We start from the raw sequence: 57,671 nt of genomic DNA, 5'->3' as shown, positions 1-57,671 counted from the left end.
GATGAGGTTTGATACGCTCTTGTCCTTTCGAGAGCGCCTTGAGATGGGCGATGGCGACGTCATCGGGTTCGACGGCTGTTACCCTTAGTCTTGGCAGTAGCTCGGTCAGCATCAGCAGGGCGGTGCCCGGGCCCGTGCCGATGTCAATGGCGTTGCCGGTTGCCAAGTCGCCGCCGAAGGCCAGGATGTCCTCTGCCATAGCGACCATCTGGCGAGCGTAAGCTGGGTGCACTAACTCATAGGCGGCGTAGTGGTCGAAATCGATCCTGCTCGAAAAGGCTTCTGCTTCCTGAGAGGTTGCGTGTCGATTGAAGGGGGCTTCGAGCGTGACCGTGCCGGGCAAGGCTATGTCGCCACGCTGTAACGCGACTTCACTCGTCAGGCAGTCAAGGACAATGTATGGAGAGTGACGGTGTTTCTCCGACCGGACCGAGGTGTCAGGCAGGAAAGGAGATTCGGCCAGGCGCGCGAGCCGTCTGGCCTCGTCCAGAATATCGTCAACTCCCTCGAGAGGACTGGCCACAAAGGCCGAGGTGGTTGTCAGTGGTACGACTGCCCAGAAGGCGTCGTGAGAGTCGTGGCCAGCCACGCAGTAGATTGGCCAGGCATCACTTGCTCGCAAGCCGACATGCTCGATGACCTGCTCACCTATATCGTTGCTATCTTTTGGGGCATGGCGCAAACGTAGCAGGCTGCCCGTGAGCCCGGTGGAGGTCTCGATCGCCAACCGGTGAAACAGGCTGCGGGCGCCTTCCCATTCCTGCGGCGTGTCGGGCCAGTCGATGGCTTGGTCCACGAGATGGAGGTGGCTGGCATCAGTGGGGTACTCGATGAACACGATTCCCACGGCTGGTTCGTCCGATGCGCCGTAGAGGTGTTCCACGTCTGCAGCATACTCACAGGATTCTCCAGGATTGAGTCGCTGGGGGCGCAGGGCATCACCCACCAGCATGCTTCCCTGTTGCACCACCACCCGCTCGCGAACGCCTGGTGCATGCGGTGCAGAGCGCCTGATGTGTCCGGCCGGCAGTGCCAGACGGTAAGTCTCGACGACCGGGTTGCTATCATGTCGTTCGATTAAGCGAACAGACGCACCCTGCCCGCTGAACTCGCCAGGCTCGGTTGGGCCGCTTCCATCATTGGCCACCAAGTCGCCGAAGGGCACGCCAAGCGCGTCGGCAAGTAGCCATAAGGTATCGATTGTAGGGTTTCCTTGGCCCGATTCCATCCTGGATAGCGTGGATTTCGCGATACCGCAGCGCTGGGCCAGGCCGGAGAGGGTTAGCCCCCTGTGCAGGCGAACACGTTTCAGGTTGCTGGCTAGAGTGGCGAGATGCTGCACTTCTTTCGTTCCTTAAAATGGACTATGTTCCTTTTATAGAACAATCGAAGAGAAAATTCAAGCGCTCAAACGCATGGCGAGGCTGGCTGGAAGGGCTACCGTATTGCCGTGGAGGACGCCAGGTGCTGGCTCTCGGATCTCGTTTAGCCACCCGGGGAGCCAGCAACTATGCTGGGCGGTTATCGGCTTCGAAACCGCCTGTGGAGGAAGGCGGTCCCTCCAGCAGTTCCTATATTGGGTGAAGTGGCGGAGACACCGATCCTAACTAGTCCACATCATCCAACAGGATATTCGCCAGCAGCGGGCTGAGCGGCCCACCCTGGGGCGTTCCCTGCCGGCGTGGCGCGGCCAGGCCGTCCTGGAACATCCCGGCTTCCAGGTAGCGACGAATCAGGCGCAGCCCCCGTTTATCGTGGACGCATCGCGCGACCCGCGCCATCAGCAGGTCATGGTTCACCCGGTCGAAGAAGGCTTCCAGGTCAAGATCGACCACCCAGCGGCGGCCCTCTTCAACGTGGGCCTTCATGGCCGAGACGGCCTGCTGGGCGCTGCGCTTCGGGCGATAACCGTAGCTCGACTCGGAGAAATCCGGATCGAAGAGCGGCGTCAGCACCTGCTGGATCAGCCGGTCGGTGACCGTGGGAATGCCGAGCTGTCGCGTCCCGCCCTTGGGCTTGGGAATCTCGACGGCTCGGACCGGGCTGGGGGGGGTACTCACCGGCCAGCCGCCGCTCGCGCAGCGTCGGCCAGTGCGTTTTCAGGTGGTCGGCCAACTGGTCCACCGTCATGCCATCGGCCCCCGGCGCACCTTTGTTGGCGGACTTGGCACGCCAGCCTATGGCGGCGGCCTGCCGATGCGACATCCGTGCGAAGCCGTGAGAGCGCGAAGAGATCTCACCGGCAAGCCGCCACACCTGGTGGGAAGACCTGACTCAGCGAACCGTAGCTTGCATCGCCAAGGCGGTATCCAGCATGCGGTTGGAGAAGCCCCACTCGTTGTCGTACCAGGCCATGACCTTGACCAGCCGGTCGTTGACGCGAGTATGGTTGGCATCGAACGTGGAAGAATGGGCATCGTGGTTGAAGTCGATCGACACCAGCGGCTGCGCGTTGACCGCCAGGATCGATGAACCGGCCGCCGCCTTCTCGACAATGGCGTTGACCTCTTCCTTGCTGGTTTCGCGGCTGGCGGTGAAGGTCAGATCGACCAGCGAGACGTTGATCACCGGAATGCGCACGGCCAGACCGTCGAGCTTGCCGTCGAGTTCCGGCAATACCAGGCCCACCGCGGCGGCGGCACCGGTCTTGGTGGGGATCATCGACTGGGTCGCGCTACGCGCCCGGTACGGATCCTTGTGATAGACGTCCGACAGGTGCTGATCGTTGGTGTAGGCATGCACGGTGGTCATCAGGCCATTCTCGATGCCCAGCGCGTCGTTGAGCGCCTTGGCCACCGGCGCCAGACAGTTGGTGGTGCACGAGGCGTTGGAAACCACGCGATGCTCGGCGGTCAATATGCCGTCGTTGACGCCGTAGACCACCGTGGCGTCGACGTCGGTACCGGGCGCCGAGATCAACACCCGCTCGGCGCCGGCCTCGAGGTGCTGGGCGGCTGCATCGCGCTTGGTGAACAGCCCGGTGCACTCCATCACCAGATCGATCTTGAGTTCGCGCCACGGCAACTGGGCGGGATCGCGCTGGGCGAGGGTGCTGATTCGATCGCCGTCGACCGACAGCGACTCGTCGTCGTGACTGACAGCGTGACTAAAATGACCGTGCACGCTGTCGTGCTTGAGCAGATGCGCATTGAGCGCCGGATCGCCCAGATCGTTGATGGCGACCACCTGAATGCGGTCCCGATAACCGTTTTCATATAACGCTCGCAGAACGTTGCGACCGATACGTCCGAACCCGTTGATGGCGACACGCAGTGTCATGGTGGCCTCCTTCAAAGCAACGTGGTGGCGTGAACTCGCTAAGCGATCGCCTCTCGCGCGGCTGTTGGAGCAAGAGGCAATCGCCATGAAATAATCCTACGCTTTATGCACAATCTGGCCCAAAGAATGGCGACGTTCAAGTAAATTTTTTGGTAACTTTACACACATGCTTACCTGACAGTGACTAGGGGTTGTCCATGGCTATTCACGACACCGTTTCCAGCGTCACCCAGCGCATTCGCGAGCGCTCGGCCGAGCGGCGCGCCGCCTATGAGCGTCATATGCAGGACCAGCACCGCCAGGGCGTGCATCGCGGCGAACTGTCCTGCGGCAACCTGGCCCATGGCTTCGCCGCCTGCGGGCCGCAGGACAAGAATCAACTGAAACTGATGAACAGTGCCAACCTGGGCATTGTTTCGTCATATAACGACATGCTGTCCGCTCACCAGCCACTGGCGCCCTTCCCCGACATGATCAAGGAAGCCGCGCGCCGGATGGGCTCCACCGCCCAGTTCGCCGGCGGCGTGCCGGCCATGTGCGACGGCGTCACCCAGGGCCAGCCGGGCATGGAGCTGTCACTGTTCTCGCGCGACGTGATCGCCATGGCGACCGCCGTGGCGCTGTCGCACAACATGTTCGACGCCGCTCTTTACCTGGGTATCTGTGACAAGATCGTGCCGGGCCTGTTCATCGGCGCGGCGCGCTTTGGCCATCTGCCGGCGATGCTCGTGCCCGGCGGCCCGATGACCAGCGGCCTGCCGAACAGCGAGAAGGCTCGCGTGCGCCAGCTCTACACCGAAGGCAAGGTCGGTCGTGGCGAGCTGCTCGAGGCCGAATCCGAGTCCTATCATGGCCCCGGTACCTGCACCTTCTATGGCACCGCCAACTCCAACCAGCTGATGATGGAGATGATGGGCCTGCACCTGCCGGGCGCTTCCTTCGTCAATCCCAACACGCCGCTGCGCGAGGCGCTGACCCGCTACGCCGCCGAGCAGTCGATCCGCAACAGCGAGCCGGGCGGCAACTATCGACCGTTCTGGAAGCAGATCAACGAGAAGGCGATCGTCAACGCCATGATCGGCCTGCTGGCCTCCGGCGGCTCGACCAACCATACCCTGCATCTGGTCGCCATGGCCGGCGCCGCCGGCATCACCATCAACTGGGACGATTTCGCCGAACTGTCCGCGGTGGTGCCCAGCATGACCCGCATCTACCCCAACGGGCAGGCCGACGTGAACCATTTCCAGGCCGCCGGCGGCATGAGTTTCTTGATCCGCGAACTGCTCGATGCCGGCTTGCTGCATCGCGACATCGACTGCGTATTCGGCGGCGACCTGTCCGACTACACTCGGGAGCCGTTCCTCGACAACGGCGAGCTGGTCTGGCGCGAGGGCCCCACCGAGAGCCTCGACCCGGACGTGCTGCGTCCGGCCAGCAACCCGTTCTCAGCCACCGGCGGGCTTGCCGTGCTCGACGGCAATCTGGGCCGCGGGGTGATCAAGATCTCCGCGGTCAAGCCCGAGTTTCGCCGCGTCGAAGCGCCGGTGCGCCTGTTCAGCGACCAGAACGAGCTCAAGGCGGCTTTCGACGCTGGTGAACTCGACCGCGACGTGGTGGTGGTGGTGCGTTTCCAGGGGCCGCGCGCCAACGGCATGCCCGAGCTGCACAAGCTGACGCCCTATCTCGGCGTGCTGCAGGATCGCGGCCACAAGGTGGCGCTGGTCACCGACGGGCGCATGTCGGGGGCTTCCGGCAAGGTGCCGGCGGCGATCCACATGACCCCCGAAGCCTACGACGGCGGCCCGCTGGCGCGCCTGCGCGAGGGCGACGTGGTGCGCCTCGACCCCGAGAACGGCACGCTCCAGGCGCTGGTCGACGCCGCCGAATGGCAGGCCCGCGAACCCGCCGCCACCGACATCGAGAGCTATCGCTACGGCATGGGGCGCGAGTTGTTCGCCGGCTTTCGCAGCCTGGTCGGCGGAGCCGAGGATGGCGCCGCCACCTTCGGCGGCTTCGAGGCCCGCGACGTCGACAACGGAGGCCATAGCGCATGACGCGTCCGGCGCTGATCGGCGACATCGGCGGCACCAATGCGCGCTTCGCGCTGGTGACCCCCGACGCCTTCGACCTGCAGGCTATCCAGACCCTGCGCTGTGCCGACTACCCGACGCTGGAAGCCGCGGTGCGCGACTACCTGGCGCGCGTCGGCGCCGTCGGCGAGCGTGCCCCGCGCGAAGCCTGCCTGGCCTTCGCCTGTCCAGTACACGATGACGACGTGCGCCTGACCAACAATGCCTGGCGCTTTTCCAAGCGCCGGGTGAAGGCCGACCTGGCGCTCGAGCTGTTCAAGGTGATCAACGACTTCACCGCTCAGGCGCTGGGCATACCGCACGTCGACGCCGAGCAGCTGGTCGCGGTCGGCGCGGGTCAGGCCGACGCGCACCGCACCCGTCTGGTGATCGGCCCCGGCACCGGCTTGGGCATGGCCGGGCTGTTTCCCGGCCAGCACGACTGGATTCCGCTGCCCACCGAGGGCGGTCATGTCACCTTCGCCCCCACCGATGAATTCGAGCAGCAACTGGTGTCATTCCTGCGCGGCAGTTACGGTCGCGTGTCGGTGGAACGCGTGCTGTGCGGCCAGGGGCTGCTCGAGCTGTATCGCGCCCACGCTCACGACGCCGGTATCGAGGCTCGCCATGACAGCCCGGCGGCGGTCACCGATGGCGCGCGCGACGGCGACCCCGTCGCCGAGGCGACGATCCTGCGCTTTCTCAAGATGCTGGGTGACGTCTGCGGCGACGCGGCGCTGACCTTCGGCGCGCGCGGTGGCGTGTATCTGTGTGGCGGTGTCGTGCCGCGCTTGCTCGACTGGCTGCCGCGCAGCGATTTTCGCCGCGCCTTCGCCGACAAAGGGCGCATGAGCGACTTCAACGCCAGCTTGCCGGTGTGGGTGGTCACGGCGCCCTGGACCGGCCTGCTCGGTGCCTGCGAAGCCCTGCACAACCAGGAGGTTGCATGATCCCCGCAAGTCTGCGCCAACTGATCGATGATACCCACGGCCGGCGCCGCGCCGAATGGGCAGGCCGTGACGTGTGGCTGGCCAACGAGCCCTGGGGCGAACTCGCCGTCTCGCTGCAGGGCGCTCAAGTCCTTCACTATTTACCGTTCGCCCCCGAGACCGATGAAGGCTGGCTGTGGGTGACGCCGACGCCCCAGGCGCTGCCCGGGGCGATTCGCGGCGGCATTCCGGTCTGCTGGCCGTGGTTTGCCGACGAAAGATTTGCCGACGAATCGCCGGATGGCCAGGGCCCGATGCACGGCCCGGCGCGCACGGCCGACTGGCGACTCGACGCCGCCGACGAGCACCAGGAGGGCGTCGAGCTGCATCTATCGCCGGTTGCGCGATTGCATCAGCAACTGGTGCCCCGCGTGGTGGTCCAGGCCAACGCCCAGCGCCTGCATGTCGAGGTGATCACCGAGCACGTCGGTGAAACACCGGTCAAGTACACCGGCGCGCTGCACAGCTACTTCAGCGTCAGGCACTGTCATGAATGCCGTGTCGAGGGCCTGGCCGGCGCACGCTATCTCGACAAGCTCGAGGGCTTCGCCGAGCACGTCCAGCAGGGCGAGCTGGGCATCCGCGGGCCGGTCGATCGCATCTACCAGTCCAACCGCGAGGCGATTCTCGACGACGGCGTGCGACGCCTGCGCATCGCCAAGCAGGGCAGCGACTCGACGGTGGTCTGGCACCCCGACAGCGCGCTGCCCGATGACACCCCCGCCGACGCCGGCCAGCGTTTCCTGTGCGTCGAGGCCGCCTGCACGCGGGTCGATCCGGTGTGGCTGGTGCCCGGCGCCCAGCACCTGCTGTCGACCACCATCAGCCGCGACGGGGACTCTGCATGAACGACCCGCTGACGTTCGACGTGCCCTTCCTGCTGGGCATGATGCGCCTTCACAACGCCTTTGAGCTGTCGACGCCGACGGCGCTGGCCGATTGGCTGGAGGCGCGCCTCGACGAGGGCCTCGGCTGGTTCGACCATGCCGACATCTACGGCAGCCGCGAAAGCGAGACGCGCTTCGGCGAAGCCCTCCGGGCACGCCCGGCGCTGGCGTCTCGCGTCCGCGTGGTGAGCAAGGCGGACATCGTGCTGCCCGGACTCGACGAGTCGGGCCACGCCGTCAAGCATTACGACACCACGCCCGAGTACCTCACCGCCGCGATCGACGCCTCGCTGTCACGACTGGGCGTCGAGCGCCTCGATCATTTCCTGCTGCATCGTCCCGACCCGTTGATGGAGCCCGCAGAAACCGCCGAGGCGCTGGACACCGCGATCGACGCCGGCAAGATCGGCGCGGCCGGCGTATCGAATTTCATGCCCGAGCAGTGGCGACGCCTGCAGAGAGCGATGCGTCACGACTTGCACGTCCACCAGCTGGAACTCTCGCTGGCGCATGCCGAGCCGCTGTTCGACGGGCTCTTCGATGCCGTGCTCAACGACGGCCACCAGCCGCTGGCGTCGTCGCCGCTGGGCGGCGGCAGCGTCTTCGAGGACGTGCTCGGCAGCTCGCTGAGTTCACTGGCCGAGGAACTTGGCGTCAGCCGGGCCGGACTCGCGCTGGCCTGGCTGCGGCGCATTCCCGGCTCGCCGGTGCCGGTGATCGGCACGCTCAAGGCCGCACGGATCCAGGCGCTACTTGCCGACAGCCAGCTGGAGATCGACCGCGCGACGTGGTTCATGCTGCTCGAGGAGTCGCGCGGCCATCGCGTCGCCTGAACGTCGAGCCGATGGCGCTTCGGCGAATGGCGGATTGCTCGTGGCAGCGCCGCCTGAGATCATCGTGTGACACGATTCACTGCCGATACACGACGGACTATAGCGGCGCAAGCCCCTAGCGGGCGTTTACAAAACAGGCGAGCGAAGGCAAGACAAGGCAAAATCGAACGAAAAAACGGAGTTTACACGGAGTAAATGAGTATTTTGAGGACGATTTTAACGCTGTATTGTCGAGCGCAACCCTTTTGTTAACGCCCTCTAATCAGATGCTGGCAATATAAGGACACGCCCCATGTTCCAACTCACCCGCAGCGTGACCTGGCAGGCGCTGCAACGCCTGCATCGGGAAACCGCCGATGACCGCATCCGCGACTATTTCGCCGCCGACCCCGCACGCTTCGACACGATGAGCCTGCGCGTCGGCGGGCTGTTTCTGGATTATTCCAAGCATCACATTTCCGATGCGGTGCTCGCCAAGCTGCTCGAACTGGCCAGGCATTCGGCGCTGGTGCAGCGTCGCGCGCAGATGTTCTCCGGCGACATCATCAACGTCACCGAAGACCGCCCGGTGCTGCACACCGCGCTGCGCAACCTTGCCGACACGCCGCTGATGGTCGACGGCAAGGACGTGATGCCCGAGATCCGCAGCACCCGCGAGCAGATCCGCGACTTCTCCGAGGCCGTGCGCGACGGCAGCTGGAAAGGCTACAACGGCCAGCGCATCAAGGACGTGGTCAACATCGGCATCGGCGGCTCGGACCTGGGGCCCAACATGGCCTGCCGGGCGCTGCTCAAGTACCGCCATAGCGAGCTCAACTTCCACTTCGTTTCCAACGTCGACGGCGCGCACATCCAGAAAGTGCTGAGGACGCTGGACCCGGCGACCACGCTGTTCATCGTCTCGACCAAGACCTTCTCGACCCAGGAGACGCTGCTCAACGCCAAGACCGCGCGGCGTTGGTTCCTCGACAACGCCGGCGAGGATGCCGATGTCGGCGCGCACTTCATCGCCGCCTCGACCAACCGCCGCGCGGCGATGGAATTCGGCATCCGCGAGGAGAACGTCTTCGAATTCTGGGCCTGGGTCGGCGGGCGCTATTCGATGTGGTCGTCGATCGGCCTGCCGATCGCCCTGTCGATCGGCTTCGATGGCTTCATGGAGCTGCTCGCGGGCGCCTACGAGATGGATCAGCACTTCATCGAGGCGCCCTTCGAGCAAAACATGCCGGTGCTGATGGCGCTGATCGGCATCTGGTACATCAACTTTCAGGGCGCCGAGACCCAGGCCATCGTGCCCTACGACCAGGCGCTGCATCAGCTGCCGTCGTTCCTGCAGCAGCTCGACATGGAATCCAACGGCAAGTCGGTGGACATCTTCGGTCATCCGGTGGACTACAAGACCGGGCCGATCGTCTGGGGCCAGACCGGCTCCAACGGCCAGCATGCGTTCTTCCAGCTGCTGCACCAGGGCACCCGCTACGTGCCGATCGACTTCATCGCCTCGCTCAAGCCCGACGAAGGCGTGGAGGAGCATCATTTCGCGCTGCTCACCAACATGCTCGCCCAGGCCAACGCCTTCATGGAGGGCAGCCAGGGGGGAAGCCAGGAGCGCAGTCAGCTCGACCCCTACAGCTGTCCGGGCAATCGGCCGTCGAGCACGCTGCTGCTCGACGAGCTGACGCCGCGCAACCTCGGCGCGCTGCTCGCCCTCTACGAGCACAAGGTGTTCGTCCAGGGGGTGATCTGGAACATCAACTCCTTCGACCAATGGGGCGTGCAGCTCGGCAAGCGCATCGCCGGCGAGATCAGCGAGCGCATCGACGAGCGCACTCAGGACTTCGACGCCTCGACCCAGGGTCTGCTGGCGCTGATGCGCGAGCATTTCCCGGCACACCGCCCCGCCGAAGCGGCGGGCCGCGGGGCGGCCGCCAAGCAGACCGCGAAGAAGCCATCCACCCACCGGCAAGGCAAGCACTCATGACGCCCGTGATCGCCTTCGGCGAGGCCCTCGTCGACATGCTATCGAGCCGCCTGGGCGACGCCAGCGGCCCGGAAACCTTCACCCCCTACGCCGGCGGCGCACCGGCCAACGTCGCCGTGGCCTGCGCCCGGCTGGGCGTGCCCAGTCGCTTTCTGGGCATGGTCGGCGCGGACCGCTTCGGACGGTTTTTGACCGCCGAGATGGCCAGTCACGGCGTCGATGTCTCGGGCGTGGTGACCACGTTTGATGCGCGCACCGCGCTGGCCTTCGTCTCTCGCGACGCCCACGGCGAGCGCACCTTCGACTTCTACCGGCCACCGGCGGCGGATCTGCTGTATCGCCTCGAGCACCTGCCGACGGGGGTGTTCGCCGAGCCGGCGATCGTTCACTTGTGCAGCAACAGCCTGACCGAGGAGGCCATCGCCGAGACCACCCTGACGCTGGCCGACATCGCCCAGCGCTCGGGCAGCCTGGTCAGCGTCGATGCCAACCTGCGCGCCAACCTGTGGCCCGACGGCCAGGTCGACATCGCTCGGGTCACCGCGTTGCTCGATCGCGCGCAACTGGTCAAGCTCTCCAGCGACGAGGTCGAGGCGCTGCGCGGCGATCATCCGGTGGACGCCTGGATCAGCCAGCGCCTGGCCGCCGGGGTGCGACTGGTGGTGATCACCGACGGCGCCGAGCCGGTGAGCGTGCAGCGTCTCGGCCAACGCTTCGAGATCGTCCCGCCCGCGGTCCGGGCCATCGATACCACCGCCGGCGGCGATGCCTTCATCGGCGGCCTGCTGGCGATGCTCGCCGAGGCCAACGTAGATGCCACCGGCTTTGCCGAGTGGTGCGACGACAGCGAGGGTCTCAAGCGCGCGGTGGCGATCGCCTGCCGCTGCGGCGCACATGCCGTCACCCAGCCAGGCGCCTACGCCGCGCTGCCCTCGCGGGAGGATCTCGAACGGCTCAAGCACTGAGCGGCTGGGCCGACGCGCTCAGCCCAGCCGCTGGCCCAGCCAGTCGCCGATCACCCCGATCTGCTCCGGACACAGCGCGTGGGCCATGGCAAAGCGACGGTACTCGGCCGGCACACCCAGTTCACGGACCTTCTCATAGCCCGCGCGGCCCAGCTGTTCGGGAACCACCGGGTCGAAGGTGCCGTGATGCACGGCGGTCGGCAGGCCGCGATTGGCGGCTGCCAGCTGCAGCGAATCGGCGGTGGCGAAGTAGGTCGACAGCGCCAGCAGGCCGGCCAGCGGCTCGGGATAGCTCAGGGCCGCCTGGTAGGCCACCGCGCCGCCCTGCGAGAAACCGGCGACGACGATCCGCCGGCTGTCGATGCCGGCAGCTCGCTGGGCGTCGATCAGTTCATGAACATAGCCCGCCGAGGCCTTGAGCTGCGCTTCGTCGACCTCCCGGGAAAGATCCATCGCCAGAATGTCGTACCAGGCCGGCATGCGCATTCCGCCGTTGACGGTCACCGCGCGTTGCGGCGCGTGCGGCAGCACGCAACGTAGCGCCAGGCCCTTGGGCAGGTTGAGTGCCGGCAACAGCGGCGCGAAGTCGTTGCCGTCGGCGCCCAGCCCGTGCAGCAGGATCAGCGCCGCGTTGGCGTCGCTGCCATCGCGCGGCTCGATGATCAGTGGTTCTCGGGACATGCGTTCTCCTCACTCGCGGGGTCGTTGTGCCAAGCCTATCATGCCGTCCAGCAACGATCAGAAGGAGCAGAAGCAGGGTATCAGCAGCGCCGTGGCCCCGATCAGCGGATGATGTCGGCACCCAGCCGCGTGGCGCCCGTCGGCACGAACGCGGCGATGACGGTGGCGAGCGCTATCCAGGCATCGAGAGGCATGACGATCCTGCCCAAAGGAACTAGGGCCTGTTGACGTTTCGTCGCGGCCGCGACGAAACGTCAACAGGCCCTAAGCATCCTGCTTGCCCGGGTACGGCGCGCCGCCCAGCCCCCAGGGCGCCCTCAACGACTGGATGGGCATCTCCTGGCGGCGTTCGCCTGTCGGCAGCAGCGCCTCGACCGCGGTGTCGCCGACAGCGGCATGGGTCAGGTCTTGTTGCTCCAGGGCCGCCAGTCTCTTCAGCACCTCCGGCGTATCGACCTCTGCCGGGATGCACATCAGGCCACACCGGCGCAGCTGTTCGCCGCCGCGAATGCTGCTGGTATAGCGCAGCAACGGCGCCGAAAGCACCATGCCCAGCAACACCGGCGACAACCACCAGAAGAACAGCGGCGCGTAGTAATAGCTGACCGCCCCCCAGATGATCCCGACCAGCGTCATCGCCCCGGTTCGCCGCCAGGCGACGCTCCACGGAATCAGCCGCCCGCCACGCACCTGGGAACTCCACGACACGGTGCGTCCGCTCAACACACTGATCACGAACCAGGCGTGAAACGCCATCATCAATGGCGCGATCAGCACCGAGAACACGATCTCCATCAGCGCGCTGACGGTCAGCCGCAGAGCGCCGCCGAAATCACCGCGACGCTGCTGCAGACCGACGACGATGCCCAGCAGCTTGGGCAACAGCAGCATGATCACGGTGATCGCCAGCAGCGAGGCGATCATCGCCACCCGCGACTCGGGCCATTCGGGGAACAGCTGGTAACCCGAGTTGAAGAAGCGCACCTTGGCCAGCGCATTGAAGACCGCATCCACGGTGCTCAGGCTCAGCATGATCAGCCACAGCAGCGAGGCAACGTAGGCCAGCGCGCCGAGCAGAAAATGCAGGCGGCTGATGGGGTGCAGGCGCTTGGCGAACAGCAGCCGCAGGTGCTGCATGTTGCCCTGGCACCAGCGTCGATCGCGCTTGGCGTAATCGACCATGTTGCCGGGCAGTTCCTCGTAGCTGTCCTCGAGACCGGCGTGCAGACGCACCTCCCAGCCGGCACGCCGCAGCAATGCCGCCTCGACGAAATCGTGGCTGAGGATCTCGCCGCCCATCGGCGCCTTGCCAGGCAGCGACGGCAGCCCGCAGTGCTTGACGAAAGCCTCGATGCGAATGATCGCGTTATGCCCCCAGTAGTTGGCGGTGTCGCCCTGCCAGACGCTCTGCCCGGCCGCCAGCATGGGGCTGTAGAGGGTTGCCGCGAATTGCAGGAAACGCCCGAACAAGGTGTTCGAACGCACCGGCAACGGCACGGTCTGCAGCAGTCCCAGACGCGGATTGGCCTGCATCGTCGCCGCCATGCGCACCAGCGTGCGCCCCCCCATCACGCTGTCGGCATCGAGAATCAGCATGCTCTCGTAGTGCTGCCCCCAGCGCGAACAGAAATCCGCCAGGTTGCCCACCTTGCGGCCGATATTGCGCTCGCGATGGCGGTAATAGAGGGTCAGGCCGGCCGGCAGTCGCCGACGCAGCGCGGCGGCGGCGTGTCGCTCGGCCTCGGCGACCTCGGCATCGGTGGTGTCGCTTAACAGGAAGACATCGAAAGCTGCCGACTTGCCGGTGTCGGCCAGCGACAGGCAGGTTGCTTCGAGTCCGGCGATCACCCGCTCGGTATCCTCGTTGTAGACCGGCATCAGCAAGGCGATGCGCCGCTCGGGGTCGAGGGTCTCGTCGAGCGGTGCGGCGCGCTTGAGCGTCAGCGGGTCGCGCTTTGAGAACACCACCAGGAACCCGGCAATGCCGGTCCAGAAAGACACCGCGATCCAGGCGAACATGCACACGAACAGCACCAGGATCGACAGCTCGAGCACGGTCAGGCCATTGGCACGCAGGATGTCGAACATCATGTAGGCGCCCTGCAGGCTGGTCAGCAACGACAGGATGAAGAAGACCAACCGGCGCAGCCCCAGCAACGGCATGCGCTGGTGATCGCCCCCCCCTGGCCGGGCCTCGCTTGCGCCGCCCCCTGGCATGCCTTTCGCCCGACCCGCCTGTTCGACAACCGACGAATCGGCATCGTGGTTCAACGTCCGGTCACGGGAATCGTTTTCACAACACATCGGGATTCCACAGGTAGCTCCAGGTTTCGGTCAGTCGCCGACCACGCAACTGCAGTTCGAGCTGCATATCCGCGTTCTTGCCCTGGGTGGCCAGCTTGAAGGACGCACGCCACGTCTTGCCGTCGGGCAGCTGGCGAACCTTGAGCTCGCTGATCTTGCCCTGCGAAACGTTGAGATTGGCCTCGACCGGCTGCGAGGCAGCCAGGCTCGAGAGCTCGTCGCCACCGCGAAAGTCGACGATGAAGCGGCGCAAGTCGCGCGATGGCGGATCCGGCTGGTCGGGATTGGCCCCCCAGCCATTGCGGACCCTGACGACCCGACCCAAGGTATTCTCGGGTAGCGCCTTGCCGTAGGTGGAAATCTGGTACTGGTAACGACGCTGATCGCCGGCACGGAACTCGGCGTCGGGTACCCAGTAGACGACGATGTTGTCGTTAATTTCCTTCTCGGTGGGAATCTCGACCAGCTCTACGCCGCCCTCGCCCCAATCGCCCTCGGACGGACGAACCCACAGACTGGGACGGTTCTGGTAATCGGCCTCCAGGTCCAGGTAGTGCTCGAAATTCCGGTCACGCTGCATCAGGCCGAAACCACGCGGCGAATTGTCCCGTAACTGGGTGACGTTGAGTGTCGGCGGATTCGACAACGGCCGCCACAGCCACTGGTTGCTGGACGTGTACATCTGCACGCCGTCGGAGCTATGCACCTCGGGACGGAAATCGTCGTAATACTGCTGGCTGTTCTCGCCGTAAAGAAACATGCTGGTCAACGGCGCGATGCCCAGCTTGCCGACGTTCTCACGGGCGAATAGCCGAGCATCGACATCGATGACGGTATTGTTGCCGGCATGCACGTCGAAGCGATAGGCCCCCGTCACGGAGGGGCTGTCGAGCAGCGCGAACAGCGTCATTTCGGCATCGTTGGGCTCGGGGCGCACCAGCCAGAAGGCACGGAAGGCCGGAAATTCCTCGCCCCCCTGCGTTGCCGTATTGACCGCCAGCCCGCGCGCCGAGACGCCGTACTCCTGCCCCCGACCGACCAGCCGGAAGTAGGACGCGCCGAGGAACGCCACGATCTCGTCCTTAACGTCAGGGGTATTGATCGGGTAATGCAGGCTAAACCCGGCGAAGCCCATCTTTTCGGGATCGATCCCGGCAACCAGCTCCTTGAGCGGTGCAGCGCCATTCTCGTAGTTGAACATCGCCGGGTCGAAGCCGATTTCGTCGATGCGCCCCCCCTTGAGCACATACATCTCGACCGGCTGGTCGTAGAGGAAGCCGGGATGGAAGAACTGCACCTCGAACAAGCGATCGTCGCGCCATAGCGCATACTCGTTGCGATAACGAATATCGCGATAGTCGCTGTAGCTGAGATTCTTGAGCTTGTCCGGCAACGGCGACTGCGGAGCGCTGTAGGCGCTGCCCGCCAAGGCCTTGGCACGCTCGATGACACGCTCGAAGAGTTTCTCGGGGGTCATTTCCGGCTCGGGCTGGGGTTGCTGAGCCGAAGCATCGGCCTGCCCGTTCGCAGCCGAAGCCTCGGACGAGCCGTTATCCTGCGGCGACGCGTCGCTCCCCCGTTCCTGCTGATTCTGATCAGCGGGTTGCTGCTCCTGGGCCTCGGCGACGGTCACCCCCAACGAGAGGCCGACCAGCACCAGGCATTGCCACACCTTCATGTGTAATTCCTCATTCCCTCAATGGACCAATGCGACCCCTCAGTCCTTGCAAACTCAGTCCTTGCAAACTCAGTCCTTGCAAACTCAGTCCTTGCAAACTCAGTCCTTGCAAACTATGCCGATTGATTTTTATCGGTGCGTCGATGCCATAGCATGAAACCCGCCACGCTTCGATGGTCAGCAGTCTGCCAAGCGTGGCGTAAGTTTTTGTATCATGATCTGTTGGCTTTGCTCGCCATCAATTTCGTGCTACTCGCCCCGTGGCTACTCGGCCATTCCACTCAGCCTATCATTTGTTAGTCGATAACGTCGGCCGGGACGTTACCTGGCTGACCTCGCGGCTGATTCAGCGGCTATCATCGCCTGCCTGTGGCGGGTCGACCAGGAGCTCGCCCGCATCCGCCCGCTGAAGCTTCCCTTCCGGGCTCGGCGAGCTGTGCCTGGCGTGGCTGGCCCCACCTGCCGACGCGTTTCGCGGCGATCGGCCTGCATGTCGTCAGCGCGATTGCTACCGCCCCTGTCCAGGACGGCCAGTCATGGCTGGCGCGCTCGCGTACACCAGTGGACTGTGGCTGACCAGTCAATTGCATTACAACCTATTGCTGAGCGCCGGCTATTCTACGTTGATCGACAATTTCCCCGCTACCGGCCATGGCATGTTGGCGATCTTGCCGGTGATCACGGCTCCCTGGCCGGCCGGTCGGCGTCTGAGTTATCAGCACATCCTCGTGCATGCAGTTTGCGTGGCCGAATCGAGCGATCGTGTCGCTCTGGCATCGGTGGATGCCGCGCGCAGACAACCGTCCGCCGCGGCGCCCACCCACAATCGCTCGTAACTCTCGCGCTATGTAACCGAGCGATAGGGACATCGCCAAGCCGCTGTATCGTACGACACTCCGACATTTTTCGCTTGAACGACCAACCTGAACGGCCCGCTCGCTGGCGCTTATGCGATCAAAGAGCAGAGCGTCAGGTGCGAGAAAATTCCGTGAGCAGAAACGCCTCGATCGCCTGACGCACCGAGGGCAACATCACATCGCGCTGCCGCATCAATTCGCGCACCGTATCCTCGAGTCCCGGCACTCCGACCTCGCGATGCTTGCACAGCGCCATGCGCGCGCAGGTTCGCGGGCAGGCATCGTCGCCCACTCGCACGCCGAGCGCCTGGATGCGCGCGCGAAAGTCATCGCCATCGATCAAGTCGACGATCATCATAATCGGCCTCCGTTATTGTCCTGCGCGTGGATCACCCGGTCCGCGACCACTCGAGCGAGCGCCACGCAGCATGCAGCGATATTCGCTCTCCACGAGGTCGACGACAATCCCTCGCCGTTTCCAGGCCTCTTGATGACGTTCATCGTCAGGCCGAGGTCGCGACAGGTCATGTCTAGAAACACGAAGCATAACCAAAGAAGGGCCGCCCCGGTCTAACCTGGGGCGGCCCTTCTTTATTCATGCCGGCATGCCACCGATTCAGCGTCGGTCTCGGCACATCGGCTACGGCTACGACGCGGTCACATTACGACTGACCGGCCATGCCCTGAACCTTCTTCATCAGCTCGGGATCCTGCTGAACCGTCTGACCGATGGCATTGAAGGTCTCGACGGTCAGACCGCTGTCTTCGACGACCGCAACCATCTTGTCGTTGGCTTCCTTACGGATCTCTTGTTGCTTGGACTGGTCTTCAGCCTGCTGCAGACGCTGGGTGTAATCCTGCGAGATCGCGGCGATCTCCTGCGAGGCATCAGCGAATTGCTGGAGCTGTTCGTCCGTGAAGTCTTCAGCGCTCGGCGCGGCCTGCTGGGTCTGCTGCTGGGCGGCATTATCGCCGCTTTGCTGAGCCATGGCCGGCGCGGAAACCATGCCGGCGCTCAGTAGCGAGGCAGCGAACAGTGCGGTGATCTTGCGCATGTAAATCTCCAAATACTTTTTCGAACGTGTGCTGAACTGGGACGACCTTAGTGGAGGGAAGGTTCCAATCTTTTTGTTACTAAATGTAAATATCCTGCCGGCCGACTCACTGATCTTCGAGCCAGGCGACGATCGCTTCGATCCCCGCTCGAGTCTGGCGCAGCGCTGGGGTTCCCAGAACCTCGCCGGAGCTGGCGAGCAATTCGCCGCCGTCGAAGTCCACGTAGGCGAGCCGCACCGTCAGTTGCTCCGGCGGGCAGCCGAAGGCACTGCCCGGCAGCAACGCAACGCCCGCCTCGGCGAGCAACCGCCGGGTCAGCTCGCCGCTGCTGGTGATACCTCGCGCCGCCAGGCGCTGGCGGTGGGCGGCGAAATCCGGAAACACATAGAAGCCGCCATCCGGGGCGTGTGTGCGCACCCCGGCGGCGTTGAGCCGCGCTGCGCACCAGCCACCGACTTCAGCGAGTACCGTGCGCTGACGTTGCAGGTAGGCGTCGAGCGCGGGGCTCGCGGTATAGGCGGTGATCGCGGCCTGCTGGATGGGGCTGGCGACGCTCGACCAGGTCTCAGAGGCGACACCGAGCAGGCGCTGGAACAACTCGCCGCCCAGCGCCGCGGGCAGGTGCGCCACACCCAGCCGCCAGCCACCGGCTCCGCACCACTTGGACAGCCCGCCGGTGGTCACCGTGCCTTCCGGATAGTCGCGGGCGAAGGCGCGATACGCGCCGCGATGATGGAGCAAGCCGTAGATCTCATCGGCCAGCACCACCACGCCATAGCGGCGCGCCACCGCGGCCAGGCGCTGCTGAGTCTCGGCATCGGGTGCCAGCCCGGTGGGATTGCCCGGTGCGTTGTGGATCAGCACCTTGAGCCGCTCGGGCCGCTCGCGGCAATGCCGTTCGAGCGTCTCGGCAGTGACTTGCCAGCGATGGTCGTAACTGGCCTCGAGACGCACGGCGCGCTGCCCGGCCATGCGCGCCTGCGGTGCGTAGGACACCCAGGCCGGCGCGGGTATCAGGATATCCGCCGTCGGCAGCGCCTTGATCAACGCAAACAACAGCAGTTTGCTGCCCGGACCGATCAGCACGCGCTGGGCGTCCCAGTAGGTTTCATCGACGCGACTCTGGAACGCCGCGACCCGTTCGCGCAGCGCCGGCAGCCCCTGCACCGGCAGGTAGGCCTTGTGCGCGGCGTGCGCGGCGAGCGCCGACACCGCGGGGGCGAACACCGGAAATGGCGACTGACCGAAGCCGAACTTGTAGATACGCTGGCCACTCGCCTCGAGCAACCGCGACTGCTCGTTGATCAGTAGCGTATCGGATGATGGCGTGGCCTCATCGCCATCGGCATAGCTTGCGAGCAAGCGAGCGGCGACGGGATTGCCGGATTCAACGGGAACATCGGTTGCGCGGGTCATGCGGGCCTCCTCGAAGGCACGGAACGGTAAATAATCGGAAAATACGGACATCGGCTCACTCGACGCCCAGCCGGGCGATCAATGCCTCGCGCCGCCGGATCGACGCCACGGCGTGTTCGCCGAGCCGCACGGCGACGCGCGACAGCAACAGCTCCACCAACAGGAACAGGCTGCTCATCGGGTTGAAGAAGAACGGCCCCTCGGCCGGCGCCACCAGCCGGCAGTCGGTAAGGCCCGCCAACTGCGAACGCGGGTGATTGGTCAGCGCCACCAATCGCGCGCCCTGCTCCACGGCCAGCCGACAATAGTCGACGCTGGTCCGCGTCTCGGGGCGAAAGGCGATGCCCACCACCAGATCGTCGGAATCGAGCGTGAGGGCCCGCTCGACGCCGACGCCGGCCTCGCCAGCGATCAAATGCACGTCGTCACGCAGGTAATCGAGGTAGTAAGCCAGATAATGCGCCGCGCCGAAGCTGGCACGCAGGCCGATCACCTGAACCCGGCGCGCGGTCGCAAGCCCCGCGGCGGCACGCTCGAGCATGGCGTCATCGAGTCCCTCGACCGCGGCCGATAGATTGGCCATTTCCTGTTCCCAGAGCGCCCGCTGCGCGCCGCCGGGACGCAACGTCGGCGTTTCGCCGAAATCCAGCAGCCGCTCGGCGCGCGTGGAATAGTAAGTGGCGCCGGAGAGATCTTCGCGGAACAGTGCCTGGAAGGTCTTGAAGCCGGAAAAACCCAGCGCCCGCGACAATCGCGTGAGGCTCGAGGGATTGACGGCGTGCTGCTCGGCGAGTTGCGAAATGGTCGATAGCCCGACGCGTTCGGGGCTGGCAAGCAACGCCTTCAACACCGTCTGTGCCCTGGCCGAGAGTCTCGGCGCGCCCTGATCCTGGCGGGCAATACGCGCAGCCAACGCCTGCAATTCGGCGAGGCTGACGGGCGGTTCAAGCGCTTTGGTGTCCATGGGTTCTCCAGAGTACTGACTGGCCAGAGTACTGACTGGCCAGAGTACTGACTGGAGAGTAGGTTGAAGGCGACGTTATTGCAAATAAATTTGCATTATTGGAATTAAATTTTCTTCCGATGAGTGCCTGGCAGTTGGCCTTCACCAACGCCTGGCGCAGCCATGGGTTCGAGGCCCGGGACGAAGCCGATCGCTTTTGGTTCGATCACCCTCTCGACCTGGCTCTGATCGCCGCCACAGACTGCAACGGGCGTCATAAGGCGCCCGTTGCGGGTCTTGCCGCCCGGCTAGCCGTAGACCAGATTGGGCAGGTAAGTGATCAGGGCCGGGAACAGAATCACCAGCAGCAGACCGACCCCCTGGATGCCCAAAAACGGCAGCGACGAGCGGAAGATCTGCGCCATGGTGATGTGCGGCGGGCAGACCCCCTTGATGTAGAACAGCGCATAGCCGAACGGCGGACTCAAGAACGACATCTGCATGTTGACCAGGTAGATCACCCCGAACCACAGCGAGACGTCTCCTGCACCGACCCCCGGCAGCCCCAGCAGGCCATCGAAGGAGAGCGGCTGGATAAGCGGCACGAAGATCGGCACCGCCAGCAGCAGGATACCCACCCAGTCGAGGAACATGCCCAGCGCTATCAGCAGGATCATCATGACCGCCAGCACACCGTAGGGTCCGAGCCCGGCACCGGAGATCAACGCCTGGACGAAATCCTGACCGCCCTGAAGAATATAGAAACCGACGAAGATGCTGGCGCCGAAGATGATCCACATCACCATCGCCGAGGCGACCAGCGTGGTCATGCAGGCGGCATGCAAGTTGGCCCAAGTCAGGCGCCGGTGCATTGCCGCAACCACCAGGGCACCGAAGGTGCCGATGCCGGCGGCCTCCACCGGCGTGGCGATGCCGGTGAAGATGATACCGAGCACCAGAATCACCAGCACGATGGGTGCCAGCATGTTGCGCAGCAGGCGCAGCTTCTCGCCCGTGTCGACGCGATCCTCCACCGGCATGGGTGGCGCCATCTTGGGGTTGATTGTGCCACGCAGCCAGCAGTAGAGGGCGTACATGCCCGCCAGCAGCAGGCCGGGAATCAGCGAGCCGAGATACAGCTCGCCCACCGACTGCTGGGCAATCACGCCGTAGATGATCGCCAGGATCGACGGCGGAATCAGGATCCCCAGCGTACCGCCGGCCATGATCGAGCCGATCGCGATCTCGGGATCGTAGTTGCGCTTGAGCATCGCCGGCAGGGCAATCAGGCCCATGGTCACCACCGCGGCACCGATCACGCCGACCATGGCGGCGAGCAGCGTCGAGGCGATTATGGTGGCGATCGCCAGCCCGGCCTTGAGCCCGCCCATCCATTTGTAGACGGTATCGAACAGCTCCTCGATGATGCCAGCCTTCTCCAGCACGGCCGCCATGAAGATGAACAACGGGATCGCCGAAAGCTGATAGTTGGTCATCATCGGGAAGATGCGCGAGGGCATCAGGTTGAGCATGGCCTGGTCGCCCACCAGATAGAGAAAGGCCACACCCAGGCCGCCGGTGACGAAGGCCAGCGGCAGACCGGCCACCAGCACCACCATCAGGCTACTGAACATCACCAAGGTCAGACCGCCGATTCCCACGCTGCTCAGGCTGTTCTCGAGGCTTCCGGCCAGGCTCTGGTAGTCGGTGACGCTGATGTTGACTATCTCGAACACCATCCAGGCAGCCAGCACAGCGCCCAACGCCACCAGCAGGTGAGCAAAGCCGCGTCCCTGGCGTTCGCAGGCACGATAGTGGCGGAAAGTCTGCAAGTCCCGGATCAGTTGGGCGATCCCCTGCATCAGCAGCAGCAGAGCGCCGAAGAAGAGCATGAACTTCACCGGATAGAACTCGATGGCCCATTCGGTGAAGGAAGTTTCGTTGGCATAGCTGGAGCCGAAGAAGAACGTGTCGCTCACCGACTGCGAGAAGAACTTCCACCCGGTCGCCACCAGGCCGAGGGTGAAGATGAAGAAAAACACCGATGTCAGCAGGTCGAGGGCTGCCTTGGTCAGCGGCCGGGCGCGCTGGTAGAGGATGTCCACCCGCACGTGGCCACCCTCGCGCAGGGCGAAGGCGCCGGCGATCAGGTACTGCATGCCGAACATCAGAGTCATCGACTCGTGAACCCAGTTGGTCGGCGAGTTGAAGGCATAACGCACCAGCACCTCATAGGTGTAGGCGAAGGGCGCGATCATGGACCAGTAGGCGACATAGCGGCCGAAGAAGCCCGAGATACTGTCGGAGACGGCGGTAAAGACATTGCCTGGCGGATGGTAGCGCTCTACCGGGGCCTCAGCAGGGATCTCGGCGGTATCGCCGCCGCTGACCACGGCGCCGCGGCGAAAGCTGCGATCGACGCAGAACATCACCACCAGCGGCAACAGGGCCAGCACGGCCCAGTAGAGCCAGTGGGGCAGGACAAAATCAATGTCGAGATTCATGAACACTCCTCCGCTGCGCCATCTCGTTCCGGCGATGGCAACGGATCAATGAGTCAGAGAATGGCGGGGTGCATGGGTTGTCATCGGCCCGGCCGATGCCGTCCTTAGACGGCCACCGGCGGGCACCTTGGGGATTTACAGGTTAAGCTGGTAGTCCTTGATGTCCTCGCCGGTGACCAGCGCCACCGCCGGGTCCATCATGGTGTCGAGGTGTGCCTTGAACAGGCGCGCGGCGTCCGGATCCTTGTTGGCCCACTTGAACCACAGCGGAATGGCGGCTTCGCGGAAGCGGCTGGCATCCGCCTCGGAAAGGTGGATGATTTCCACACCCTTCTCTCGGTATTTGGGCCAGGCCTCGGCATTGGCCTTCTGGATCGCGGCGTAATGCTCACGGGAGTAGGCCGACACCAGATCATGCATCAGGTCCTGGGTCTGCGGCGACATGCGCTCGAAGACGCGACGATTGACGGCGATGTCCATCAGATCGACGGCCTGATGAAGACAGGGTGTGGAGGGCGGCCCCATGATGATGTAGTCCGCGACTTGCCAGAAGCCAAGCTCATAGTTGACCGCCGCGCCAGTGTAGTCGGCGGCGTCGATGGTTCCCTTCTCGAGTGCCGGGTAGACCTCCGAGCCCGGCAGCAGCGTGGTTCGCGCGCCGATCGAGGCGAAAGTCTCGGCCACGATGCCGCCGGGCATGCGGAGCTTGATCCCCTTGAAGTCGTCGAAGCTGCGCAGGGGAATCTTGGAGTGGATCAGGTTGAGGTCGTGCTGGACGTAGCCCAGCAGCTCCTGGCCCTGCTTGCGGTACAGATCCTTGGCGATCCCGAAGCCCCCGTAGGCGCCGAACATCATGTCCCACTGGTGCGGCGCGGAGAGGCCCATGGGATAAGCCGTCAGGAATACGCCCGCGGGCATCTTGCCGGGCCAGTAGACGGTGAACCAGTTCTGGCCGTCGAGCACCCCGTTGCGTACCGCATCGGCCACCTCGAAGGCGCCGGCCACGGCACCGGCTGGAAACGGCTCGATGCTGACCTCACCGCTGGTCGCCTCGGACACCCCCTTGGCCCACGCCTCGAAGGTCTTGTAACCGGTAGTGCCCGGCTGCCACGAGGACTGCATGCGGATGCGAATACCCTGCTGCGCCTGGACGCTGCCGACCCACGGCGCGGCGACCGCCGCCGCCGAACCCAGCGCCGCCCCCTTGAGGAAGGTGCGCCGGCTGGCGGGCTTGGTGGCTGCGCTGGTGGGCTGAGAGGCGCTATCCTGATCGGCGCTGGTCGCCGGCTGGCGTGTCTTGTCGTGCATGGCGATATCTCCTGGGGAGTCCAGCCCACCCGAAGCGAGCGAGCCTTGTTGTTGTGCGATTATCATGCGCTTGCCGCCGTGGGCGGCGGTGTGTCCCGAGAATCACAGTAGCCGAGTTGCGTTGGCTCGCCATCGTTTCCCTCAACGCTAAAAGCGCCCCAGCCGTCTGAAAACACGGCCAAAATGGTCTCCAGCCGCGCCACTGGCGGGCCGCTCTGGTCCGACCAATTGACCATCGAAAATCACGTTTTAGACCAAAGCACGACCCTGCGAGGCTATTTTGACGCCGCGCTGGCATGCCGGGCAGCGATCTGGTGTGCTTGTCCGATCCCTTACGCCGAGGAGCCGACGATGTCCCGCCACCTGCGCCCCCTGCTGATGCCCATGCGCCAGCGCGAATCAGGACAGCACCAATGAGCGCCTCCCCGTCACCCGCCGCCCGCGCGGAATCGCCCTGGCTGAAGACCATGCCGGGGCTGTTCGTCTTGTTGTGGAGCACCGGTTTCATCGGCGCCAAGTTCGGGCTGCCCTATGCCGAGCCGTTCACCTTCCTGTTCATTCGCTTCATGCTGACGCTCGCGGTGCTGCTGCCGCTGGTGGGGTTGCTCAAGGCGTCTTGGCCACACTCCCGGGTGCTCTGCGCGCATGTCGCGGTGACCGGACTGCTGGTGCATGCCGTGTATCTGGGCGGGGTGTTCTACGCCATCGAGCTGGGGCTGCCCGCCGGGCTGGCGTCGCTGCTGGTCGGGCTGCAGCCCCTGCTCACCGCTGCGCTGGCCTTGCCGCTGCTCGGCGAGCGCCTGACGGCCGGTCAGTGGCTCGGCTTGCTGCTGGGCCTGGTAGGCATCACCCTGGTGCTCGGCGGCAAGCTCGCCCCCGCCGCCGGCCGCCTGTTCGACGGCTTCGGCGTGGGCGCGCTGGTCAGCGTACTCGCCTCGCTGATGGCGATTTCCGCCGGTACCCTGTATCAGAAACGCTTCTGCACCGGCATGCCGCTGCTTACCGGCAGCGTGATCCAGTACCTGGCCGCGGGCGTCGCGCTGGGTGCCGGCGCGCTGTTGCTGGAAAGCCGTGAGGTGACCTGGACGATGACCTTCGTCGCGACGCTCGCCTGGCTGGTGCTGGGCCTGTCGGTGGCGGCGATCCTGCTGCTGATGGCGCTGATCCGACGCGGCGCGGCCTCGAAGGTCGCCAGCCTGTTCTACCTGGTGCCGCCGCTCACCGCCCTGGAAGCCTGGTGGTTGTTCGACGAGACGCTGGGGCCGGTGGCGCTGGCCGGCATGGCGATCAGCCTGTTCGGGGTGGTACTGGTATCGCGTGGCCAGGCCACCCCCAAGACTCGCCGCTAGCTGCCGATAAAACGATGGAGGGCCGCAGCGACCCAGGTTATGTCATCCAGTGCGACGTTTACGGTATACCCGTGAGGCGGGCTGCGCGCCCATGCGCTAGATAATAACCGGGGAGCGAGAACACCATGAATCATTGCGCAAGAGTCGAGGGCCACTGCGGACGTTGCGATACGCCGCTGCCGTTCGATTTCACCATGGCTTTCCAGCCGATCGTCGATGTCGAACGAGGTCAAGTGGTCGCCTTCGAGGCGCTGGTACGCGGCACCCGGGGCGAATCGGCCGGTCAGATCCTCGGCCAGGTCGACGAGAAGCTGCTCTATCGCTTCGATCAGGCCTGCCGAGTCAAGGCCATCGAGCTCGCCAGCCGGCTGGGCATGCGGGAGAAGCTGTCGATCAACTTCCTGCCCAACGCCGTCTACGAACCCGCCGCCTGCATCCAGGCCACGCTGGATGCCGCGCGGCGTGTCGACTGGCCCATCGAGCGCATCAATTTCGAGATCGTCGAGAGCGAAGCCGTCAGTGACCGCGCTCATCTCAAGCGCATCGTCGACAGCTATCGCGAGATGGGCTTTTCCACCGCGCTCGACGACTTCGGCGCCGGTCATTCGAATCTCGACCTGCTGACCGAGATGCGCCTGGACACGCTGAAGCTCGATCGTCAGCTGATCATGCAGATCGATCGCGACCCGCGCCGCCAGGCGATGGTCCGTGCAGTGGTCGCCATGGCCGCCGAACTGGATTGTCAGTTGATCGCCGAAGGCATCGAGACGCTCGCCGAGGCACGTTGGCTCAAGCGCGCCGGGGTCGTCCGCCAGCAGGGCTACTTCTTCGCCCGCCCGGAACTCGAGGCGCTGCCCGTGGTGCCGGCAGCGCGTTTCGTCGATACCCAAGCATGAGCTAGACAATGCTCATGAGCCTTGTCCGTATGGGGGCAACGCGTATGAGCGCCGAATCGATCCACCATACACCGCCGGCCTGGCTGGCTTCTCGGTCTGCTAGATTTTGTCTGAACGTTGGCGAGCGCGGGCAGTTTTCGGGCAACGCCTAAGCCATGATCTGGAAGCGATAGCGGGTCCGCAGGGTCTGGCCCTTGGTCAGCTCGACCAGCCCCTGGTCGAGCGGCGCGGCGCCGTGATGGGCGTCCACGTCGTGGTTGACCGGCTCGAAGCAGAAGAAGTCGGCCTGACTACCCGGTGAATAGACCAGATAGCGCGGGCACGGCGGGTCGCTGTCGATATACAACGTCAGGTCGCGCTCGGGCCAGACCAGCCGTGCGTGGCCATTCCAGCCGGTAAACAGATTGTCGATCGGCCCGGCCGGCAACTTGCCGCCGTGACGGAAATCCCATTCGCTCGCCGCGTCGATGGCCCGCCAGCCGGTGGGCAGTTGCGCGGCGTCGACGTCCCACACGCCATCCGCCGGGGCCTCGATAGTCACCCCGGCGCTGCGCGGGAACCAGGGATGCACGCCCATGCCGTAGGGTGCGGGCGCCTCGCCCCGATGGGTGATCACCAGTTCCACGGTCAGCGCCGCGCCGTCGAGCCGATAGATCAGCCGCGAGCGGTAGTCGAACGGCGGCTGGTGGCTGGATTCGCGTTCGAGGGTCAGTTGGGTGGCGGTACGGTGGGCGACGCGCCACGCCGCCTGCCAGCCATCGCCGTGGATCGGAAATCGCTCGCCCTGGCGATTGGGTTGCAGCAGATAACGCTCGCCCTGCCATTCGAAGCCGCCGCCGCTGATGCGGTTGGACCACGGCACCAGCGGATACAGCCCCATCTCGTTGGGATCGTCGGTCGCACTGTCGCCGGGGCGGAACAGCGCGATGTCGCCATCCTTGCGCAGCGCCTCGAAGCGCACCACCGAACCGCCCACGGCCGGCGCCACCTCGAGTCGCAGCAAGGTGTTCTCGAGCGTAATCGTCATTGCCTGGCTACTCCGCTGAAATCGATCGCCACAGCATACCGCACCAAGGCCTTGGCGGGGACCGACCGATGGCTACTCAGTCGTGATAGACCGCGCTGCGTGCGCCGTCGACGGTGATACAGGTGCGCTGAAGCGGTTGCCAGCCGACTCCTCGAGCGTCGGCCATGAAGCGATGACGCGCGGCCCGCCCAGACGCACTCGAGGGTATTGATGGCGATCATTGCGCGTCCCTATCGATACCGAACGTGGATGAATTCAATGCGAGTGCCGGGGCACCTCGGCGCCGCGGCAGCCGACCAGGAAGTCGAAGTCGCAGCCCTCGTCGGCCTGCAGCACCCGCTCGATGTAGAGCTGACGATACCCGCCGCTAGCGGCGATGGTCCGCGACGCTGCGGTAGGATCCGTCTCGGCCAGCCGTGCCGCGAGCGCCGTGTCGTCAAGTTCCAGGTGCAACATGCCGGCGTAGGCGTCGAGTTCGATCCAGTCGCCGTTGCGTACCGCCGCCAGCGGCCCGCCGGCGGCGGCCTCGGGGGCGACGTGCAGCACCACGGTGCCGTAGGCGGTGCCGCTCATCCGCGCGTCCGAGATGCGCACCATGTCGGTGACGCCCCGTTCGAGCAGCTTGGCCGGCAGGCCCATGTTGCCGACCTCGGCCATGCCGTGATAGCCGCGCGGCCCGCAGTGCTTCATCACCAGTACGCTGTCGGCGCTGACCTCGAGATCGGGATCGTTGATGCGCGCCTTGTAGTCGTCGAAATCCTCGAACACCACCGCCTGGCCGCGATGGGTCATCAGCTCGGGGGTGGCGGCGGAGGGCTTCAAGACCGCGCCGTTGGGGGCGAGGTTGCCGCGCAGCACGCACATGCCGCCGTCCTCGCGCAACGGGTTGTCGAGCGGGCGGATCACTGCGTCGTTGTACAGCGGGGCGTCCTTGACGTTGTCCCACAGGGTGCGGCCGTTGACGGTCAGGGCATCCTTGTGGGGCAGGCGGTCGGCCTCGCCGAGCCGCCGCAGCACCGCGGGCAGGCCGCCGGCGTAGTAGAACTCTTCCATCAGAAAGCGCCCGGAGGGCTGCAGGTCGACGATGGTCGGCGTGCCGCGACCGATGCGCGTCCAGTCATCCAGCGTCAGGTCCACGCCGATGCGCCCGGCGATGGCCTTGAGATGAATCACCGCGTTGGTCGAGCCGCCGATCGCGGCATTGGTGCGGATGGCGTTGTCGAACGCCTGCTTGGTCAGCACCTTGGACAGCTTGAGGTCCTCGTCGACCATCTCGACGATGCGGTTGCCGGAGAGATGCGCTAGCACGTAGCGCCGCGAGTCCACCGCCGGGATCGCGGCATTATGCGGCAATGAAACGCCCAGCGACTCGGCCATGCAGGCCATGGTCGAGGCGGTGCCCATGGTGTTGCAGGTGCCGGCGGAGCGCGACATGCCGGCCTCGGCGGCCATGAAGTCGTGGAGCGAGAGCTTGCCCGCCTTCACCTCTTCCGAGAGCCGCCAGACCACGGTACCGGAGCCGATGTCCTTGCCCTCGTGCTTGCCGTTGAGCATCGGCCCGCCGGTGACCACGAGGGTGGGGATGTCGCAGCTCGCCGCGCCCATCAGCAGCGCCGGGGTGGTCTTGTCGCAGCCGACCAGCAGCACCACGGCGTCCATGGGGTTGCCGCGAATCGCCTCCTCGACGTCCATGCTCGCCAGGTTGCGGGTGAACATCGCGGTGGGTCGCAGGTTGGACTCGCCGTTGGAGAACACCGGGAACTCCAGCGGGTAGCCGCCGGCTTCCAGCACGCCCTGCTTGACGTGTTCGGCAAGCTTGCGGAAATGCGCGTTGCAGGGGGTCAGTTCCGACCAGGTGTTGCAGATGCCGATGATCGGCTTGCCCTGAAACTCATGATCGGGGATGCCCTGGTTCTTCATCCAGCTGCGGTACATGAAGCCGTTCTTGTCGGCGCTGCCGAACCAGGCGGCCGAGCGTAGCGGTTTCTCTTGAGTGCGTAGCGGGCGTTTCACATTGGTCATGAATCAGTTCCTTACGTCTTAGCTCGGCGGGTCTGCTTCCAGCGGTCGAAGAGTACCGCCAACAGCAGGATCGCCCCGCGCACCAGGTACTGGTAGAAGGTCGGTACGTTGAGCAGGCCCATGGCATTCTGCACGCTGCCCATGATCAGCACGCCGACCAGCACGCCGGTGATCGACGCCACCCCACCGGACAGCGACACGCCGCCCAGCACGCAGGCCGAGATCACCGCGAGCTCCAGACCCAGCGAGGTATTGGGATCGCCCAGGCCCATGCGCGAGGTGAGCAGCACCCCGGCGATGCCGGCGACCACGCCCTGCAGCGCGAACACGGTGATCTTGAGCCGGCGCACGTTGACGCCGGCCAGGCTCGCCGCCTCGGCGTTGCCGCCAGTGGCCAGCACGTTGCGGCCGAAGGCGGTCAGGTTGAGCAGCACGCCGAAGATCACGAAGCACACGATCATCGTCCATACCGGCAGGGTCAGGCCCAGGAACGAGGCGCTGCCCAGGTCGAAGAACCCCGGCACGCTGATCATCACCGCGTCGCCGCCGGAGGTGATGTAGGCCAGCCCGCGCACGAACTCCATCGCCGCCAGGGTGGCGATCAGCGAGTTGATGCCGAAGCGCGCCACCACGAAGCCGTTGAAGGCGCCCACCGCGCCGCCGGCGGCCACCCCGCCGAGCACGCCGATGACCACGCTGCCCGAGGTCGAGGTGATCACCGCGGCGACGACCCCGGCGAAGGCAACGATCGAGGCCACCGACAGATCGACCTCGCCCAGCGCCAGCACCATCATCATGGTCGTGGCGATGGTGCCGATCAGCGTCACCGAGAGCAGCAGGCCGACGATGTTGCGTCCGGTCAGAAAGTCCGGCACCAGCACCGACAGGCCGATGAACAGCAGGATGAAGATGGCGATCAGCCCGGAGGTATCGAGCAGCGTGCGCAGCGGCTTGGGCAGGCCGCGCCGTCCTTCGGGCTGCACCGTCGTGGAGGAGACGGTCTTTTCACTGGACATGGGTCATTCCTCTCTGAAAGCTTCGACGCTCGTCAGGCCGGCAGCGCCAGGCCCAGCAGGCGTTCGGGGGTGGCCTCGTCGCGGTCGACGATGTCGATCAGCGCACCGTCGCGCATCACGCCGATGCGGTCGCAGATCGAGCTGACCTCGGCCAGGTCGCTGGAGATCACCACCACGCTCTTGCCCTGCTCGGCGAGGTCGTAGAGCAGCGAATAGATGTCGCGGCGCGCGCCGACGTCGATGCCGCGGGTCGGCTCGTCCATCACGAACAGCTCGATCTCCTCGGCCAGCCAGCGGGCCACGATCACCTTCTGCTGGTTGCCCCCCGACAGGTTGTTGATCGGGGTCCTGGGCCCCGGGGTCTTGATGCTCAACTGGCGGATATAATCGTTGGCGTTGTCGGTCTCGCGGCGGGCATGGCGGAACACCCCCCAGCGCTTGAAGAAGCGCCGGCAACTGATGTTGAGGTTGTCGGCGACACTCGCCACCGGAAAGATGCCCTGCGACTTGCGATCCTCGGGACACATGGCGATGCCGGCGCGGATCGCCTCGCGGGGGCTGGCGAAGCGGCGCGTGTCGCCGGCGAAGCGCACCGCGCCCTCGCTGGCCTTCTCGACGCCGCAGACCAGCCGCATCAGCTCGCTGCGCCCGGCGCCGACCAGCCCGAACAGTCCCAGCACTTCGCCACGCTTGACCTCGAAGCTGACCGGCTCGCGCACGCCGTGGCCCTTGAGACCCTCGAGGCGCATCAGCGTCTCGCCGTGCTGGCGTGGACGGTAGCCGTACACGTCGGCGATCTCGCGCCCGACCATCTCGCTGACCAGGGTGTCGTGGTCGAGCCCGGCGAGCGAGTCGTGGGTGGCGATGTGCCGGCCGTCGCGGAACACCGTCAGCGCATCGCACATCTCGAAGACTTCCTCCATGCGATGGGTGACGTAGAGCACCACCCGGCCTTCGTCACGCAGCCGCGCAACGATGCGCTTCAAGTGGCGGATCTCCTGCACGGACAGGCTGCTGGTGGGCTCGTCGAAGGCGATGATCCGGGTGTCGCGCAGCAACGCCCTGCCGATCTCGATCATCTGCTGCTGGCCAATCGACAGATCGCGAACTTTGGTGGCGGGGTGAATGTTCGCCTCGCCGAGATCCTCGAGCACCTTGAGCGCACGCTCGCGCAGTCGGCGGCGGTCGATGAAGCCGTGGCGCTCGGGTAACTGACCGAGCAGCAGGTTCTCGGCCACCGACAGGTTCGGCGACAGCGTCAATTCCTGATAGATGATCGCGATGCCCTGATTGAGCGCCTCGCGGGCATTGCTGAAGACGTGGCGCTCGCCGTTGATCCACAACGCCCCGGCGGTGACCTTGTTGACCCCGCTGAGCACCTTGAGCAGGGTCGACTTGCCAGCGCCGTTCTCGCCCATCAGGGCATGCACTTCGCCAGCGCGAACGTTGAAGCTGACGTCATCGAGCGCGCGCACGCCGGGAAACTCGACGGTAATGCCGTCGACGCGAAGATAGGGTTCGGACATGGATCTAGACTCCGCAGGGATGGACAGGGCCCACGACACGCCTCGCCATGGGCCGGACGACTCAGAGATTCAAGTCCTTGCGGACCTGCTCCCAGTTGTCGCGAGTCATCAGCGTACCGGTGGTCTCGGTATTGGCCGGCGGCTTCTCACCTTCGGTGATCCAAGTGTAGAGATTGTCGGCGCTCTGGCGGCCGTGCATGGTCGAACTCACCGCCACGGTGCCATAGAAACCGGTGGGCTTCTCGCGAGAGAACTCGGCGAAGGCCGCCCCCGAGCCGTTGATGCCGACCCCGATCACCTGGTCGGGACTCAGCCCATACTGTTCGCTGGCGCGCACGCCGCCCAGCACGCTTTCTTCGTTGAGGGCATAGATCACCCAACGCTCGAAATCGCCTCGTTTGGCAAACACCGGCGAAGCAGCTGCAAAGGCACTGCTGGTGTCGGTGTTCTGTTGCGGTGCATCGAAAATGTTGGCTTTCTTGAAGCCGGACTCCAACAGCGCGTCGGTGGCACCATCGGTGCGCGCCTTGGCGGTGGGCAGCTCATAATTGGTGATGCGCAGTGCGGCCACGTTCTCGGGATCCCAGCCGCGACGTTCCATTTCTGCGGCGATGGCATCGCCCACCTGCTGACCGATCTTGTAACCCGACATGCCCAGGTGCGGCACACCCTCCATCGGCTCGCCGTCGGCGCCCACGAAACGGTCGTCGACGGTGACCACTTTCATGCCGTACTGCTTGGCACGGTTCATGATCGCCGGCCCCAGGCGCACGTCGGGCGGGCAGATGACGAAGCCCTGAGCGCCCTGGGAGTTCAAGTTGTCGATAGCGCTGAGCACTTGCTGGCCATCCTCGCCGGCCAGACTCACCACTTCGAAGCCCTTTTCCTCGCCGAGATTGGTGGCGGCCTGCTGTTCGTTGATGAACCAGGCCTGTTCCGGCTTCTTGACGATGAAGCCGATCTTGACCTCGTCGTCGGCGGCCTGCGCCAGGCTGAACGCGCTCAGTGCAAGACCGGCGCCCAGCGCAAGGCGTGATAGCGTATGTGTAAATGACATTCGGCATTCTCCTGCCCCGAGGGCACAGATGTTGTTGTTGTGATCGGACGACGCAGCGACCGACCCTATGAGCACGCTGTGACGTTAGTCAGTCTATGGGTAAGCGACTAATACGCATTGCCAGACAGGGGGATATCGTTTTGTTTATCAATAAGCAAGCAGGCTTGGTCGGTTGCGCCCCATACCCACCGAATGGCCTCGATGGCTACGACTAATGTCAGGTTCGTTACGACTAAAGTCGTTCGCGGCTGGCGCCATCTCTTTTCCGTAGAACGCAGAAGCGGATGCCCTTTACCTGCTCGGGCGACTCGGCGGTCACAAGGCGGCAGACGCTCTGCGACCGACAGGTCCCGCCCGGCCGGAGCATCGCCGCAGGAAATCAGGAGGGTTGTTATTGCAGGTTAGACAGCGGCAAAGAGCACAGTTAATAATGCGCTTCACATAAAAGATATCAAAAAAGTTATCAGCGATGAGAGAACAACACAGCAGGGCTGCACTAGCGCCGGACTGGTTTCTTCGCGTACGCCTGAAGTTACGCCATTTGCAGTTATTCCTGGCCCTGGAGGAGCATCGCAACCTGCACCGCGCCGCGGCCAGCCTGGCGATCAGCCAACCGGCGGCTTCCAAGCTGCTCGGCGATCTCGAGTCCCAGCTCGGCGTCACGCTCTTCGAGCGTCATTCACGTGGGGTCACGCCCAACTGGTACGGCGAGATCGTGATCCGTCACGCCCGCAGCATCCTTTCCGAGCTTCATCACGCCGGCGAGGAACTCAACGCCCTGCGCGCGGGCAATGCCGGCGTGGTCTCGGTGGGCACGGTGATGGCACCGGCGGTGACGATCCTCGCCAGCGCCATCCAGCGGGTTCATCGCGAACTCCCCGGGCTCAAGGTGAGCGTCGACGTCGACGTCAGCAAGTCGCTGATTCCCCGGCTGATGGAGGGCGAATTCGATTTCGCCATCACCCGCATCCCCGAGGGCTTTCCCGCCGAGCAGTTCGTGTTCGAGGAGATCGGCGAGGAGGAGATCTGCTTCGTGTGCCGCGCAGGGCATCCGCTGGCCGGCCTGGCGATACCCGACCTGGCCGACATAGCCGCCTATTCCTGGTCGTTGCAGCCCAGCGGCGCGCTGATGCGCCAGCGTGTCGACCACCTGCTGCTGCAACACGGCGTGCTGCCGCCCGGGCAGATCATCGACACGCCGGATATCCTGGTCTCGCTGGCGCTGGTCGCCAAGTCCGACACCCTGACCGTGACCTCGCGTCAGGTCGCCGACCTGCTGTGCGCCCCGCAACACTTTCGGCTGTTGCCGTTCAGCGAATCGTTGAGCGTCCAGCCCTACGGGCTGGTAAGCCTGCGCAAGCAGCGCCTGTCGCCCGGCGCCGGGGCGCTGATGAGCACCCTGCGCGAACTGATCGCCCACCAGCGCCGCATGACCTGAAGCGGGCGGCGCCGGCGGCGACATACAGGGCCAGACGGCGCTGGGCCCCTGGACTTTCGATACCACCGGGGTACTGGGCTACTCCGGCAGCGACGGTCACGCCCGCGTGCGGGGGTTCCCCGAATGGATCACCCTGCCGAGCTATCAGTCCCTGGCCATGGGGCGGCTGTGGCATTTCTTCTTCGCCTGGCTGTTCGCGGGCGCCGGCGCGCTGTTCGTGGTGTACGCGCTGTTCAGCGACCACCTGAAACGTGATTTATGGCTACCCGCGTCCCAGTGGCGCGGCCTGGGGCGCGACGTTCTCGATCATCTGCGCCTGCGCTTTCATGCCAATCGCGGCGGCTACAACGGCTTGCAGAAGCTCAGCTATCTGGGAGTGCTGTTCGTGGCCCTGCCAGTGATGATTCTGACTGGCCTGTGCATGTCGCCCACGTTCAACGCGGCGGCGCCCTGGCTACTCGACCTGTTCGGCGGTCGCCAGAGCGCGCGCTCGATTCACTTCATCGTCGCCGGTTCGTTGATCCTGTTCCTGATCGTTCATCTCGTGATGGTGCTGCTGAGCGGGCCGTTTCGGCAGGTGCGCGACATGCTGACCGGCGGCAGACGCGACGTGACGTGACGCCTGTCGAAAGCAGAGGGGGCACTCATCATGAAACGCAATGATGCCGCATTCCATGGCCGCAGACGCTTCCTGCAACGCGCGGCGCTGAGTGTGGCGACGCTGGGATTGGCGGGTTGCGATCGGCTGTCCCGGAACGATCAGGTCGTCAAAACGCTGGGCCTGGCCGAACGGCTAAACCTGCGCGTTCAGCGCTTTCTGGCCGGCGAGCGTGGCCTGGCGCCGAAATACCCGCCATCGATGATCGACGCAACCTTCCGCCCCAACGGCTCCACCGACCCGCAAGCGCCGCGCTATCGCCAGCTCGCCGCCGGGCAGTTCCGTGACTGGCGCCTGGAGATCGGCGGGTTGGTCGACGCCCCCCTGTCACTGTCGCTCGCCGAGCTGCAGGCGATGCCGGCCAGAACCCAGATCACGCGTCACGACTGCGTCGAAGGCTGGAGTGCCATCGGCCAGTGGCGCGGCCCGCTGCTGACCGACCTGCTCGAGCGTGCCGGCGTGCAAGCCGAGGCGCGCTATGTGGTGTTTCACTGCATGGATCAGTTGGGCGGCGAGGACTATTACTACGAGAGTCTGGATCTGAGCGAAGCACGTCATCCGCAAACGATCCTAGCCTACTCGCTCAACGATGCGCCGCTACCGATCGCCAACGGCGCGCCGCTGCGGCTTCGCGCGGAGCGTCAATTGGGCTACAAGATGGCGAAATATCTCTCCGCCATCACCCTGGTCGGCGATTTCGACGACATCGCCGGTGGCAACGGCGGCTATTGGGAGGATCGCGGCTACACCTGGTATGCCGGGATATAGCCGGCACCCGCTATCGGCATCGTCGATACGCTTGACAATCTTTCACGATCAACTGAACTCAGACGGTCGGAGCTCCCAGAAAATCAAACTTGATATCAGCCCCCTTACACGTCAGGAGCAGCCCTCATGCCAGCCACACGTCATGCCATCCGCACGCTTCGCCAGGCGCTACTCGGCCTCACCATCGGTTGTCTCGCGAGCGGTGCCCTGGCAGCTCAGGACACGCCCAAGAACCTGCGCGGCACCATCACCAAGCTCAGCGGCGACGGCTTCACCGTCGAGTCGGTTACCGACGGCAGCAGCCATCGGGTGACGATCGGCGACAACACCCGGCTCGCGGCCGTCAGTGAGAGCAGTCTCGACGAGATCGAGGAAGGCACGTTCATCGGCACGGCCAACGTGCCCGGTGAAGATGGACAACCCGCCAGGGCACTGGAAATGGTGATCTTCCCGGACTCCATGAAGGGAACCGGAGAAGGCGACTACCCTTGGGACATGCCGCGCGGCGCCACCCAGAGTGGCTCGGGTGGCGAGAAACTTGGCGGCAGCGGTAGCGGTTCGACCATGACCAATGGCACCGTCAGCGCCAGCGACGCCAAGAGCGGCGATACAGGCGGCAAGATGGGCGGCGCCTCAAGCGGCTCGACCATGACCAACGGCACCGTGGATAACGCCGCCGACGAAGACGGCATGATGACGCTGACCGTCGACTACGGCGACGGCAGCAAGCAGATCCGCGTACCGAGCGACGTCCCCACCGTGATGGTCAGCAAGGGCTCCAAGGACGACCTCGAAGCGGGAGCTGCGGTCTTCGTCGCCGGCGACCTCAGTCAGGATCCGATCCAGGCCAAGGCGGTGATCGTCGGTCGTGATGGCACCGTGCCGCCGATGTAATTCGGCCATCGGTCCCGGGGCCGGATCATTCAGTCGTCGTGGAACGCCTCGACCGACTCGCGCCGGCCGAGCAGGAAGGCGTCGGCGACATGGCGCAGCGGCGCGACGTCGACGTCCGACTCGCCGCTGGCGACGAGCTTGGCGAAGCGCGCATAGAGCGCCGGGTATTCTTGCTCATCGCCCGTCGGCTGGCGCTCGCCGCCGATATACAGCGCGCTGCCGCCCTTGCTCAGGGTCAGCCGCCCGGCATCGGTATCGACGTGGATGTCCCAGGTCTGCGGGCCGGTCTGGCGGAAGTCGAAGTCGGCGCGGATCGGCGTCTCGGCAGCGTCGCTGAAGCTCAGTTGCGCGGCGATCGGCGCCTGGCGATTTTCCGGCACCTGGAGCGTCGCCTCGCGCAGGTGGAACGCCTGCGGCAGGATCGCGGTGGCAATCGACAGCGCGTTGATGCCGGGATCGAACACGCCCATGCCGCCGGGCTCGAAGATCCACGCCTGGCCGGGGTGCCAGACGCGCACGTCTTCCTTCCATTCGATCTCCACACCGCGGATGGTGCGCCCGGCCAGCCAGTCGCGGGCCGGCGCCACGCCCGGTGCATGCCGCGAATGCCAGGTGGCGAACAGCGTGCGTCCGGCCGCCTGGGCCTGACGGGCCAGGTCCTCGACCTCGCTGAGCGTGGCGCCGGGCGGCTTTTCGAGCATCACGTGCTTGCCGGCGGCCAGCGCCTGCCTGGCCTGGGCGTAGCGCACCGTGGGCGGCGCGCACAGCGAGACCGCGTCGAGCTCGGGCATCGCCTCGAGCATCGCTTCCAGCGACAGGAAGTTGGCGACCCCCGACAACGCCGCGTTGCGGCTGGCGATGGCCACCAGCTGGTAATCGGGACTGGCCTCGAGGGCGGGCAGGTGCTGGTCGCGGGCGATCTTGCCCACGCCGACGATGCCGATCTTCAGGGGAGTCATCGCAAGGTACCTTGGCAGTGAAAATTGCCATCACCTTAGCGGGGGCGCCGCGAGGGTGCCAATACCGATCCCGGCATGCCGCGATCATCCTTGGCGTATGAACCCGCCATGGGGCGGCGGGAATTCACAGCCGTTCGAGGTAGCCCGTGCCGCCGAGCTGGCGCATCTGGCGCTGAATCCACTGGCTGCGCTGGAGCGTCGCCGAGGAGGGTCGAGCGGCACTGCGCTCGCGCGGGGCGGGCAGAATGGCCGCCAGCCGGCTGGCCTGGGCGACGCTGAGTTGGTCGGCGGAGACGCCGAAATAGTGCTGGGCGGCCGCTTCCAGGCCGAACACCCCGCTATCCCATTCGACGATGTTGAGATACACCTCGAGGATCCGCTGCTTGGTCCACAGCGTTTCGATGAGCACGGTGAACCAGGCTTCCAGGGCCTTGCGCAGCCAGTCGCGGCCAGTCCACAGGAACAGGTTCTTGGCGGTCTGCTGGCTGATGGTGCTCGCCCCGCGCAGGCTGTCGCCGGATTGCCAGGCGGCGATCGCCTGGCGCAGTTGCCCGAAGTCGAAGCCGTTATGGTCGGGAAATTTCTGGTCCTCGGCGGCGATCACCGCCAGCTTGGCGTTATCCGACAGCCGTTCCCAGGGCATCCAGGCCTGGCGAATATCCAGCGACTCGCCGTCGATCCACGCTTCCACCTTGCGCTCGACCATCACCATCGAGCCGAACACCGGCACCACGCGAAAGAACATCACCAGGGCCAGCGAAGCGAGGACGAACGCAGCGATACCCAGCAGCAAATAGCGCAGCAGCCTGCGTGACCAGGGGTGAGACATGCAATGGCGATCCCGTGCGTGCGAAGACCCGGCGAGTATAACAACACACGCCGCCGCGGCGGCGAACGGCAACCAACGCAACGCGCCCAATCCCCATGGCGACTCAAATTCGAATACAGCATTGTGGGAGTGCGCTTGCCTTCGATGGGATGCAAGTTTCCATCGCGAAACGGGCCGCTAGCGTAGCGTCACACTGGCGTAGGTCGGCTCGCCCTGCGCCTGGGTCAGTGCCAGCACTGCGCTCGACAGCGGCTCGGCGGGTGGCGCCGAGAGGGACATGCGCACGCGCAGCTCACGCTCGCCCGGAGTATCGCGCGCCTGGCGGGAGTCGATTCCGTTGCGCTCGTCGCGTGGCGGAACGCCGAAATACTCGCGATAGCACTTGGAGAAGTGCGGCGTGGACACGAAGCCGCAGGCCGAGGCGACCTCGATGATCGACAGCGCGGTCTGCTTGAGCAGTTGACGCGCCCGGGTCAGGCGCAGCTTGAGGTAATAGCGCGACGGCGAGCAGTTGAGGTACTTCTGGAACAGCCGCTCGAGCTGACGCCGCGAGACGTCGACGTAGCTGGCCAGCTCGTCGAGGCCGATGGGCTCCTCTAGATTGGCCTCCATCAGCGCGACGATCTCCAGCAGCTTGGGCTGGGTGGTGCCCAGCACGTGCTTGAGCGGCACCCGCTGCTGATCCTGCTCGTTGCGCACCCGATCGTAGATGAACATCTCGGAGATGCCCGCGGCCAGTTCGCGGCCGTGGTCGCGGCCGATCAGGTTGAGCATCATGTCGAGCGGCGCGGTGCCGCCCGAGGCGGTGAAGCGGTCACGATCGATCGAGAACAGCCGGGTGGTCAACGGCACCCGCGGAAACGCCTCCTGCATCGCCGCCAGGCACTCCCAGTGGATGCTGGTCTCGTAGCCGTCGAGCAGCCCGGCCTTGGCCAGCGCCCAACTGCCGGTGCACACCGAACCCAGCCGTCGCGAGAGCCGCGACTGAGCCTGCAGCCAGGCAACGTGCTCGCGAGTCACGCCGCGATGCGGGGCAACGCCGCCACACACCACCACCCAATCGAGCGACAGCGGAATGTGCGTCGCCGCGTCGGGGGTGATCTGCAAGCCGTCGCTGGCCCGCACCAGCTCGCCGTCGTGGCTCAACGTGTACCAGCGGTAGAGTTCGCGACCGGCCAGTTGATTGGCCATGCGCAGCGGCTCGATGGCCGAGGCCAGCGAGATCAGGGTGAAGTTTTCCAGCAGCAGGAAACCCAGCGTCTGGGGGACAACGGCCCGTGCGGCCGTCGACGATGCCTGTACAGCCTGGGAAGATGCCATCTGCGATCTCCTCTTCCACGGGTCCGCCCTTCGGTTCGCGCCCAAGGGTCCTGTTGTAATTGTTAGCAGTGTCAATCGCCCACTGCGTCAAGATCATCGCTGAACGCGACATTCCTGCAGTTCATTCTTGCGGACAAGCGGAGTCAACGCACTCATCAACGACATCCATGTCGCAAAAAGACATGACAAGGTCGCTTCCCGCGTCGCGTGTGGCAAACCATCAGCAAGGGCGCCGCACGTCGCCGCCGTAGCGCCACTCGCCGATGGTCGTGATTGACCGCCATGCGCGCCGACTCCATGCTCGAATAGACCGTGACACGTTGCCCGCCACGTCTGGCGAATCCGACGGCTCTCGAGGCGAAGGCTGGGCGAGGAATCATAGAAGGGAGGTCGCCATGACCGACCACGCGCCGCGCAGCCAGCTCGCCACTCACCGGGTCGACAATCAGCCGCCCGCGCCCCGTGATCGCGATCTTTTCGCACTCGATCAGCCGCTGCGCGAGGCGCTGGCCCGCGAAGCCCCCGACTGGGTGGCGCGGCGGCTCGAGGCGCTGGGCGCGGCGGTGGGCAGTCGCGAGGTCCAGGCCCTGGGCGAAGCCGCCAACCGTCACCCGCCCGAGCTGCGGCTGTTCGACCGCCACGGCCGGCGCCTCGACGAGGTCGTCTACCATCCCGCCTATCATGAACTGATGCATCTGGCCTTCGACAACGGCTGGCACGCCGTAGCCTGGGAGGAGGAGCACCACGGCGGGCACCAGGCGCATGTCGCCGCGCTCTACCTGCTGACCCAGGCCGAGCCCGGCTTCTGCTGCCCGCTGACCATGACCCATGCGGCGATTCCCGCGCTGCGCCGCGAACCGCAGGTCTGCGACGAGTGGCGGGGCCGGCTGCTGGCCTGGGATTACGACGAGCGCGCGGTGCCCGCCTGGGAAAAGCCCGCCGTCACCCTGGGCATGGCAATGACCGAGAAACAGGGCGGCAGCGACGTGCGCGCCAACACCACCCACGCCGAACGCGCCCGCGACGGCTACCGACTGACCGGCCACAAGTGGTTCTGCAGCGCGCCGATGTCCGACGCCTTCCTGACCCTGGCGCAGACCGACGAGGGCTTGAGCTGCTTTCTGGTGCCCCGCTTCACCCCCGACGGCCAGCGCAACGCGCTCGAGCTCCAGCGGCTCAAGGACAAGTGCGGCAACCGCGCCAATGCCTCGGCGGAGATCGAATTCCGCGACGCCTACGGCGAAGCGGTCGGCGAGCCCGGCCGCGGCATTCCCACGATCCTCGAGATGGTCCAGCAGACCCGACTCGACGCCGCCACCGCACCCGCCGGCATGATGCGTCAGGCGCTGCTCGAGGCCTGGAGCCACGTGAGTCAGCGCCAGGCTTTCGGCCGCACGCTCGGCGAGCAGCCGCTGATGCGCCGGGTGATCGCCGACCTGGCGCTGGAAAGCGAAGCCAGCCTGGCGCTGGTGATGCGTACCGCGCGAGCCTTCGACACCCCCGGGAACGCCCACGAGCAAGCCCTGGCGCGGCTGCTTCCGGCACTCGGCAAATACTGGCACAACAAGCGTGGCCCCGGGTTCATGGCCGAGGCCATGGAGTGCCTGGGCGGCATCGGTTATGTCGAGGAAACGCCGCTCGCGCGGCTCTACCGCGAGGCGCCGGTCAATTCGATCTGGGAGGGTTCCGGCAACGTGATCTGCCTGGACGTGCTGCGGGTGTTCGACCGCCATCCGGAATGCTTCGATGCGTTGCGCGAGGAGCTCGCCACGGCGCGCGGCTTGTCGCCGGCGTATGCACGGGCCGTGGCAGCGCTCGAAAACGCGTTCGGCGAACCGCGCGCAACGCTCGAGGCCAACGCCCGCTGGCTGACCCAACGCATGGCCCAGTGCCTGCAGGCCGCGCTACTGCTGCAGCATGCGCCCAGCGAAGTCAGCGACAGCTTCTGCCGCAGCCGCCTCGGCGACACCGTCAGCCCGGTCTATGGCGTGTTGCCGATGGACACGCCGCTGGACGCGATACTCGCGCGCATCGAATCCTGAAATCTGCCTCAGCCGATCAGCACCCGCAGCGCCAGTGCGATCAGCAACACGCCGGTGATACGGTTGATCCAGTGCGCGCGGGCCTGCAGCCATGGCAGCACCGTGGAGTGCGACAGTGCCAGCGCGACCATGACGTACCAACCGCCGTCGATCAGCGTCGCCGTGGCGACGATCAGCGCCTTGGCGGGCCACGCCATGTCGGCGCTGACGAACTGACTGAGCAGGGCGACGAAGAACAGAATCAGCTTGGGGTTGCCCAACGCCACCAGCACGCCGTCTCTGGCGGCCTGGGCCGGGCCGCTGGCGGCGCCCTGTGCCTCCAGCGTGCCGCCGCGCCCGGCACGCAACGCCTTGATGCCCAACCAGGCCAGATACGCCGCGCCGCCCCAGGTGATCACCATGAACAGCATCGGCTGACGGCTGATCACCGCGCCCAGCCCCCACACCGTCAGCAAGGCGTACAGCCCCACACCCATGGCATGGGTGAGGCCGGCAATCACCCCTGGAGTACGCCCGCCGCCCAGCGTATGGCGCAGCACCATCGCCAGGCTGGGGCCGGGCGACATCGCGCCCAGCGCACAAACGGCGGCGAGCGACAGCCATAGCGTCAGCGGCATGCGGGGCTCATCCCTCTTGCCTCACGCTACTTCTTCAACGGTGGAATTGGCCGGACGCTTCCGGCTGCCAGAGGATCGCGTCGATGCGCAGCGTCTGCCGGCTGCCGTCCACGCGCGGCCAGCTTACGCAGTCGCCGAGACAACGGCCCAGCAGGTCGGCCCCCAGGTCGGTGAACACCGACAGGCCATCCTGGACGCTGTCCAGCGAATGCGGGAAGACCAGCGTGCAAGTGACCGAACGCGCGTCGCCCGGGTCGGTCAGGCGAATTTGCGTGTTCATGCTGACGACGCTGGCGGGCAATTCCTGCGGATCGAAGACGATCCCCAGATCGAGCTTGACCTGGAGCGTGCCGGTCAATCGTTGCTCGTCGATGTCGTCCATTTCGTCGATCAAGCGTTGCAGGCGTTCGGCGTCCAGACGGTTCAAGGTCATCGCACGGCGTAGCATATAGAGACTCCTTCTCTTGAATGCCATGAGCGTTAGCGCGAAAAAAACAGCCCGCCCTCGCTGGTTACTACGGGAAATGGACTGCTATCGCTCATCATAAGCCTGAATGCCAATCGAAGTCAGGCCCGGCCATTCAACCAAGGATCAATGGGCAGTCGCCCCACCGTGACCGATCGGAGGCACAAAAAAGGACCGGCACCCCCGAGGGAGCGCCAGCCAAACAGGGATGCAGAGATGCATCGCCATCATTCTAAAGGCGCAAAAATGTTCGCAATTGCCGGAAATGGCCCCGTTTACAAGGGCAAATTAATTCAATCGGGCGTCCGAGAATAATCAATGAAAATATAATCTTGCAATACGCCTCGCAGCCCATGAGCAACAGGATCCTGCTCTCCGTCGTGCCCGACAGGTCGGCACCCGGTCACGAACACTTTCGATGCCCGCTTCGTGAATACCGTTGCGGGCCCTTGAAATCCTTGAATGTAACCCAATGTATACTAACGTAAGAAGCAAGGGCACGTGACACCCTTGCACTGCAAAGGAGAGCACCAGGGACAAGCTGCAGAGAACGACGGAAACGGCCCACCATCATCCGAGCATCGTCTATTGCCGGCGTGCATCTTTTCAAGGCTTGGTTAGCCTGTCACAACGAACTGGCCCATCATGCCCGTGTCCTCATGTTCAAGATTATGGCAGTGGTACATGTAAGGCAGATATGGATCACTGTAATCCGTAAAGCTCAGAAGCACGCGTACCCGCTCGCCAGGATTGACGACCACCGTATCCTTCAGTCCCCTCTCGTTCCGTGCAGGCGGCAAGCCATTGCGATCGAGTATTCGGAACTGGACATCATGTACATGGAACGGATGAGGTACCATGCTGGTGTTACTCATCTCCCATATCTCTGTGGTTCCTAAACGGACAGTTTCATCGATACGGTTGCGATCCATCCGTTTTCCATTGATCGTCATGCCCATTCCCAATACGAACGGGCGAGTGCCGATCGCCTGAGCAGGATCGGGCGGATCCAGGGTGACGAGACGACTGGGCAGCGCCGCGACGCGAGCGCGTTCGAAATCGGGCTGGATACGCAAGACATCGAACACCTGTTCACTGCCCACCGGGCCGCTTCCCGAAGAGACGGCGCGTAGCACGACGGGGCGACCATCGCTTAAATCAACAATGACCTGAGCGCGCTCGCCAGGTGCGAGACTGATGCGCGAGACATCAAGCGGGCGCTCCAGAAGCCCGCCATCGGTGCCTATCTGGCTGAACAGGCGCGCGTCGCTGAAACCCAGCGAGTAGAAACGGGCATTGGATGCATTGATAACTCGCAAGCGTAGTTTTTGGGTTTTTGCCTCAAAATACGGGTTCAAACCGCCGTTAACGAGCATGACGTCACCCATCACGCCCATCATCATGCCGGAGTAGAACAGCGAACCGTCATCGTCGAACGCGCGATCCTGCAGGGCTAGCGGAATGTCGTCCACCCCGTATTCGCTCGGCAGGCCCAGGCGCCCGGTCTCCTCGTCGTCCACGTAAATCAGTCCGGCAAGGCCCTGGTACACCTGCGGACCGGTGACGGGCGGCAAATGGGAGTGATACCAGAACATCGAGGCGCGCTGTTTCACCTCGAATTGTGGCGACCACGTGGCACCATCCTTGATGATCTGATGAGGCCCCCCATCGGCATAGGCCGGTAGATGAAAGCCATGCCAATGCAGCGTACTGTTCTGGCCGAGCTTATTGGTGACGTTGAGTCGCACGGTATCCCCGGCCCGCATCTTTAGCGTCGGGCCGAGATAGCTGCCGTTGATACCCAGCGTGGGCGTATTCACTCCATCGTAAAATTGGGTAGTACCCTTGTGTAGATTGAGGTCGTACACCCGGACCCCGTCCCGGTTTTCCCCACCAAGCACGGGCGGAACAGCAAGCGGCTTGAGAGAGGCGGCAAAAGCAGGTCTACCAAACAATAGCTGTTGCAAGCCCCCATAACCGGCCATGCCCGCGACCAGCGTTGCCGCGCTTCCGCCAAGGAGCAAGTTCTTGACGAGATCTCTTCTTGTAAGCATCCGTTTATCCGTTGATTGATGCGAGATCAGGGAAACAGGCCGGTCAAGCCGGGGCACCCCGAAAATAGTGAAGGAAGAACGGCACCGGTCGAGCAAGGCCGCTTACCGCTGGGAAAAGCGCTAGCTTAAACCTTTGCCTGGCCCGAAGGTCAAGTGCGTTGGACCACTTCAGCTCGCCTGGTGCCATGACAAGCTGGGGTATTGACATTAAAGTCAGCTTTAAAGTTATCGTAGGCAATGCAGCCTCAGCCCTTGGCGTCGGACGAAAAAGCCAGGGAGCGCTTTCCTGAAGGCCGGGATGAGCAGACACCGTACCTGCGTGTGGTCCGCCAGCCCAAGCAACCAACAGAAAGGTCAGGTGGCGCGGTTTGCACCGGGTTGCCTGAAATTTCGCTGAGGAGGTACTGATGACGACTTATAGTATCGGGCAGCTGGCCGAGCGCTGCGGCGTTGCCACCCAGGCGATCCGCTACTACGAGCAAGAGCGGCTCATGCCGAACCCCCAGCGAACGGAATCCAACTACCGCCGCTATCCCGAGGAGCATGTGGCCAGGCTGCGGTTCATTCTTCAGGCCAAGCAATGGGGTTTTACCCTCGATGAGATTCGTGAGTTGCTGATCCTGCAGGATGCCAACGGCGACCGGGCACAAGCCAAGCGGATTGCCGAAGAGAAGCTGGCCAAAGTTCGAGAGCAGATCAAGCATCTTTCTAAGATCGAGTCGGTGCTTTCAAGGACGCTCTTTGAATGCTCAGGAGAAGGACCCATGCAGGAAGGGTGTCCCATTGTCGAAGCGATCACCGACGGCAAATAAAGCCTCTGCGCCTTTCTCTCTGGGCTTGGCGACGAACCTTCTTAACGTAAGCGATACTACCAGGAGTTCTAGATGACCGAGCGTGTCGATATCAGTATCCGGGGCATGTCCTGTGCTTCCTGCGTCGGTCGCGTGGAACGCGCCCTCAAGAAGCAATCCGGTGTCACGGATGCGCAAGTGAACCTGGCGACTGAAAAGGCCACGGTTACTTTCGAAGAGCATGCCAATCCCGGCCAGGTAGCCCATGCCGTTGAAGAGGCTGGCTACCAACCCGTCGTTGAAACCGCTGAGATTCCCATTATCGGCATGACCTGCGGTTCCTGTGTCTCGCGGGTTGAGCGTACCCTCGAGAAGCTGCCAGGTATTGTCCAGGCCAGCGTGAATCTCACCACGCAAAAGGCTTTTGTACGGTTCCTGCCCGCTGCGGTAACGTTGCCACGCATTCATCATGCCATTCGCGATGCCGGCTATGAGCCGCAGGACCAGGGAGAGAGTACACAGACCGAGCGCGAAGACCAGGAAGGCGTCCAACTCCGCAACAAGGTACTGATTGCGGCGCTATTTACGATTCCGGTCGTGATTATTGCCATGGGCAAGATGATACCCGCGCTTGAAGCGATTCTCACCAGCATCATGCCGTATCGAGGCTGGATGAGTATCGAGTGGTTGCTGACTACCCCGGTCCAGTTCTATGCCGGGGCGCGTTTCTATCGCGCCGGCTATGCGGAACTGCGACATGCGAATCCAGGAATGAACAGCCTGGTCATGATTGGTTCGAGTGCCGCCTACTTTTATTCTGTGGCCGCGCTTCTGATTCCCGGCTTCTTCCCGGCTGGGACCGCCGAAAGCTACTTCGAGGCGGCTGCGGTCATCGTCACGCTCATCCTGCTGGGCCGTTATTTCGAGCATGTCGCCAAGGGTCGCACCTCCGAAGCGATCAAGAAACTGCTTCAGCTACAGGCAAAGACGGCCCGCGTTATCCGTGACGGTGACACAGTCGAAGTGCCGATCGAGGCCGTTGTGCCCGGCGATCGCATTTTGGCTCGCCCGGGTGAGCGTATCCCGGTCGATGGCGTCGTCGAGGAAGGCCACTCCTACGTCGACGAATCGATGATCAGCGGCGAACCGGTGCCTGTCGCCAAGCAGAAAGACGCCGAAGTCGTCGGCGGTACGATTAACAAGAACGGCGCGCTGACGTTCCGCGCCACCCGAGTCGGTGCCGACACGGTACTGTCGCAAATCGTCAAGATGGTGGAATCGGCGCAGGCCGAGAAGCCGCCGATCCAGAAGCTGGCCGACAAGATCGCCGGAATCTTCGTGCCAATCGTACTCGCGATCGCGGTGATCACCTTTGCGGTGTGGTTCGGCTTCGGGCCAGCCCCGGCGCTGTCGTTTGCCTTTGTCACCACTGTCAGCGTACTGCTGATTGCCTGCCCCTGTGCCATGGGCCTGGCGACGCCAACCGCAATCATGGTGGGGACCGGCAAGGGCGCGGAAATGGGCGTACTGTTCCGCAAGGGGGCGGCGCTCGAGACGCTGGCCAAGGTGGACACGATCGTGCTGGACAAGACCGGCACGTTGACCATGGGGCGCCCCGAGCTGACGGACTTCGTTGTGCTCGAAGGGCAGGAAAACGACGTGCTCCGCTGGGTCGCCGCGGTCGAAGCGCAAAGTGAGCATCCCATTGCCGAAGCGATCGTACGTGGGGCGAAAGACCGGGGCCTAGATCTGCCATCCATCAGCCACTTCCAGGCCGAACCTGGCTTTGGCATCGAGGCCGAGGTCGACGGACACAAGCTCAATGTGGGCGCTGATCGCTATATGAGCCGGCTCGGCATCGAGCTAGGCAAAAAAGCGGAAGAGCGTGCCAATGCGCTTGCCAGAGAGGCCAAGAGCCCGCTGTATGCGGCAGTCGATGGCAAGCTTGCGGCGATAATCGCTGTCGCCGACCCGCTCAAGGAGGGCTCGGTTGAGGCTATTGCGTCACTCCAGGAACAGGGCCTGAATGTAGCCATGCTCACCGGTGACAATCGCGCCACGGCCGAAGCCATCGCCAGGCAGGTGGGGATTCAGCAGGTGCTCGCCGAAGTGTTGCCGGACCAGAAAGCAAACGAGATCAAGCGGCTGCGGGCCGACGGCCATAATACGGCGTTCGTCGGCGACGGCATCAACGATGCGCCGGCATTGGCGCAAGCCGACGTGGGCATTGCTATCGGTACGGGTACCGACATCGCGATCGAGGCCGGCGACGTCGTGCTCATGCGTGGCGATCTGAGAGGCATCGTCAATGCCACGGCTCTATCCAAACGCACCCGCAAGACGATTCTTTCCAACTTCGCCTGGGCTTATGGCTATAACGTGGCATTGATTCCAGTAGCGGCAGGGGCGCTGTATCCGTTCACCGGCTTTTTGCTCAACCCGATATTGGCAGCTGCGGCCATGAGCTTATCCAGCATCTTCGTCCTGACGAACTCTCTGCGGCTGCGTCGTTTCCAGCCTCAAGAAAATGCACCTGACCCGAGGGCTAACAATGAGGAACCTGCCCTTGAATACTCAGCCTAGTTCTAGACGTTGAAACGAGGGAAAAGTGCTGAATGGTATTTCCTCCAGCCTTATTAACCCCTCCGGGAGAAAACACGACCATGCGTAACCTTTTTGTCATGTTGCTAATTGGTCTGCTAAGGCCGGGCACTAGCCCCTGATTGGCTTGCAGCAAGGAAAAGGCTTGACCTTAAAGTTCGCTTTAAGGCTATTGTAGGCAATGCATCATTCAACCCCAACGTGAGGATAGCGTGATGGCTTTGCAGCTTGGAGAAGTAGCACCCGATTTTACAGTGGAATCAACGGAAGGCACCGTCAGCTTCCATGAGTGGCTTGGTGATAGTTGGGCCGTGCTGTTTTCCCACCCGGCCGACTATACGCCTGTCTGCACGACGGAGCTTGGCGCGTTTGCCCAGCGCAAAGGCGAGTTCGACAAGCGCGACGTCAAGCTGATCGGCGTTTCCGTCGACCCGCTGGACTCCCATGCCGGCTGGGCGAAGGACATCGAGACCACTCAAGGGACTTCTCTCAACTATCCGCTACTGGCTGACGAGGATCGGGTGGTCGCAGAGCTTTACGGGATGATTCATCCCAAGGCCGACCCCAAGGTGACGGTACGCACCGTTTTTATCATCGACCCGGACAAGAAGATTCGTCTGACCCTGACCTACCCACCCAGCACGGGTCGCAATGTCGATGAAATCCTGCGGGTCATCGATTCGCTGCAACTGACCGGCAAGCACAAGGTGGCAACCCCGGTGGACTGGCAGAACGGCGAAGACGTCATCATCGTCCCCTCCGTGTCGGACGAGGAAGCCAGGGAACGCTTTCCTGAAGGCTGGGATGCGCAGACATCGTACCTGCGTGTGGTCCGCCAGCCCAAGTAACCAACAGAAAGATCAGGTGGCCCGGTTGCACCGGGTTGCCTGAAGTGTCGCTGAGGAACTCTTGATGAAAACCTACAGTATCGGGCAACTGGCCGAGCGCTGCGGCATTGCCACCCAGGCGATCCGCTACTACGAGCAAGAGCGGCTCATGCCGAACCCCCAGCGAACGGAATCCAACTACCGCCGCTATCCCGAGGCGCATGTGGCCAGGCTGCGGTTCATTCTTCAGGCCAAGCAATGGGGTTTTACCCTCGATGAGATTCGTGAGCTGCTGATCCTGCAGGATGCCAACGGCGACCGGGCACAAGCCAAGCGGATTGCCGAAGAGAAGCTGGTCAAAGTTCGCGAGCAGCTCAAGCATCTTTCTAAGATCGAGTCGGTGCTTTCAAAAACGCTCTCCGAATGCTCAGGAGAAGGGCCCATGCAGAAAGGATGCCCTATTATCGAGGCAGTAGTTAAGAATGACGTTGCTGCGCCAAGAATTGCTTGTAAACCGTCCATGTTAAAGGCATGACTTACCGGCAACGTTGTGGATCAGGAACGGCATTTTGACGGCATGCCTTATCTAATCATTAACTACCACCAAGCAAGTTTGCTGGCCTTCAGGAGTATTTTAAAACCTGCTGCTGCGAAACATAGCCCTAACCTGCTAAATTAATAGAGATGGTGAAATGATGGGAAGTGACGCATGCACCTGGGGAATGGTTGGACTTGGTCTGATAGTCATTCTTCTGGTGGTGGCGCTGATACTCGGCATTGCTGCGTTAGTTAAATATCTGTTTTTCAGTAAACCCCGGAAAAGCGCCGAGTAGGTTGATGAATATTGACGCAGTCGAGAGGCTTAGCCTCATGATAAGAGGGCGTATGGCACACAAGCTGCGTTTACAGCAGAGGCTCGTCTGGGGAGCTTCGGCACTAATTGGCCTGGCTGTTCTCTACTGGGCGCTGATGGAAACAGGGGCTTTATCAATACTCGCAGACAAACAAGCGTTACGTGAGTGGGTCAATCAGCTTGGCCTCTGGGGGCCACTGGCTATTATTGGGCTGATGGTAGGGGCCATTGTTATGAGCCCAATCCCCAGCGGGCCGATTGCCATGGTGGCTGGGGCTACCTATGGCCCTTTCTGGGGAACTCTCTATGTGGTCATCGGTGCCGAGGCCGGTGCTCTAATTGCCTTTTGTATTGCACGCTTACTTGGTTATGAGGCGGCTAACCGCTGGTCACATATTAGACCTGTGCTGACCTGGCTAGGCAAAGAACGCTCGCAAACGGGAATAATGCTGATAGTTTTTGCATCCCGATTGGTGCCGTTCATTTCATTCGATGCCGTCAGTTACGCGGCGGGCCTCACACCGCTTGCTTTTTGGCGATTCTTGGTGGCCACCTTGGCTGGCGTAATTCCGACAGCGTACATGATCGCCGCGTTCGGCGAAGCGTTCATCACTGCCGACTCCAGGGGAATGACAGTTATCCTGCTTTTGATTAGTGGAATTACCCTTTTACCCATCTTGACGAAGCTGGTTTGGGTTTGGCAGCGCAACCGAAAGAATCGCTCAAGTTGACGAGATGAAGGGACTGCCGTTCTCAGCTTAAATAACGTCACTCAGGATAGATTATTCCATGCTCGTCAAAATCATTCCTGAGCTAGGACTCTTTGCGTTGATCGTGGCATTCTACGCTAACCAACAAGACAGAGGAAAGACAAATGCTGCAATACCCCACCATTGATCCTGTGGCTATCGCCATCGGGCCGATTAAAGTCTATTGGTATGGGCTGATGTATGTGATCGGGCTGGCTGCCGCCTGGTGGCTTGGGCGTCGGCGTGCCCACCGTATAGGCTTGAGTCACGATGACGTAGGCGATCTCATTTTTTATGGTGCTGTCGGCATCATAGTGGGAGGACGCGTTGGCTACGCCTTGGTGTATGGGTTCGATCAGCTACTTGCCAACCCTTTATGGTTATTCAAGATATGGGAAGGAGGAATGAGCTTCCATGGCGGGCTCATCGGGGTACTTGTTGCCGCCTTACTGTTTGCTCGAAAGCACCAATTGGCCTTTTTCCAGCTTACTGATTTCATAGCTCCATTAGTGCCAATCGGCCTAGGGGCCGGACGTATCGGAAACTTCATCAACCATGAACTGCCTGGACGCGTCAGTGACGTCCCCTGGGCTATGGTGTACCCATCAATGATGGGGTTTGGACCAGAGCCGCGTCATCCTTCATCGCTTTATGAGTTCGCCTTAGAGGGCGTTGTCATGTTTGTTGTGTTGTGGTGGTTCTCGAGCCGTTCGCATCAACGCGGCATGACATCCGGTCTGTTCCTGGTGCTCTATGGTAGCTTCCGCTTTGCTGTGGAGTTCGTACGTCGGCCCGATCCTCAATTAGGTTTTATCGCCTTTGATTGGATGACCATGGGACAGCTACTGAGCCTGCCCATGATTCTTGCAGGCCTGGTACTAATGGCTTGGGCTAGGCGTCGGCCGTTTGGTAGCGAGAACAGGACAGTATCTTCATGATAAGTAACTATTCAAATGGTTTCGAGCAAGCATCGCCAATCAGCTGATTTATCTTGCATAGCGTCTCGAGACATATAGTGTCCCGAGACATATCACGCCATTCGGTGACATGGCCATCAGCGACATAAACACCGGCAAAGCCTACGAGAGGAATTATTTTATGAATATTAAGAAAACCGGCATATGGTCAGGAATAATCGTGGCAGTCATAGGCTTATTCGTGTTCATTGCCAGCAACGATAACAAATCATCACCGCAGGCCGCATCAAAGGCCTCGCAGGGTTCAATGGCTCCCGACTTTGATTTGCCTTCGTCTGACGGCAAACGAGTCACGCTATCAAGTTTTAGAGGTAAACAAAACGTGCTTATCTATTTCCACGAAGGGTTGTCATGTGACGCTTGCATGCAGCAAATGCCGGAGCTGGATAAGTACCTGTCTGACTTCAATAAAATGGATGTCAAATTGCTTTACGTCGCACTGGACTCACCAGAGGCAATGAGCAAAGCCAGTTCGCGTTACGGTTTGAAGTCACCTGTCTTGTCATATCAAGACGCCCAAACCGAGCAAGACTATGACCTCTTGCCCTATAGCATGGGTATGGGCCGGCGGGCCGGGCATACATTCGTGTTAGTCGGCAAGGATGGCAAGATTCTGTGGCGCAAAGACTACTGGCCGAGCGTTGGCATGAGCGTGCCTGGCGGCAGGATGTTTGTGCCTGGTTCAGAAATCCTGTCTGAGGTTCAAAAAGTGCTGGGAGGTAGCTCATAGTGGATGTCGGCAGTGCTTCAGCGCTTTTAACCAGCGCATCGTTAATTGTCGCTTTTTTCGGCGGTGCTATCATGCTGTTCGCGCCGTGCTGCATCACGCTGATGCTGCCGGCTTATCTGGGTACGGTGTTCAAATCGCGCTCCAAGGTGATTTTCTTGACATCGGTATTCGCGCTGGGGATTGCCTCGATCATTCTGCCTATCGTGCTGGGAGCCCGTTTCCTGACCTCCTTTTTCTCGGCGTTCCACCCCTATGTCTTTGCGACCGGCGCTTTGTTGATGATTGGCATCGGGGTCATGACCTTGTACGGTAAAAGACTCAAAATGCCGTTCGTCAGCCGGTTGCAGTCACCGCGGGTGACCAACGCGGCGTCTGCTTATTCGCTGGGAGTCGTGTCAGGCATTTCCAGTGCCTGCTGCGCGCCGGTGGTGCTGGGTGCCTTGACGCTGGCTGCCATTTCGCCGACTCTTCTGCAGGCCGGTGCCGTCGGTTTGGCCTATACCTTTGGCATCGTTTTCCCGCTGTTCGTGCTCGGCCTATTTTACAAGCAAGGCCTGTGGCGTAAGAGCCAGAAACTGCAAAAGAGCCAGGTTCGGCTTGGCAGCCTGACGGTTCCGCTCTCCAACTTTCTGTCGTTCATTGTATTTACATTGGCCGGTGTTTCTTTCCTGATCTTGTCGTTACTGGGATGGAATACGGCGAGTTCGTTTTCTTCGGAGTTTTCTATCAAACTCAAGAGCTGGGTGGACGTTCTTGCTGGGGCTGTTGAAAAAGTACCGTTTGGCGAGGCGCTTTTCGGGTTGCTGCTTATTGCGCTGCTTGTATTTTTGGTTCGTTTGGTTCGAAGGGAGCTGAAACAGCCCGATGACGACGAGAGCGGAACACATGTATGACATGGCAGTAATCGGCGGCGGCCCAGCCGGCATGATAGCGGCAACGACCGCAGCGCGGCGTGGCCTGAAAGTGTTGCTGGCCGCCGATTCGTTACAAGGTCAGCTGGGCAAAATCGACCAAATTGAAAACTGGCCCGGAGAAATGCGCGTAACCGGCAGCCAGCTGGCAGCGAGCTTCGCAAAACAAATAACGGAACCTGGAAATTCTATAGATTGCCGGAAATCAACCGTAGCCGGAATACGGAGGGCAGGCCAGCTGCTAAAGATTACGTTAGCTGACGGGGATACGGTTACAGCTAGAACTGCCATCATAGCGACGGGAGTCCGGCATGGAACACTAGGTCTGCCGGGCGAAAAGGAGCTTTCAAGCAAAGGTGTCTCGTACTGCGTGACCTGTGATGGTCCGTATTTCAAAGGTAAAAAGGTGGCGGTCATCGGCAGGCCGGAGCAGGCTTTGGCCATGGCGCAGCAACTGTCCCGCATCGGTGCCTACGCCTATCTTCTGCAATCGCGGCCGGTTCAGCCAGCCTTCAGTTATGATAGGGTTACTTTGCTGCCAAAAGGTCGGCCAGTCGAAATTATCGGCGATCAAAAGGTTGCTGCTCTCAGATATCATGGGGATCACTCTAATAATATGACTGAAGAACTGCCGGTCAGCGGCGTTTTCATAGCTGCTGAGTGCATGCCCAATACCGAATTCACGGATGGCATACTAGACTTGGACGAAGATGGGCATATTAGTGTTGACTGCCGGACTATGGCCGCGTCCGTGCCCGGCGTATACGCCGCCGGTGACGTTACAAGCGGACCGCACAAACAAATTACGACGGCCGTCGGGGACGGAGTCAAAGCCGCCCTTTCAGCCACGCAGTATATTGATACGCAACTTAAACGGGAGATTAAATCATGATTATAACTTTAGTAAGCCCGCCTGACTGCCAGAATTGTGCCGAGCTGCAGGCTGAGATCGATGAGTTAAAAAATAGATATTCGGAACTCGAGGTGGCGCATATTGACGCCTTATCGCCGGAGGGTGAAAAACTGGTACTGCAACACGGCATCCTGGCAAGTCCGGGCGTGCTTGTTGACGGCCAGTTTTTTGGCATGGGGGCTATTTCAATAGAGAAACTCGAATCACATATCACGACAGGCAGTTGATGCCTGACGACCCCCACGAGTTTTGTGCTACCCATCGCCCAAGGTCTACCTTTAGATCGCTTTCTGGCTGGAGGACCTCACGACGCTGCGCCAGAATGCGCCCGGCTGTGCCGCTGGCTTGGGGTAACGTGGCGAAGGGCGCCATGGCGGTGCTTGTATTGTACCATTCAGTGAACTCCCGGACCCACGCTTGCGCCTAGGCCAGGGTGCAACGCCGTCGACGGGAAAGCCCGGCCGGTACTGCAGCATCTTGAACAACGCGACCTTCAACAACGCGACCTTCGAGGCCATCGGCCTACCGGCACCGACCGCACCCCGCTTGCTAGTGCCAATTTTTACAACGCATTTCAAGGTTAATCAGTAACTTACGCCCCTCTGTCGAACTCAAGGGAAGATAAAAGCCGAGGCAAAAAAGCGCCTAAAACTCCTTGACTCTAAAGCCTACTTTAAGGATATGCTTTGAGTAAGGCTACCGGTCCCGCCTAGCCCGAATGTTGCATCAGGTGCCGTGATGATCGCGCAGATAATTGGTTTCACAGAGGTTTTTCCGATTGAGCGCCGTACCGGGGTGTACGGTCGAGTAAGGAAAAATTGACTGTGGAATCAAAGAGCAAGCGAGGGCGCGAGCGACCTGGTGCAATATCCGGGCTACCAAACGCAGGAGATAATACGTTGACCTGCAGGCAGGGCTTAGGTTATAGGCTAAGGGTGTAGTGCTTGATATAGTGAAAGCCTTTTCGGGGCGATGCACTACTCCCTGGTGAAGGAAAAGGCCAAACCAAGCAGCGAGGGGTTTGTCATGCGAAAGATGCGCAATATAGTACTCACAGCCACAGTGATGACCGTTAGCACCTTTGGGGCTAGTTCACTCTTCGCGCAGGAAAATGCGCAGAACGAGGAAGGCCAGCAAGGCAACATGATGCAAGAAGGCGGTGGCATGCAAGGCAACATGATGGGCATGATGAAGCAAATGAATTCCATGATGGAGAAATGTAACGACATGATGGAAAAACAGAAAAACGACACTAGCGCCTGATTGGGCTGGCTGCTCTGTGGCTTCGCCTCGGGGCAGCCTGCTTCTAGATATCACAGTGGGGCATAATGCATGAAAAATATTGCTATGCTCCGTTATCTACCTTATCTGCTTGTTCGCTCCAAGAAACCGACACAGAGTTGCGAATACGGGCAAGCTACGCACTGGCACAATCGCAACGGACAATATCGCAACGGAAAATAGAGAAGCCACCACTAGCATTAGTGAAAGACCCAAAAGTTTTGCTCAATGGTATTTTAGACAAGCTGCAACACTATATTTATATCCAGCTTGCTATATAAGCAGAGCTGGATAAATATTAATTTGCTAGAGAGACGATCAATGAAACACGTCAAGACGATAGCCTTCACTGCCCTGCTGATGCTCCTGTTCCCCTTGTCAGGTCTCGCTGCAGTAACGCAGGCTACCCTCTACAAGAGCCCGAACTGCGGATGCTGTGCCGCGTATGCCGATTATCTAGAGAAAAATGGTTTTGATGTCGAAGTGATCGATACCAATGACTTGGCAGAGATCAAGGCAGAGTACAACATTCCTGAAAAGCTTTACGGCTGCCACTCTACGCTGATCGATAACTACGTCTTCGAAGGCCATATCAATGTCGAAAGCATCAAGCAGGTGTTGGCAGAAAAACCGTCTATCAAAGGCTTGAGTGTACCCGGCATGCCTCTTGGGGCACCGGGCATGGGAGGCGAAAAACAAGGCCCTATCGAAGTCTATACCTTATCATTTCAACCTACCAATTCACCTGAAGTTTACGCCACTTATTAATATCGGCATCGGTAGTTGCTGCCACTTCCCCTTAAGCGGGCCGTAGCCATCGTGTGCCTGATAGCGGCGGCATGGCCGGAGCCAAGCTTGACGCTGTGGCGATTCCGACGACGTTACTGATCGATCGCCCATGTCGAAGATATCGGGCGCCTGGTGGTCGCCACTAGGTGGGATAGCCCGGAAATGACCGAATTTCTCAAAGAAATTATTGATCTTTCAAAAGAGGTATCGCTATGAGCTGCTGTGGTGGCAACAAGCCTAATCAAGGTCAAGAAAAATCTGGATTCAAAAGCCTGATATCAGGCCCGCGCCGCTTATGGATCCTGGGTGCCGTAATCGTGGCTGGCGGTCTCGCCATGGGTTGGGACCAATTAGTCATACTCGGCATGGCCCCTATTCTGCTGGCACTATTGCCATGTCTGCTCATGTGCGGCGTAATGTGCCTGACGAAATGCAAGAAGGACAAGAAAGGCGAGTCTGCCAGCCAGAGTGAGACGGCAGCACAGCAGGCCCACGCTGACATGTCCCCCACTACTACTAAGAAAACATTCTAGCCCGAATATTGCCCCCGTACCGTGCCGTTCATCCCGGCACCCGCTTGCAGGTCAGCTTCCGGAAGAGCCACTGCTGCTCCTTGATGCGGTTCTCCATATCGCCGCGCGGGTAGTAACGACTGGCCCGCTGTTCGAAGCGACACAGCGTCGACTGGCTGGCCAGCACGCCGTCGGTATCGACCGCGGTCTGCAAAGCGATATCACGGCGCAGATGATCGTTGAGGTCTTCGTGGCCCAGCACCAGGCTGAAGAAGACGCGCTGCCGGAGCGTGGTCTCCGCCCGGTGCCGGCAGGGCGAGAGGCACGGGCGTCATCGCGACGGGCGATCCTGCTGGCGGAGCAGGAACACACCTTTCTTGGAGGTGAACTCACCGCTGTCGAAACGAGCAGTGACATGGCGGCCTTTGCAGCGTGGAAACGAGGCGGTGGGCGTGGTACATTTCGTCATAGCGGCTGTGGTCGGTGATTCTTGGTTAGGCTCTTGAATCATAACCGATTTTCAGCCGCTTTTTCATATCTGAGGAAATATCCGGGATGAGATCTATCCGATGAATGTAAAAACAGCCCTGGCCATCGGCCTTATACCAAGCACTCTTCTCATGGGTGCTTCCCTTGCTCAAGCGCACTCGGCGTTGAAAAGCTTTTCACCCGCGAATGGCGCCACGATCACCGAGGAGCCAGCCAAGCTCGAACTGCAGTTCACATCTCCCCTCCTTCTTACATATGTCGCCCTGACGCCGCAGGGTCAAGAGTCCTTGTCGCTCGAGGTACCCGAGCGCCAGTTACAAGCCGACTATGCACTGCCGTTACCAGCACTCGAGCCTAACCACTACAGCGTCGAATGGCGCTCGATGTCCAAAGATGGCCATAACATGAAAGGAAACTTCGAGTTCAACTTAAAGAAGCAATGTAAGCGCTCCACAAACCCCATCTTCTGCCGCTGAATAGTGTCCGTCAGACTGGTGTCACCCGATTCCAAGGAGGACACCATGACTGACCTGACCTCGACACAGGCCTTCTGGCTGGGC

The 57,671-nt window shown here is 62.6% G+C and carries 50 protein-coding genes and 1 pseudogene (1 of these 51 running past the window's edge); 27 read left to right on the top strand and 24 right to left on the bottom strand.

The window, feature by feature from the left end; all coding sequences use genetic code 11:
- The 3 genes from K7I12_RS12005 to gap form a co-directional block, all read right to left on the bottom strand.
- Positions 1-1,342, bottom strand: the 5' portion of a protein-coding gene (locus K7I12_RS12005; protein WP_051907483.1) for a helix-turn-helix domain-containing protein. Its footprint begins 647 nt before the window's first position; only the first 1,342 of its 1,989 coding nucleotides appear in the window; the start codon lies at positions 1,340-1,342; its stop codon lies off the left edge, out of view.
- A gap of 265 nt (positions 1,343-1,607) precedes the next feature.
- On the bottom strand, positions 1,608-2,060 hold the full coding sequence (locus tag K7I12_RS12000) for a reverse transcriptase domain-containing protein (protein ID WP_231664248.1): 453 nt from the start codon (positions 2,058-2,060) through the stop codon (positions 1,608-1,610).
- 214 nt (positions 2,061-2,274) lie between these two features.
- On the bottom strand, positions 2,275-3,279 hold the full coding sequence (gene gap / locus K7I12_RS11995) for a type I glyceraldehyde-3-phosphate dehydrogenase (protein ID WP_231664247.1): 1,005 nt from the start codon (positions 3,277-3,279) through the stop codon (positions 2,275-2,277).
- Between the two features lie 197 nt (positions 3,280-3,476).
- Between gap and edd the strand changes: the two genes are divergently transcribed.
- The 6 genes from edd (at position 3,477) to K7I12_RS11965 (ending at position 11,003) form a co-directional block, all read left to right on the top strand.
- Complete coding sequence (gene edd, locus K7I12_RS11990; protein ID WP_231664246.1) at positions 3,477-5,333, top strand: phosphogluconate dehydratase; 1,857 nt, start codon at positions 3,477-3,479, stop codon at positions 5,331-5,333.
- Positions 5,330-6,298, top strand: a complete 969-nt coding sequence (gene glk, locus K7I12_RS11985) for a glucokinase (RefSeq protein ID WP_231664245.1) — start codon at positions 5,330-5,332, stop codon at positions 6,296-6,298. The genes edd and glk overlap by 4 nt, the downstream gene beginning before the upstream one ends.
- Positions 6,295-7,185 (top strand): D-hexose-6-phosphate mutarotase, encoded by an 891-nt coding sequence (locus K7I12_RS11980; protein WP_231664244.1) that lies wholly within the window; start codon positions 6,295-6,297, stop codon positions 7,183-7,185. The genes glk and K7I12_RS11980 overlap by 4 nt, the downstream gene beginning before the upstream one ends.
- Entirely contained in the window at positions 7,182-8,057 is an 876-nt protein-coding gene (locus K7I12_RS11975) for an aldo/keto reductase (RefSeq protein ID WP_231664243.1), read from the top strand. The genes K7I12_RS11980 and K7I12_RS11975 overlap by 4 nt, the downstream gene beginning before the upstream one ends.
- Before the next feature lie 292 nt (positions 8,058-8,349).
- On the top strand, positions 8,350-10,038 hold the full coding sequence (gene pgi, locus K7I12_RS11970) for a glucose-6-phosphate isomerase (RefSeq protein ID WP_231664242.1): 1,689 nt from the start codon (positions 8,350-8,352) through the stop codon (positions 10,036-10,038).
- Positions 10,035-11,003 carry a carbohydrate kinase family protein gene (locus tag K7I12_RS11965; protein ID WP_231664240.1) on the top strand — a complete coding sequence of 323 codons (969 nt, stop codon included), beginning with the start codon at positions 10,035-10,037 and terminating at the stop codon, positions 11,001-11,003. Before pgi ends, K7I12_RS11965 begins: the two co-directional genes overlap by 4 nt.
- A gap of 18 nt (positions 11,004-11,021) precedes the next feature.
- Here the strand turns inward: K7I12_RS11965 and K7I12_RS11960 are convergent, their stop codons facing one another.
- The 3 genes from K7I12_RS11960 to K7I12_RS11950 form a co-directional block, all read right to left on the bottom strand.
- Entirely contained in the window at positions 11,022-11,684 is a 663-nt protein-coding gene (locus K7I12_RS11960; RefSeq protein WP_231664238.1) for an alpha/beta hydrolase, read from the bottom strand.
- A 264-nt stretch (positions 11,685-11,948) separates the two neighbouring features.
- A complete protein-coding gene (mdoH, locus tag K7I12_RS11955) occupies positions 11,949-13,847 on the bottom strand; it encodes a glucans biosynthesis glucosyltransferase MdoH (RefSeq protein WP_231664237.1) in 1,899 nt (632 codons plus the stop codon).
- Between the two features lie 130 nt (positions 13,848-13,977).
- Positions 13,978-15,666 (bottom strand): glucan biosynthesis protein, encoded by a 1,689-nt coding sequence (locus K7I12_RS11950; protein ID WP_231664236.1) that lies wholly within the window; start codon positions 15,664-15,666, stop codon positions 13,978-13,980.
- 536 nt (positions 15,667-16,202) lie between these two features.
- Here K7I12_RS11950 and K7I12_RS11945 point away from each other — a divergent pair.
- A complete protein-coding gene (locus K7I12_RS11945; RefSeq protein WP_031384304.1) occupies positions 16,203-16,502 on the top strand; it encodes a hypothetical protein in 300 nt (99 codons plus the stop codon).
- 133 nt (positions 16,503-16,635) lie between these two features.
- On the opposite strand, the gene K7I12_RS11940 is transcribed toward K7I12_RS11945, so the two are convergent.
- The 6 genes from K7I12_RS11940 to dctP all read right to left on the bottom strand — a co-directional run bounded on the left by K7I12_RS11940 (position 16,636) and on the right by dctP (position 23,750).
- Complete coding sequence (locus K7I12_RS11940; RefSeq protein ID WP_031384305.1) at positions 16,636-16,881, bottom strand: hypothetical protein; 246 nt, start codon at positions 16,879-16,881, stop codon at positions 16,636-16,638.
- A gap of 304 nt (positions 16,882-17,185) precedes the next feature.
- Entirely contained in the window at positions 17,186-17,578 is a 393-nt protein-coding gene (locus tag K7I12_RS11935; RefSeq protein WP_031384306.1) for a DUF4168 domain-containing protein, read from the bottom strand.
- 106 nt (positions 17,579-17,684) lie between these two features.
- Entirely contained in the window at positions 17,685-18,995 is a 1,311-nt protein-coding gene (locus K7I12_RS11930; protein WP_035575625.1) for a pyridoxal phosphate-dependent aminotransferase, read from the bottom strand.
- Between the two features lie 55 nt (positions 18,996-19,050).
- Positions 19,051-19,959 (bottom strand): MurR/RpiR family transcriptional regulator, encoded by a 909-nt coding sequence (locus K7I12_RS11925; protein ID WP_031384308.1) that lies wholly within the window; start codon positions 19,957-19,959, stop codon positions 19,051-19,053.
- A 287-nt stretch (positions 19,960-20,246) separates the two neighbouring features.
- Positions 20,247-22,442 (bottom strand): TRAP transporter large permease subunit, encoded by a 2,196-nt coding sequence (locus K7I12_RS11920; RefSeq protein WP_031384309.1) that lies wholly within the window; start codon positions 22,440-22,442, stop codon positions 20,247-20,249.
- A 135-nt stretch (positions 22,443-22,577) separates the two neighbouring features.
- Positions 22,578-23,750, bottom strand: a complete 1,173-nt coding sequence (dctP, locus tag K7I12_RS11915; RefSeq protein WP_231664235.1) for a TRAP transporter substrate-binding protein DctP — start codon at positions 23,748-23,750, stop codon at positions 22,578-22,580.
- Positions 23,751-24,163: 413 nt separating this feature from the next.
- On the opposite strand from dctP, the gene K7I12_RS11910 reads away from it, so the two are divergent.
- Together K7I12_RS11910 and K7I12_RS11905 are read left to right on the top strand one after the other, a co-directional pair.
- The gene (locus K7I12_RS11910; RefSeq protein WP_231664234.1) at positions 24,164-25,099 is read left to right on the top strand and encodes a DMT family transporter; all 936 of its coding nucleotides are present in this window, start codon (positions 24,164-24,166) and stop codon (positions 25,097-25,099) included.
- A 125-nt stretch (positions 25,100-25,224) separates the two neighbouring features.
- Positions 25,225-25,995 (top strand): EAL domain-containing protein, encoded by a 771-nt coding sequence (locus K7I12_RS11905; protein ID WP_231664233.1) that lies wholly within the window; start codon positions 25,225-25,227, stop codon positions 25,993-25,995.
- A 148-nt stretch (positions 25,996-26,143) separates the two neighbouring features.
- Here the strand turns inward: K7I12_RS11905 and K7I12_RS11900 are convergent, their stop codons facing one another.
- From K7I12_RS11900 to K7I12_RS11880, 5 genes are all read right to left on the bottom strand, one after another.
- A complete protein-coding gene (locus tag K7I12_RS11900) occupies positions 26,144-27,022 on the bottom strand; it encodes an aldose 1-epimerase (RefSeq protein WP_231664231.1) in 879 nt (292 codons plus the stop codon).
- A gap of 255 nt (positions 27,023-27,277) precedes the next feature.
- Complete coding sequence (locus K7I12_RS11895; RefSeq protein WP_031384314.1) at positions 27,278-29,044, bottom strand: IlvD/Edd family dehydratase; 1,767 nt, start codon at positions 29,042-29,044, stop codon at positions 27,278-27,280.
- Positions 29,045-29,055: 11 nt separating this feature from the next.
- On the bottom strand, positions 29,056-30,060 hold the full coding sequence (gene araH, locus K7I12_RS11890; protein WP_231664230.1) for an L-arabinose ABC transporter permease AraH: 1,005 nt from the start codon (positions 30,058-30,060) through the stop codon (positions 29,056-29,058).
- A 32-nt stretch (positions 30,061-30,092) separates the two neighbouring features.
- Positions 30,093-31,586, bottom strand: coding sequence for an L-arabinose ABC transporter ATP-binding protein AraG (araG, locus tag K7I12_RS11885; RefSeq protein WP_031384316.1), 1,494 nt, complete (start codon positions 31,584-31,586; stop codon positions 30,093-30,095).
- A gap of 61 nt (positions 31,587-31,647) precedes the next feature.
- A complete protein-coding gene (locus tag K7I12_RS11880) occupies positions 31,648-32,643 on the bottom strand; it encodes an arabinose ABC transporter substrate-binding protein (RefSeq protein WP_031384317.1) in 996 nt (331 codons plus the stop codon).
- Positions 32,644-33,112: 469 nt separating this feature from the next.
- Between K7I12_RS11880 and K7I12_RS11875 the strand changes: the two genes are divergently transcribed.
- From K7I12_RS11875 to K7I12_RS11860, 4 genes are all read left to right on the top strand, one after another.
- Complete coding sequence (locus K7I12_RS11875; protein WP_231664229.1) at positions 33,113-34,081, top strand: LysR substrate-binding domain-containing protein; 969 nt, start codon at positions 33,113-33,115, stop codon at positions 34,079-34,081.
- A 106-nt stretch (positions 34,082-34,187) separates the two neighbouring features.
- Entirely contained in the window at positions 34,188-34,700 is a 513-nt protein-coding gene (locus K7I12_RS11870) for a cytochrome b/b6 domain-containing protein (RefSeq protein ID WP_231664228.1), read from the top strand.
- A 30-nt stretch (positions 34,701-34,730) separates the two neighbouring features.
- Entirely contained in the window at positions 34,731-35,507 is a 777-nt protein-coding gene (locus tag K7I12_RS11865) for a molybdopterin-binding protein (protein WP_031384320.1), read from the top strand.
- 126 nt (positions 35,508-35,633) lie between these two features.
- Positions 35,634-36,401 (top strand): hypothetical protein, encoded by a 768-nt coding sequence (locus tag K7I12_RS11860; RefSeq protein WP_231664227.1) that lies wholly within the window; start codon positions 35,634-35,636, stop codon positions 36,399-36,401.
- A gap of 29 nt (positions 36,402-36,430) precedes the next feature.
- Here K7I12_RS11860 and K7I12_RS11855 read toward each other — a convergent pair whose 3' ends face one another.
- From K7I12_RS11855 to K7I12_RS11845, 3 genes are all read right to left on the bottom strand, one after another.
- Entirely contained in the window at positions 36,431-37,360 is a 930-nt protein-coding gene (locus K7I12_RS11855; RefSeq protein WP_231664226.1) for a Gfo/Idh/MocA family protein, read from the bottom strand.
- A 124-nt stretch (positions 37,361-37,484) separates the two neighbouring features.
- The gene (gene mtgA, locus K7I12_RS11850) at positions 37,485-38,189 is read right to left on the bottom strand and encodes a monofunctional biosynthetic peptidoglycan transglycosylase (RefSeq protein ID WP_231664225.1); all 705 of its coding nucleotides are present in this window, start codon (positions 38,187-38,189) and stop codon (positions 37,485-37,487) included.
- 177 nt (positions 38,190-38,366) lie between these two features.
- Positions 38,367-39,509, bottom strand: coding sequence for a GlxA family transcriptional regulator (locus K7I12_RS11845; protein ID WP_231664224.1), 1,143 nt, complete (start codon positions 39,507-39,509; stop codon positions 38,367-38,369).
- A 395-nt stretch (positions 39,510-39,904) separates the two neighbouring features.
- Between K7I12_RS11845 and K7I12_RS11840 the strand changes: the two genes are divergently transcribed.
- Positions 39,905-41,551 (top strand): acyl-CoA dehydrogenase family protein, encoded by a 1,647-nt coding sequence (locus K7I12_RS11840; protein WP_231664222.1) that lies wholly within the window; start codon positions 39,905-39,907, stop codon positions 41,549-41,551.
- Between the two features lie 8 nt (positions 41,552-41,559).
- Here K7I12_RS11840 and K7I12_RS11835 read toward each other — a convergent pair whose 3' ends face one another.
- The 3 genes from K7I12_RS11835 to K7I12_RS11825 form a co-directional block, all read right to left on the bottom strand.
- Entirely contained in the window at positions 41,560-42,168 is a 609-nt protein-coding gene (locus K7I12_RS11835) for a LysE family translocator (protein ID WP_231664221.1), read from the bottom strand.
- A gap of 34 nt (positions 42,169-42,202) precedes the next feature.
- Positions 42,203-42,616: a GreA/GreB family elongation factor gene (locus tag K7I12_RS11830; protein ID WP_231664220.1), complete on the bottom strand. Its 414-nt coding sequence runs from the start codon at positions 42,614-42,616 to the stop codon at positions 42,203-42,205.
- Positions 42,617-43,251: 635 nt separating this feature from the next.
- Positions 43,252-44,688 (bottom strand): multicopper oxidase family protein, encoded by a 1,437-nt coding sequence (locus K7I12_RS11825; protein ID WP_231664219.1) that lies wholly within the window; start codon positions 44,686-44,688, stop codon positions 43,252-43,254.
- Positions 44,689-45,095: 407 nt separating this feature from the next.
- Between K7I12_RS11825 and K7I12_RS11820 the strand changes: the two genes are divergently transcribed.
- The 12 genes from K7I12_RS11820 to K7I12_RS11760 all read left to right on the top strand — a co-directional run bounded on the left by K7I12_RS11820 (position 45,096) and on the right by K7I12_RS11760 (position 56,089).
- Positions 45,096-45,500 (top strand): heavy metal-responsive transcriptional regulator, encoded by a 405-nt coding sequence (locus tag K7I12_RS11820; RefSeq protein ID WP_231664218.1) that lies wholly within the window; start codon positions 45,096-45,098, stop codon positions 45,498-45,500.
- A gap of 72 nt (positions 45,501-45,572) precedes the next feature.
- Positions 45,573-48,062, top strand: a complete 2,490-nt coding sequence (locus K7I12_RS11815) for a heavy metal translocating P-type ATPase (RefSeq protein WP_231664217.1) — start codon at positions 45,573-45,575, stop codon at positions 48,060-48,062.
- 233 nt (positions 48,063-48,295) lie between these two features.
- Positions 48,296-48,928, top strand: coding sequence for a peroxiredoxin (locus tag K7I12_RS11810; protein ID WP_231664216.1), 633 nt, complete (start codon positions 48,296-48,298; stop codon positions 48,926-48,928).
- A gap of 64 nt (positions 48,929-48,992) precedes the next feature.
- The gene (locus tag K7I12_RS11805; RefSeq protein WP_051907485.1) at positions 48,993-49,442 is read left to right on the top strand and encodes a heavy metal-responsive transcriptional regulator; all 450 of its coding nucleotides are present in this window, start codon (positions 48,993-48,995) and stop codon (positions 49,440-49,442) included.
- Positions 49,443-49,792: 350 nt separating this feature from the next.
- Positions 49,793-50,491 carry a TVP38/TMEM64 family protein gene (locus tag K7I12_RS11800; protein WP_031384333.1) on the top strand — a complete coding sequence of 233 codons (699 nt, stop codon included), beginning with the start codon at positions 49,793-49,795 and terminating at the stop codon, positions 50,489-50,491.
- A gap of 143 nt (positions 50,492-50,634) precedes the next feature.
- On the top strand, positions 50,635-51,447 hold the full coding sequence (gene lgt / locus K7I12_RS11795) for a prolipoprotein diacylglyceryl transferase (RefSeq protein WP_031384334.1): 813 nt from the start codon (positions 50,635-50,637) through the stop codon (positions 51,445-51,447).
- 160 nt (positions 51,448-51,607) lie between these two features.
- Positions 51,608-52,216 (top strand): peroxiredoxin family protein, encoded by a 609-nt coding sequence (locus K7I12_RS11790; protein WP_160171097.1) that lies wholly within the window; start codon positions 51,608-51,610, stop codon positions 52,214-52,216.
- Positions 52,216-53,109: a cytochrome c biogenesis CcdA family protein gene (locus K7I12_RS11785; protein ID WP_231664215.1), complete on the top strand. Its 894-nt coding sequence runs from the start codon at positions 52,216-52,218 to the stop codon at positions 53,107-53,109. The genes K7I12_RS11790 and K7I12_RS11785 overlap by 1 nt, the downstream gene beginning before the upstream one ends.
- Positions 53,102-54,019, top strand: coding sequence for an NAD(P)/FAD-dependent oxidoreductase (locus K7I12_RS11775; RefSeq protein WP_269438658.1), 918 nt, complete (start codon positions 53,102-53,104; stop codon positions 54,017-54,019). The genes K7I12_RS11785 and K7I12_RS11775 overlap by 8 nt, the downstream gene beginning before the upstream one ends.
- Complete coding sequence (locus K7I12_RS11770) at positions 54,016-54,267, top strand: hypothetical protein (RefSeq protein WP_231664214.1); 252 nt, start codon at positions 54,016-54,018, stop codon at positions 54,265-54,267. The genes K7I12_RS11775 and K7I12_RS11770 overlap by 4 nt, the downstream gene beginning before the upstream one ends.
- Before the next feature lie 745 nt (positions 54,268-55,012).
- Positions 55,013-55,303, top strand: a complete 291-nt coding sequence (locus K7I12_RS11765) for a hypothetical protein (RefSeq protein WP_231664213.1) — start codon at positions 55,013-55,015, stop codon at positions 55,301-55,303.
- A 339-nt stretch (positions 55,304-55,642) separates the two neighbouring features.
- Entirely contained in the window at positions 55,643-56,089 is a 447-nt protein-coding gene (locus tag K7I12_RS11760) for a DUF411 domain-containing protein (protein ID WP_031384340.1), read from the top strand.
- 674 nt (positions 56,090-56,763) lie between these two features.
- On the opposite strand, the pseudogene K7I12_RS11755 reads toward K7I12_RS11760, so the two are convergent.
- Positions 56,764-56,941: pseudogene (locus K7I12_RS11755) on the bottom strand (transposase); the annotation flags it as partial.
- A 250-nt stretch (positions 56,942-57,191) separates the two neighbouring features.
- Here K7I12_RS11755 and K7I12_RS11750 point away from each other — a divergent pair.
- A complete protein-coding gene (locus tag K7I12_RS11750; protein WP_231664212.1) occupies positions 57,192-57,587 on the top strand; it encodes a copper resistance CopC family protein in 396 nt (131 codons plus the stop codon).
- Positions 57,588-57,671: the final 84 nt, after the last annotated feature.

Source organism: Halomonas sp. IOP_31, assembly GCF_021151495.1.
Taxonomy (GTDB): domain Bacteria; phylum Pseudomonadota; class Gammaproteobacteria; order Pseudomonadales; family Halomonadaceae; genus Modicisalibacter; species Modicisalibacter zincidurans.
This window is presented reverse-complemented; position numbering and strand designations above follow the sequence as displayed.

Excerpts from the sequence above, each read along its gene's own strand:
- K7I12_RS11895 (WP_031384314.1), bottom strand. The coding sequence starts at position 29,044 with ATGACCAATGTGAAACGCCCGCTACGCACTCAAGAGAAACCGCTACGC.
- K7I12_RS11815 (WP_231664217.1), top strand. The coding sequence starts at position 45,573 with ATGACCGAGCGTGTCGATATCAGTATCCGGGGCATGTCCTGTGCTTCC.
- araH (WP_231664230.1), bottom strand. The coding sequence starts at position 30,060 with ATGTCCAGTGAAAAGACCGTCTCCTCCACGACGGTGCAGCCCGAAGGA.
- K7I12_RS11860 (WP_231664227.1), top strand. The coding sequence starts at position 35,634 with ATGCCAGCCACACGTCATGCCATCCGCACGCTTCGCCAGGCGCTACTC.
- K7I12_RS11820 (WP_231664218.1), top strand. The coding sequence starts at position 45,096 with ATGACGACTTATAGTATCGGGCAGCTGGCCGAGCGCTGCGGCGTTGCC.
- K7I12_RS11945 (WP_031384304.1), top strand. The coding sequence starts at position 16,203 with ATGGCTGGCGCGCTCGCGTACACCAGTGGACTGTGGCTGACCAGTCAA.
- K7I12_RS11925 (WP_031384308.1), bottom strand. The coding sequence starts at position 19,959 with ATGGACACCAAAGCGCTTGAACCGCCCGTCAGCCTCGCCGAATTGCAG.
- lgt (WP_031384334.1), top strand. The coding sequence starts at position 50,635 with ATGCTGCAATACCCCACCATTGATCCTGTGGCTATCGCCATCGGGCCG.
- K7I12_RS11950 (WP_231664236.1), bottom strand. The coding sequence starts at position 15,666 with ATGAAGGTGTGGCAATGCCTGGTGCTGGTCGGCCTCTCGTTGGGGGTG.
- K7I12_RS11865 (WP_031384320.1), top strand. The coding sequence starts at position 34,731 with ATGAAACGCAATGATGCCGCATTCCATGGCCGCAGACGCTTCCTGCAA.
- K7I12_RS11905 (WP_231664233.1), top strand. The coding sequence starts at position 25,225 with ATGAATCATTGCGCAAGAGTCGAGGGCCACTGCGGACGTTGCGATACG.
- araG (WP_031384316.1), bottom strand. The coding sequence starts at position 31,586 with ATGTCCGAACCCTATCTTCGCGTCGACGGCATTACCGTCGAGTTTCCC.
- K7I12_RS11770 (WP_231664214.1), top strand. The coding sequence starts at position 54,016 with ATGATTATAACTTTAGTAAGCCCGCCTGACTGCCAGAATTGTGCCGAG.
- K7I12_RS11855 (WP_231664226.1), bottom strand. The coding sequence starts at position 37,360 with ATGACTCCCCTGAAGATCGGCATCGTCGGCGTGGGCAAGATCGCCCGC.
- K7I12_RS11935 (WP_031384306.1), bottom strand. The coding sequence starts at position 17,578 with ATGCGCAAGATCACCGCACTGTTCGCTGCCTCGCTACTGAGCGCCGGC.
- K7I12_RS11760 (WP_031384340.1), top strand. The coding sequence starts at position 55,643 with ATGAAACACGTCAAGACGATAGCCTTCACTGCCCTGCTGATGCTCCTG.
- K7I12_RS11830 (WP_231664220.1), bottom strand. The coding sequence starts at position 42,616 with ATGCTACGCCGTGCGATGACCTTGAACCGTCTGGACGCCGAACGCCTG.
- K7I12_RS11750 (WP_231664212.1), top strand. The coding sequence starts at position 57,192 with ATGAATGTAAAAACAGCCCTGGCCATCGGCCTTATACCAAGCACTCTT.
- gap (WP_231664247.1), bottom strand. The coding sequence starts at position 3,279 with ATGACACTGCGTGTCGCCATCAACGGGTTCGGACGTATCGGTCGCAAC.
- K7I12_RS11800 (WP_031384333.1), top strand. The coding sequence starts at position 49,793 with ATGGCACACAAGCTGCGTTTACAGCAGAGGCTCGTCTGGGGAGCTTCG.
- K7I12_RS11845 (WP_231664224.1), bottom strand. The coding sequence starts at position 39,509 with ATGGCATCTTCCCAGGCTGTACAGGCATCGTCGACGGCCGCACGGGCC.
- K7I12_RS11940 (WP_031384305.1), bottom strand. The coding sequence starts at position 16,881 with ATGATGATCGTCGACTTGATCGATGGCGATGACTTTCGCGCGCGCATC.
- edd (WP_231664246.1), top strand. The coding sequence starts at position 3,477 with ATGGCTATTCACGACACCGTTTCCAGCGTCACCCAGCGCATTCGCGAG.
- dctP (WP_231664235.1), bottom strand. The coding sequence starts at position 23,750 with ATGCACGACAAGACACGCCAGCCGGCGACCAGCGCCGATCAGGATAGC.
- K7I12_RS11835 (WP_231664221.1), bottom strand. The coding sequence starts at position 42,168 with ATGCCGCTGACGCTATGGCTGTCGCTCGCCGCCGTTTGTGCGCTGGGC.
- mtgA (WP_231664225.1), bottom strand. The coding sequence starts at position 38,189 with ATGTCTCACCCCTGGTCACGCAGGCTGCTGCGCTATTTGCTGCTGGGT.
- K7I12_RS11930 (WP_035575625.1), bottom strand. The coding sequence starts at position 18,995 with ATGACCCGCGCAACCGATGTTCCCGTTGAATCCGGCAATCCCGTCGCC.
- K7I12_RS11765 (WP_231664213.1), top strand. The coding sequence starts at position 55,013 with ATGCACTACTCCCTGGTGAAGGAAAAGGCCAAACCAAGCAGCGAGGGG.
- K7I12_RS11875 (WP_231664229.1), top strand. The coding sequence starts at position 33,113 with ATGAGAGAACAACACAGCAGGGCTGCACTAGCGCCGGACTGGTTTCTT.
- K7I12_RS11825 (WP_231664219.1), bottom strand. The coding sequence starts at position 44,688 with ATGCTTACAAGAAGAGATCTCGTCAAGAACTTGCTCCTTGGCGGAAGC.
- K7I12_RS11910 (WP_231664234.1), top strand. The coding sequence starts at position 24,164 with ATGAGCGCCTCCCCGTCACCCGCCGCCCGCGCGGAATCGCCCTGGCTG.
- pgi (WP_231664242.1), top strand. The coding sequence starts at position 8,350 with ATGTTCCAACTCACCCGCAGCGTGACCTGGCAGGCGCTGCAACGCCTG.
- K7I12_RS11810 (WP_231664216.1), top strand. The coding sequence starts at position 48,296 with ATGGCTTTGCAGCTTGGAGAAGTAGCACCCGATTTTACAGTGGAATCA.
- K7I12_RS11975 (WP_231664243.1), top strand. The coding sequence starts at position 7,182 with ATGAACGACCCGCTGACGTTCGACGTGCCCTTCCTGCTGGGCATGATG.
- K7I12_RS11965 (WP_231664240.1), top strand. The coding sequence starts at position 10,035 with ATGACGCCCGTGATCGCCTTCGGCGAGGCCCTCGTCGACATGCTATCG.
- mdoH (WP_231664237.1), bottom strand. The coding sequence starts at position 13,847 with ATGCCGTTGCTGGGGCTGCGCCGGTTGGTCTTCTTCATCCTGTCGTTG.
- K7I12_RS11980 (WP_231664244.1), top strand. The coding sequence starts at position 6,295 with ATGATCCCCGCAAGTCTGCGCCAACTGATCGATGATACCCACGGCCGG.
- K7I12_RS11805 (WP_051907485.1), top strand. The coding sequence starts at position 48,993 with ATGAAAACCTACAGTATCGGGCAACTGGCCGAGCGCTGCGGCATTGCC.
- K7I12_RS11840 (WP_231664222.1), top strand. The coding sequence starts at position 39,905 with ATGACCGACCACGCGCCGCGCAGCCAGCTCGCCACTCACCGGGTCGAC.
- K7I12_RS11960 (WP_231664238.1), bottom strand. The coding sequence starts at position 11,684 with ATGTCCCGAGAACCACTGATCATCGAGCCGCGCGATGGCAGCGACGCC.
- K7I12_RS11900 (WP_231664231.1), bottom strand. The coding sequence starts at position 27,022 with ATGACGATTACGCTCGAGAACACCTTGCTGCGACTCGAGGTGGCGCCG.
- glk (WP_231664245.1), top strand. The coding sequence starts at position 5,330 with ATGACGCGTCCGGCGCTGATCGGCGACATCGGCGGCACCAATGCGCGC.
- K7I12_RS11880 (WP_031384317.1), bottom strand. The coding sequence starts at position 32,643 with ATGTCATTTACACATACGCTATCACGCCTTGCGCTGGGCGCCGGTCTT.
- K7I12_RS11920 (WP_031384309.1), bottom strand. The coding sequence starts at position 22,442 with ATGAATCTCGACATTGATTTTGTCCTGCCCCACTGGCTCTACTGGGCC.
- K7I12_RS11790 (WP_160171097.1), top strand. The coding sequence starts at position 51,608 with ATGAATATTAAGAAAACCGGCATATGGTCAGGAATAATCGTGGCAGTC.
- K7I12_RS11775 (WP_269438658.1), top strand. The coding sequence starts at position 53,102 with ATGTATGACATGGCAGTAATCGGCGGCGGCCCAGCCGGCATGATAGCG.